This window comes from Anaerococcoides asporogena, assembly GCF_029590275.1.
In the GTDB taxonomy this organism is placed as follows: domain Bacteria; phylum Bacillota; class Clostridia; order Clostridiales; family Clostridiaceae; genus JG1575.
Genome location: NZ_CP120965.1, coordinates 690667 through 747145, shown reverse-complemented (window position 1 = coordinate 747145; position 56479 = coordinate 690667). Strand labels below are relative to the sequence as shown.

Annotated in this window: 60 protein-coding genes, 1 tRNA gene and 3 pseudogenes (1 of these 64 cut by a window edge); 7 read left to right on the top strand and 57 right to left on the bottom strand. The window is 49.1% G+C overall.

Features of this window, described 5'->3' with window-relative positions:
* The 3 genes in view from P6M73_RS03585 to P6M73_RS03575 are tightly spaced (at most 18 nt apart) and all read right to left on the bottom strand, a layout consistent with a single transcriptional unit that may run on beyond the window.
* A protein-coding gene (locus P6M73_RS03585; protein ID WP_277854762.1) for a DUF4315 family protein crosses the window boundary here: on the bottom strand, positions 1 to 108 show its 5' end (the start). It extends 129 nt beyond the left edge of the window; 108 of the gene's 237 nt are visible here — the first part of the coding sequence; the start codon lies at positions 106 to 108; the stop codon falls past the left edge of the window.
* Positions 109 to 126: 18 nt separating this feature from the next.
* Complete coding sequence (locus P6M73_RS03580; RefSeq protein ID WP_277854761.1) at positions 127 to 2196, bottom strand: C40 family peptidase; 2070 nt, start codon at positions 2194 to 2196, stop codon at positions 127 to 129.
* Positions 2196 to 3161, bottom strand: a complete 966-nt coding sequence (locus P6M73_RS03575; RefSeq protein ID WP_277855725.1) for a DNA-methyltransferase — start codon at positions 3159 to 3161, stop codon at positions 2196 to 2198. The genes P6M73_RS03580 and P6M73_RS03575 overlap by 1 nt, the downstream gene beginning before the upstream one ends.
* Positions 3162 to 3309: 148 nt before the next feature.
* Between P6M73_RS03575 and P6M73_RS03570 the strand changes: the two genes are divergently transcribed.
* Positions 3310 to 4611, top strand: coding sequence for an ATP-binding protein (locus P6M73_RS03570; RefSeq protein WP_277854760.1), 1302 nt, complete (start codon positions 3310 to 3312; stop codon positions 4609 to 4611).
* Between the two features lie 46 nt (positions 4612 to 4657).
* On the opposite strand, the gene P6M73_RS03565 is transcribed toward P6M73_RS03570, so the two are convergent.
* The 12 genes from P6M73_RS03565 to P6M73_RS03510 form a co-directional block, all read right to left on the bottom strand.
* Positions 4658 to 5263, bottom strand: coding sequence for a nitrogen fixation protein (locus P6M73_RS03565; protein WP_277854759.1), 606 nt, complete (start codon positions 5261 to 5263; stop codon positions 4658 to 4660).
* A 14-nt stretch (positions 5264 to 5277) separates the two neighbouring features.
* Positions 5278 to 7671 carry a VirB4-like conjugal transfer ATPase, CD1110 family gene (locus P6M73_RS03560; RefSeq protein ID WP_277855724.1) on the bottom strand — a complete coding sequence of 798 codons (2394 nt, stop codon included), beginning with the start codon at positions 7669 to 7671 and terminating at the stop codon, positions 5278 to 5280.
* Position 7672: 1 nt separating this feature from the next.
* The gene (locus P6M73_RS03555) at positions 7673 to 8056 is read right to left on the bottom strand and encodes a PrgI family protein (protein WP_277854758.1); all 384 of its coding nucleotides are present in this window, start codon (positions 8054 to 8056) and stop codon (positions 7673 to 7675) included.
* Positions 8025 to 8510: an XF1762 family protein gene (locus tag P6M73_RS03550; RefSeq protein WP_277854757.1), complete on the bottom strand. Its 486-nt coding sequence runs from the start codon at positions 8508 to 8510 to the stop codon at positions 8025 to 8027. Before P6M73_RS03550 ends, P6M73_RS03555 begins: the two co-directional genes overlap by 32 nt.
* The gene (locus tag P6M73_RS03545; protein WP_277854756.1) at positions 8498 to 9067 is read right to left on the bottom strand and encodes an MT-A70 family methyltransferase; all 570 of its coding nucleotides are present in this window, start codon (positions 9065 to 9067) and stop codon (positions 8498 to 8500) included. Before P6M73_RS03545 ends, P6M73_RS03550 begins: the two co-directional genes overlap by 13 nt.
* 15 nt (positions 9068 to 9082) lie before the next feature.
* On the bottom strand, positions 9083 to 9952 hold the full coding sequence (locus P6M73_RS03540) for a VirB6/TrbL-like conjugal transfer protein, CD1112 family (RefSeq protein WP_277854755.1): 870 nt from the start codon (positions 9950 to 9952) through the stop codon (positions 9083 to 9085).
* A gap of 37 nt (positions 9953 to 9989) precedes the next feature.
* Entirely contained in the window at positions 9990 to 10205 is a 216-nt protein-coding gene (locus P6M73_RS03535; RefSeq protein ID WP_277854754.1) for a Maff2 family mobile element protein, read from the bottom strand.
* 80 nt (positions 10206 to 10285) lie between these two features.
* A complete protein-coding gene (locus P6M73_RS03530) occupies positions 10286 to 10501 on the bottom strand; it encodes a Maff2 family mobile element protein (protein WP_277854753.1) in 216 nt (71 codons plus the stop codon).
* Between the two features lie 105 nt (positions 10502 to 10606).
* On the bottom strand, positions 10607 to 12394 hold the full coding sequence (locus P6M73_RS03525) for a VirD4-like conjugal transfer protein, CD1115 family (protein WP_277854752.1): 1788 nt from the start codon (positions 12392 to 12394) through the stop codon (positions 10607 to 10609).
* Positions 12391 to 12882, bottom strand: coding sequence for a PcfB family protein (locus P6M73_RS03520; protein ID WP_277854751.1), 492 nt, complete (start codon positions 12880 to 12882; stop codon positions 12391 to 12393). Before P6M73_RS03520 ends, P6M73_RS03525 begins: the two co-directional genes overlap by 4 nt.
* A 92-nt stretch (positions 12883 to 12974) precedes the next feature.
* A complete protein-coding gene (locus P6M73_RS03515) occupies positions 12975 to 13820 on the bottom strand; it encodes a DUF6017 domain-containing protein (protein ID WP_277854750.1) in 846 nt (281 codons plus the stop codon).
* A 320-nt stretch (positions 13821 to 14140) separates the two neighbouring features.
* The gene (locus P6M73_RS03510) at positions 14141 to 14743 is read right to left on the bottom strand and encodes a helix-turn-helix domain-containing protein (RefSeq protein ID WP_277854749.1); all 603 of its coding nucleotides are present in this window, start codon (positions 14741 to 14743) and stop codon (positions 14141 to 14143) included.
* A 783-nt stretch (positions 14744 to 15526) separates the two neighbouring features.
* Between P6M73_RS03510 and P6M73_RS03505 the strand changes: the two genes are divergently transcribed.
* A complete protein-coding gene (locus tag P6M73_RS03505; protein ID WP_277854748.1) occupies positions 15527 to 15715 on the top strand; it encodes a hypothetical protein in 189 nt (62 codons plus the stop codon).
* Between the two features lie 440 nt (positions 15716 to 16155).
* Here the strand turns inward: P6M73_RS03505 and P6M73_RS03500 are convergent, their stop codons facing one another.
* From P6M73_RS03500 to P6M73_RS03440, 13 genes are all read right to left on the bottom strand, one after another.
* Positions 16156 to 17280, bottom strand: coding sequence for a CD1108 family mobile element protein (locus P6M73_RS03500; protein WP_277854747.1), 1125 nt, complete (start codon positions 17278 to 17280; stop codon positions 16156 to 16158).
* Position 17281: 1 nt separating this feature from the next.
* Entirely contained in the window at positions 17282 to 19678 is a 2397-nt protein-coding gene (locus P6M73_RS03495; protein WP_277854746.1) for a VirB4-like conjugal transfer ATPase, CD1110 family, read from the bottom strand.
* Complete coding sequence (locus P6M73_RS03490) at positions 19620 to 20030, bottom strand: PrgI family protein (protein WP_277854727.1); 411 nt, start codon at positions 20028 to 20030, stop codon at positions 19620 to 19622. The genes P6M73_RS03495 and P6M73_RS03490 overlap by 59 nt, the downstream gene beginning before the upstream one ends.
* An 18-nt stretch (positions 20031 to 20048) precedes the next feature.
* Complete coding sequence (locus tag P6M73_RS03485; RefSeq protein ID WP_277854745.1) at positions 20049 to 20918, bottom strand: VirB6/TrbL-like conjugal transfer protein, CD1112 family; 870 nt, start codon at positions 20916 to 20918, stop codon at positions 20049 to 20051.
* Positions 20919 to 20932: 14 nt separating this feature from the next.
* Entirely contained in the window at positions 20933 to 21148 is a 216-nt protein-coding gene (locus tag P6M73_RS03480; protein ID WP_084234496.1) for a Maff2 family mobile element protein, read from the bottom strand.
* A gap of 44 nt (positions 21149 to 21192) precedes the next feature.
* Positions 21193 to 22968 (bottom strand): VirD4-like conjugal transfer protein, CD1115 family, encoded by a 1776-nt coding sequence (locus tag P6M73_RS03475; protein WP_277854744.1) that lies wholly within the window; start codon positions 22966 to 22968, stop codon positions 21193 to 21195.
* Positions 22965 to 23444, bottom strand: coding sequence for a PcfB family protein (locus P6M73_RS03470; protein WP_277854743.1), 480 nt, complete (start codon positions 23442 to 23444; stop codon positions 22965 to 22967). Before P6M73_RS03470 ends, P6M73_RS03475 begins: the two co-directional genes overlap by 4 nt.
* A 93-nt stretch (positions 23445 to 23537) precedes the next feature.
* A complete protein-coding gene (locus P6M73_RS03465; protein ID WP_277854742.1) occupies positions 23538 to 23942 on the bottom strand; it encodes a DUF3846 domain-containing protein in 405 nt (134 codons plus the stop codon).
* Positions 23943 to 24023: 81 nt separating this feature from the next.
* Positions 24024 to 24374: a DUF7768 domain-containing protein gene (locus tag P6M73_RS03460; RefSeq protein WP_277854741.1), complete on the bottom strand. Its 351-nt coding sequence runs from the start codon at positions 24372 to 24374 to the stop codon at positions 24024 to 24026.
* 123 nt (positions 24375 to 24497) lie between these two features.
* Positions 24498 to 25433 carry a DUF6017 domain-containing protein gene (locus P6M73_RS03455; protein ID WP_277854740.1) on the bottom strand — a complete coding sequence of 312 codons (936 nt, stop codon included), beginning with the start codon at positions 25431 to 25433 and terminating at the stop codon, positions 24498 to 24500.
* Positions 25434 to 25499: 66 nt separating this feature from the next.
* Positions 25500 to 26426 (bottom strand): ParB/RepB/Spo0J family partition protein, encoded by a 927-nt coding sequence (locus P6M73_RS03450; RefSeq protein ID WP_277854739.1) that lies wholly within the window; start codon positions 26424 to 26426, stop codon positions 25500 to 25502.
* Entirely contained in the window at positions 26383 to 27204 is an 822-nt protein-coding gene (locus tag P6M73_RS03445) for a ParA family protein (protein WP_277854738.1), read from the bottom strand. The genes P6M73_RS03450 and P6M73_RS03445 overlap by 44 nt, the downstream gene beginning before the upstream one ends.
* Entirely contained in the window at positions 27189 to 27530 is a 342-nt protein-coding gene (locus P6M73_RS03440; protein WP_277854737.1) for a hypothetical protein, read from the bottom strand. The genes P6M73_RS03445 and P6M73_RS03440 overlap by 16 nt, the downstream gene beginning before the upstream one ends.
* Positions 27531 to 27865: 335 nt before the next feature.
* Between P6M73_RS03440 and P6M73_RS03435 the strand changes: the two genes are divergently transcribed.
* Positions 27866 to 28288, top strand: a complete 423-nt coding sequence (locus P6M73_RS03435; protein ID WP_277854736.1) for a type III toxin-antitoxin system ToxN/AbiQ family toxin — start codon at positions 27866 to 27868, stop codon at positions 28286 to 28288.
* 554 nt (positions 28289 to 28842) lie between these two features.
* On the opposite strand, the gene P6M73_RS03430 is transcribed toward P6M73_RS03435, so the two are convergent.
* Complete coding sequence (locus tag P6M73_RS03430) at positions 28843 to 29388, bottom strand: helix-turn-helix domain-containing protein (RefSeq protein WP_277854735.1); 546 nt, start codon at positions 29386 to 29388, stop codon at positions 28843 to 28845.
* 443 nt (positions 29389 to 29831) lie between these two features.
* On the opposite strand from P6M73_RS03430, the gene P6M73_RS03425 reads away from it, so the two are divergent.
* A tRNA-Ser gene (locus tag P6M73_RS03425) sits at positions 29832 to 29925 on the top strand.
* Here the strand turns inward: P6M73_RS03425 and P6M73_RS03420 are convergent.
* The 8 genes from P6M73_RS03420 to P6M73_RS03385 form a co-directional block, all read right to left on the bottom strand.
* Positions 29904 to 32111 (bottom strand): DNA topoisomerase 3, encoded by a 2208-nt coding sequence (locus tag P6M73_RS03420; RefSeq protein WP_277854734.1) that lies wholly within the window; start codon positions 32109 to 32111, stop codon positions 29904 to 29906. The genes P6M73_RS03425 and P6M73_RS03420 overlap by 22 nt on opposite strands.
* The gene (locus tag P6M73_RS03415) at positions 32108 to 32302 is read right to left on the bottom strand and encodes a hypothetical protein (RefSeq protein WP_277854733.1); all 195 of its coding nucleotides are present in this window, start codon (positions 32300 to 32302) and stop codon (positions 32108 to 32110) included. Before P6M73_RS03415 ends, P6M73_RS03420 begins: the two co-directional genes overlap by 4 nt.
* Complete coding sequence (locus P6M73_RS03410) at positions 32299 to 33030, bottom strand: DUF4366 domain-containing protein (RefSeq protein ID WP_277854732.1); 732 nt, start codon at positions 33028 to 33030, stop codon at positions 32299 to 32301. The genes P6M73_RS03415 and P6M73_RS03410 overlap by 4 nt, the downstream gene beginning before the upstream one ends.
* On the bottom strand, positions 33017 to 33268 hold the full coding sequence (locus tag P6M73_RS03405) for a DUF4315 family protein (protein WP_277854731.1): 252 nt from the start codon (positions 33266 to 33268) through the stop codon (positions 33017 to 33019). Before P6M73_RS03405 ends, P6M73_RS03410 begins: the two co-directional genes overlap by 14 nt.
* 2 nt (positions 33269 to 33270) lie before the next feature.
* Positions 33271 to 34158, bottom strand: coding sequence for a peptidoglycan DD-metalloendopeptidase family protein (locus tag P6M73_RS03400; protein ID WP_489666485.1), 888 nt, complete (start codon positions 34156 to 34158; stop codon positions 33271 to 33273).
* 161 nt (positions 34159 to 34319) lie between these two features.
* Positions 34320 to 35423 carry a CD1108 family mobile element protein gene (locus tag P6M73_RS03395; RefSeq protein WP_277854729.1) on the bottom strand — a complete coding sequence of 368 codons (1104 nt, stop codon included), beginning with the start codon at positions 35421 to 35423 and terminating at the stop codon, positions 34320 to 34322.
* 1 nt (position 35424) lies between these two features.
* On the bottom strand, positions 35425 to 37821 hold the full coding sequence (locus P6M73_RS03390) for a VirB4-like conjugal transfer ATPase, CD1110 family (protein WP_277854728.1): 2397 nt from the start codon (positions 37819 to 37821) through the stop codon (positions 35425 to 35427).
* Complete coding sequence (locus tag P6M73_RS03385) at positions 37763 to 38173, bottom strand: PrgI family protein (RefSeq protein WP_277854727.1); 411 nt, start codon at positions 38171 to 38173, stop codon at positions 37763 to 37765. Before P6M73_RS03385 ends, P6M73_RS03390 begins: the two co-directional genes overlap by 59 nt.
* Before the next feature lie 191 nt (positions 38174 to 38364).
* Here P6M73_RS03385 and P6M73_RS03380 point away from each other — a divergent pair, with 191 nt between their 5' ends.
* Positions 38365 to 38673 (top strand): hypothetical protein, encoded by a 309-nt coding sequence (locus tag P6M73_RS03380; protein WP_277854726.1) that lies wholly within the window; start codon positions 38365 to 38367, stop codon positions 38671 to 38673.
* Between the two features lie 120 nt (positions 38674 to 38793).
* On the opposite strand, the gene P6M73_RS03375 is transcribed toward P6M73_RS03380, so the two are convergent.
* From P6M73_RS03375 to P6M73_RS03365, 3 genes and pseudogenes are all read right to left on the bottom strand, one after another.
* A complete protein-coding gene (locus P6M73_RS03375; protein WP_277854725.1) occupies positions 38794 to 39663 on the bottom strand; it encodes a VirB6/TrbL-like conjugal transfer protein, CD1112 family in 870 nt (289 codons plus the stop codon).
* A gap of 14 nt (positions 39664 to 39677) precedes the next feature.
* Positions 39678 to 39893: a Maff2 family mobile element protein gene (locus P6M73_RS03370; protein WP_277854724.1), complete on the bottom strand. Its 216-nt coding sequence runs from the start codon at positions 39891 to 39893 to the stop codon at positions 39678 to 39680.
* Positions 39894 to 39937: 44 nt separating this feature from the next.
* Positions 39938 to 40258 (bottom strand): annotated as a pseudogene (locus P6M73_RS03365) (VirD4-like conjugal transfer protein, CD1115 family); the annotation flags it as partial.
* 187 nt (positions 40259 to 40445) lie between these two features.
* On the opposite strand from P6M73_RS03365, the gene P6M73_RS03360 reads away from it, so the two are divergent.
* Both P6M73_RS03360 and P6M73_RS03355 read left to right on the top strand, forming a co-directional pair.
* Positions 40446 to 41555: a hypothetical protein gene (locus tag P6M73_RS03360; protein ID WP_277854723.1), complete on the top strand. Its 1110-nt coding sequence runs from the start codon at positions 40446 to 40448 to the stop codon at positions 41553 to 41555.
* Between the two features lie 155 nt (positions 41556 to 41710).
* Positions 41711 to 42268: a hypothetical protein gene (locus P6M73_RS03355; RefSeq protein ID WP_277854722.1), complete on the top strand. Its 558-nt coding sequence runs from the start codon at positions 41711 to 41713 to the stop codon at positions 42266 to 42268.
* Between the two features lie 54 nt (positions 42269 to 42322).
* On the opposite strand, the pseudogene P6M73_RS16820 reads toward P6M73_RS03355, so the two are convergent.
* From P6M73_RS16820 to P6M73_RS03270, 17 genes and pseudogenes are all read right to left on the bottom strand, one after another.
* Positions 42323 to 42418: pseudogene (locus tag P6M73_RS16820) on the bottom strand (Maff2 family mobile element protein); the annotation flags it as partial.
* Positions 42419 to 42505: 87 nt separating this feature from the next.
* Positions 42506 to 44116: a recombinase family protein gene (locus P6M73_RS03345; protein WP_002605633.1), complete on the bottom strand. Its 1611-nt coding sequence runs from the start codon at positions 44114 to 44116 to the stop codon at positions 42506 to 42508.
* A gap of 100 nt (positions 44117 to 44216) precedes the next feature.
* Positions 44217 to 44399, bottom strand: a complete 183-nt coding sequence (locus tag P6M73_RS03340; protein ID WP_002605634.1) for a transposon-encoded TnpW family protein — start codon at positions 44397 to 44399, stop codon at positions 44217 to 44219.
* A complete protein-coding gene (locus P6M73_RS03335) occupies positions 44396 to 45253 on the bottom strand; it encodes an ATP-binding protein (RefSeq protein WP_002605635.1) in 858 nt (285 codons plus the stop codon). The genes P6M73_RS03340 and P6M73_RS03335 overlap by 4 nt, the downstream gene beginning before the upstream one ends.
* Positions 45250 to 46008 (bottom strand): phage replisome organizer N-terminal domain-containing protein, encoded by a 759-nt coding sequence (locus P6M73_RS03330; protein ID WP_002605636.1) that lies wholly within the window; start codon positions 46006 to 46008, stop codon positions 45250 to 45252. Before P6M73_RS03330 ends, P6M73_RS03335 begins: the two co-directional genes overlap by 4 nt.
* On the bottom strand, positions 45998 to 46189 hold the full coding sequence (locus P6M73_RS03325; protein ID WP_006058351.1) for a hypothetical protein: 192 nt from the start codon (positions 46187 to 46189) through the stop codon (positions 45998 to 46000). Before P6M73_RS03325 ends, P6M73_RS03330 begins: the two co-directional genes overlap by 11 nt.
* Before the next feature lie 186 nt (positions 46190 to 46375).
* Positions 46376 to 47998 (bottom strand): relaxase/mobilization nuclease domain-containing protein, encoded by a 1623-nt coding sequence (locus P6M73_RS03320; RefSeq protein WP_002602093.1) that lies wholly within the window; start codon positions 47996 to 47998, stop codon positions 46376 to 46378.
* The gene (locus P6M73_RS03315) at positions 47970 to 48368 is read right to left on the bottom strand and encodes a plasmid mobilization protein (protein ID WP_002602094.1); all 399 of its coding nucleotides are present in this window, start codon (positions 48366 to 48368) and stop codon (positions 47970 to 47972) included. Before P6M73_RS03315 ends, P6M73_RS03320 begins: the two co-directional genes overlap by 29 nt.
* Before the next feature lie 533 nt (positions 48369 to 48901).
* A complete protein-coding gene (locus P6M73_RS03310) occupies positions 48902 to 49105 on the bottom strand; it encodes a helix-turn-helix domain-containing protein (RefSeq protein WP_002602095.1) in 204 nt (67 codons plus the stop codon).
* Positions 49095 to 49541, bottom strand: coding sequence for an RNA polymerase sigma factor (locus P6M73_RS03305; RefSeq protein WP_002602096.1), 447 nt, complete (start codon positions 49539 to 49541; stop codon positions 49095 to 49097). Before P6M73_RS03305 ends, P6M73_RS03310 begins: the two co-directional genes overlap by 11 nt.
* Positions 49542 to 49745: 204 nt before the next feature.
* Positions 49746 to 50513, bottom strand: coding sequence for a class I SAM-dependent methyltransferase (locus tag P6M73_RS03300; RefSeq protein ID WP_002602097.1), 768 nt, complete (start codon positions 50511 to 50513; stop codon positions 49746 to 49748).
* Positions 50514 to 50836: 323 nt separating this feature from the next.
* On the bottom strand, positions 50837 to 51181 hold the full coding sequence (locus P6M73_RS03295) for a helix-turn-helix domain-containing protein (RefSeq protein WP_002602098.1): 345 nt from the start codon (positions 51179 to 51181) through the stop codon (positions 50837 to 50839).
* An 81-nt stretch (positions 51182 to 51262) separates the two neighbouring features.
* Positions 51263 to 53182, bottom strand: coding sequence for a tetracycline resistance ribosomal protection protein Tet(32) (gene tet(32), locus P6M73_RS03290; protein WP_002602099.1), 1920 nt, complete (start codon positions 53180 to 53182; stop codon positions 51263 to 51265).
* A 362-nt stretch (positions 53183 to 53544) separates the two neighbouring features.
* Positions 53545 to 53787: a hypothetical protein gene (locus P6M73_RS03285; protein ID WP_005946711.1), complete on the bottom strand. Its 243-nt coding sequence runs from the start codon at positions 53785 to 53787 to the stop codon at positions 53545 to 53547.
* Positions 53788 to 54029: 242 nt separating this feature from the next.
* Positions 54030 to 54158, bottom strand: a pseudogene (locus P6M73_RS03280) (Maff2 family mobile element protein); the annotation flags it as partial.
* Positions 54159 to 54202: 44 nt separating this feature from the next.
* A complete protein-coding gene (locus P6M73_RS03275) occupies positions 54203 to 55978 on the bottom strand; it encodes a VirD4-like conjugal transfer protein, CD1115 family (protein ID WP_277854719.1) in 1776 nt (591 codons plus the stop codon).
* The gene (locus P6M73_RS03270) at positions 55975 to 56454 is read right to left on the bottom strand and encodes a PcfB family protein (protein ID WP_277854718.1); all 480 of its coding nucleotides are present in this window, start codon (positions 56452 to 56454) and stop codon (positions 55975 to 55977) included. The genes P6M73_RS03275 and P6M73_RS03270 overlap by 4 nt, the downstream gene beginning before the upstream one ends.
* Positions 56455 to 56479: the final 25 nt, after the last annotated feature.

Below are 56479 nucleotides of genomic sequence, written 5' to 3'. Positions count from 1 at the left end.
AAGCTCAGTTCGCTTGTCGCACAGCTCTTTGAGCTGCGCCTGAAGGTCTTCGATTTTCTTTTCGGTCTTTGCAATTTCAGCACAGACCTTCTGATATTTCGGATTCATAGAAGCATCTCCTTTCGGTTAGTAATTCGGTCTTCCGAAGGCATAGAAGTGGGACTGCCAGTAGGAAGAGCTGATGGATGTGTATTGGATGGGATCGCCGCAGTGGAGCATCACATTGTCCCCAACATAGATTCCCACATGGGAAACACCGGGGGTGTCATATGTCCCGACAAAAAAGATGAGATCACCGGGCTTTGCATTGGCGCTGGAAACGGGCGAGCAGATGTTATAAAGCCCTTGCGCACCAAGTCTGCCGGTGTTGACAAGTCCGCTGTTGGTCAGGACATAAGAAACAAATCCCGAACAGTCGAAGGATGTATCGGGATTGGAGCCGCCCCAAACATAAGGATAGTTCAGGTATTTCTCTGCCTCTTCAATGAGCGTGGAGAACTTGGCGTCAGAAAGGTACTCGGCATTGACCTCGTATTCTTCCGGGGGATTGGTAATATACTTGTCCACATAATCGGAGTTTGGAAACAGGTCTTCTCGATTGCCGACCCCAGACATATAGGTGGCATACATGGAAAGCTGATCCTGAGACATGATGTAGACCGGCACATGGCTCAAATTGAAGTTTTCCAGCGTGACGGTACAGATGAAGTAATCGTAATACACCCGGTAGCTGTCCGTATGGGAAACGCCGTCCTCGTCGGTCCAGGTATCTGTTTCAATGTAATATCGCCGTTCCTTTACCACCGTTTCCGTGAGGATGTACTGCTTTTCAAACAGCATTTGAAGAGTGTCCTGCACTTCATCAATGGTAAAGGTCCCTTCATGCAGCGCAGAGAGGATGGAGATCAGCACATAGGGATCGTGTTCAATCTCATCCAAATCGTAGTGGTACTCATCGTAACCGGGATAGAGGCTTTCGTAGTTGTCCAGCTTGTGTTGAAGATCAGCCTCCATCTGGGAATACTGGGCTTCTGCGCCGAGCATATCACTGTCCTCGCTCAGATAGGAGGAAGCAATCACCGCTGAGCCAGACGATGTGAACATGGCGGTACATGAACTGATACCGGCTGAGAGAAGGACAAGAATCAATGCGCCAGCACCTATCCAGACGAAGACCTTCTTATTCTTGGAGAAGAACTCCTTGACCTTATCTGCTGCCTTCTCACGCGATTTTTTGCCGGTGTGGGTTGTAGCTGTGCCAGCGGTTTGAGAACCGGTTTTTCGCGCCACAGCATATTCCTTCTTGATGTTCTGACGCTGATAGTGCTTGTTCATATCCTGCTTCTTGATTTCGGGATGCTCCTGTGCTGTCCTTTCGTAATTCAGCTTGGCATCTGCGATTTCAGCCTTGTGTTCCAGTCTTGAAACCTTCTCAAATGGCTTATTTGCTTTGCTCTGCCTATGATGGTGATAATGGGCGGCAGCAGCCTCCACTACGATTTCAGTCCTATGAGCCGCCTCGACTGCGGAGTTGTCCTGCTCAACCTCATGGATTTTCCCGTGAATACCGGAAGCAAGGGTATCGCCCACCTTGCGGACTGCTTTCTCAGCCTCAAACTGGATTTTACCCTGACTTTTTGGCTTCTTGATCTCATCTTCAAATCGCAGTTTCGTTGTTGCCTTGCCTTTTGCATCGTCGAAAACACGCTCTTTTTTGAGGACTTTTCTCGTCGGGAGGGCTTCACGAGCAGCGTCCAGACGGTCATGCGCTTTTTCCGCTTTGGATGCAAGCCGCTCGATTTTCTTTGTGGGTGCCGGAGCATTTAAATCCGGTTTATCGGCAGCGGTTTCAGCCGCCTTTTCCATTACCTCCGTGCCATCGAGCGCTTCCACCTGATGAGCCTTGCGTATTTTGTGCGTGATGATGGTTTTTGCAACAACACTTCCCGCCGACACAGGGGCGGCATGAAGCTCAGAAACAGAAGGCGGGGTGGCTGTGGTGTTGCCTACCGGCAGAGCATCTGCATTTTCAGGACGGATGGGAGCGTCATCGTCGCGGGGCTTTGTGAGCTGGGCGTCTTCCGGTCGCTTTGAAATGCGTTCGGAAGTCTCAGCCGTGAGATTGTCTTCAACAGCGCCATCCCGCGACATCCGAAGAACAGTTTTGTCCTTTGGCTTATACTCTTCACGGGGCATTAAATATCACCTCGAATCCTCGCCTCGGCAAGCTCTGTGAACTCAGGATTCAGCTCAATCCCGACATAATGCCGGTTGAGCTGCTTGGCAACCATTCCCGTTGTTCCGCTGCCCATAAAGGGATCAAGGACAGTCCCGTCCTCCGGGCATCCGGCAAGCAGACAGGTCTCAACGAGCTTCGGAGGGTATGCTGCGTAATGCTTTCCCTTGAACGGAATGGTGTTGATGAGCCAGACATCACGCTTATTGCGAAGAGGATTGATCATATCATCTGTGATTTCACCATGTTCACGGGGACGATTGATGGTCTGCTGCTGCGTCTGACCGGGTATTGCGCAGCCAAACTTGTTGCCGCCCTTCATCCCACGCTTGAGTCGCTGTGCCGTTGCCGGGGCAATCGGCTCAGAAATGGCTTTATGGTCAAAGAAATACTTCTTGGATTTAGAGAACAGGAAGATATGCTCGTAGCATCTGGCACAGCGGTCTTTGACACTTTCAGGCATGGGGTTTTCCTTCATCCAGATGATGTCGTTTCTCAGATACAAGCCGCTATCTCGCAGTGCAAATGCCAGCATCCACGGAATGCCGATCATGTCCTTTGGCTTGCAGCCCTCAACCTTGTAATTAAGTGCCACAGACTGACCGTTTCTGCCATGCGGATTTTTCGGGTCAACAAAATCACCTTGATTGCCTTTTCCGGCATAGGTATCTGAGATGTTCAGCCACAGTGTTCCATCAGAGCGCAAAACACGCCTGACTTCTGTAAAAACATCCGTCAGGCGTGAAATGTATTCTTTCGGGGTGGTTTCTCTGCCAATCTGTTCTTCCATGCCGTAATCTCGCAGTGCGTAATACGGAGGGGAGGTCACGCAGCAATGGACGCTCTCATCGGGAAGCGTTCGCAGAACCTCAAGGCAGTCACCGGTATAAATTGTGTCAAACTGTATAGGGATCAACTCCTTCATAAAATGGATTGTAAAGCAGTCCATTGAAAACTACGGAAAAGATATATGTAACTTTTCAATGAAGTGCTTGTTTTCGCTCTCTGACTGGTGTATAATACTCATTGAAAAGTAGCACAATAAAGCGAGTAAGTTTTCAACGGAGGTGCTTATGGAAATCAAACGGGATCGCTATTTGAATAAAATCATTTCTTTCATGTGGGACGGACAGGTGAAGGTCATCACCGGCATTCGACGCTGCGGGAAGTCCTATCTGCTGGGCAACCTATTTCGGGACTATCTGCTCGGTCAGGGCGTACAGGAGGATCACATTCTGTCCTTTGAGCTTGACTTGGCACGGGACATTCGTTTCCGCAATCCCTTGGAGCTAACATCGGCTGTCCGGGAGATGGTAGAAGGCAAAGATGAGCAATTCTATCTTTTTGTTGACGAGATTCAAATGTCCGATGAAGTGCCGAATCCCTACAACGCAGACGGGAAGAAGATCACCTTTTACGACGCATTGAACGACTTGAAATCCCTGTCCCATCTGGACATCTATGTCACCGGCAGCAACTCAAGGATGCTGTCCTCTGACATCCTCACCGAGTTTCGGGGGCGCAGCGATGAAATCCGTGTGCATCCTCTCAGCTTTGCGGAATACTATTCTGCCGTGGGTGGGGATAAGAGCGAGGCTTTTGACAACTACGCCTTCTACGGCGGGATGCCGCTGATCCTGTCCCGTCCAACCGATGCAGCCAAGATGACCTATCTCAGCTCGCTGTTCTCTGAGGTTTACCTGAAGGACATCGTGGAGCGCAAGCATATTCAGCGGGAGGATGTGTTGTCCTCAATCCTTGATCTGCTCTGTTCCTCCATCGGCTCGCTCACCAATCCGACGCGGGTTGCCGACACTATCAACTCCAAGCAAAAACGCGCCGGAGAGAATGTCGTTGCCCTGAACACCGTAAAGTCCTACATGGATCATCTGTCTGACGCTTTCCTGTTCACCGAATGCAAGCGCTGGGATGTGAAGGGCAAGAGCTACTTCGACTACCCCAACAAGTATTACTGTGAAGACCTCGGTCTGCGGAATGCGCGGATTGGCTTCCGGCAGCAGGAACCGACGCATATCATGGAAAACATCATCTACAATGAGCTGATGATCCGAGAGTGTGCGGTTGACATCGGGATCGTGTATTCCAGCGAAAAAAACAGTAAGGGCAATGTATCTCAGGTGGCACGAGAGATTGATTTCATAGCGAACGCCGGAGGCAGGAAGACCTACATCCAATCTGCTTATGCACTGGGGACGGAGGAAAAAGCCATAACGGAGAATAAGCCCCTCGACCTGACCGGGGATTCCTTCCCAAAGATCATTGTGCGGCATGACATTCGCAAGCGCTGGTACGATGATAACGGCATTCTGAATATCGGCATCATAGATTTCCTGCTGGATGACACTGTTATCTGAGCCTCAAGCCCATCACTGCCATGTGCAGTGATGGGCTTTCCGTATCTCAGTCAGAGAAATACTCGTCCGGCTCAAAGTCTCTGTCCAACTCTTCATCCCAGCGCTCAACAATTTCCTCAGCCTCTTTCGCAGCCTCGCGGTAAAGAGAAAGCCGCCCTTTCTCAAAGGCGGCAAAGGCGGGAACATACTTGCCCAGCTCCCCGATAACGCGGACATCCTTCGTGCGCATATCCGAAACCATCACAATCAGCTCTGCCATCGTCAGCAGATCCTCGACCATAAGGTCATATTTCTCTTTCGGCAGCGTGACAGTTTCGTCGTAATCATTAGCCTCGGCAAAGGGAAAATCCCCACAGCGCGTCATCTGCTCCTTGTCGATGAAGGAATCAAGTGTGTCGGAGATATGCTCGGCAACCTCAGCGACGCACTTGTCGATTGCCTCTCTGACATGAAGGTAGGCTCTGTGGTGCTTTTTCAGCTCGGACTCCTCGCGGATCAGGTTGACCAGCTCAACCGTAAGCCCCATCAAGCCGAAGAGGATGTCGATGCCCTCCTTTACCTCGCGGAAGGTCAGCTCAACGGGCGTATCGCCGTAAAGCTCGGTCATTTCCTCTACCATCGCCTCAATATTCTGATTGGTGTTCTTGTTCATATTCAAAATCCTCCTTAAAGCATTTCATCGGGTTTGGTGGTCATAATTCGATAAAGCATCGTGTCCGTCGGGAAGTTGTCCTTGAATGGGACGATGGTCGAGCCGTAGAAGATCAGTCCTTCACCGGCATTGGAGTTGGTAATGTAGTTCTGCTGGCTGGGGGAGATATTCAACGCCTTCGAGAGAATCTGCCTATCGCCGGATGCCTGATTCAGCAGATAGACAAAATCAGAGTTTTCGAAGATGTTTTCAATCTCTCTGGAAGCAAGCAGATCCTTCACATTTTGAGTAATCCCGGTAGGAATCCCGCCCCATTTTCTAAACCGCTTCCAAATCTCGACGGAGTATGCTGCGGTCTGCTCTTCCTTCAAAAGAAGGTGGAACTCATCCATGTAGTAGCGCGTAGCCTTGTGCTGCGAGCGGTTGATGGTAACACGATTCCAGACCTGATCCTGAACGACAAGCATTCCCAGCTTTTTAAGCTGCTTTCCCAACTCTTTAATGTCATAACAGACAAAGCGGTTATTGACATCCACATTCGTCCTGTGGTTGAAGACATTCAAAGAGCCATGCACATAAATCTCAAGGGCAGTGGCGATCCGCTGCGCTTCCGGCTCCTTCTGGTTGCGCAGAATGTTGTAAAGGTCTTCGAGAATCGGCATTTTCTCAGGGATGAGATTGGCAAGATAGTCCTGATAGACCATGCGGACTCTCCGGTCAATGATGGTCTTTTCCACCGGTTGCAGCCCGTCCTTGCCGCCAACGATCAGCTCACACATGGAAAGGATAAAGTCGGATTTCAGCGTCAGCGGGTTTTCCTCTTCGGAGTAGTTCACATTGATGTCCAGAGGGTTGATGTAATCCGGGCTGATGGGAGAAATGCGGATAACCTGACCTCCGAGCTTCTGAACAAGAGGATAATACTCGGCCTCCGGATCACACACGATGATGTCATCATCAGTAATCAGAAAGGCATTCGTCATCTCTCTTTTCGCGGAGAAGGACTTACCGCTGCCGGGTGTTCCGAGGATCAGCCCGTTCGGGTTTTTGAGCTGCTTCCGGTCAACCAAGATCATGTTATTGGACAGCGCATTCAGCCCATAATAAAGAGCTTCCCCGTGTTGGAAAAGCTCCTGCGTCGTAAACGGGACAAAGATTGCCGTCGAGGAAGTTGTCAGCCCACGCTCGATTTCCACCTGATTGATGCCGATGGGAAGAGAGGACATCAGCCCTTCCTCCTGCTGAAAGTCCAGACGCTTGAGCGCACAGTTGTATTTCTGAGCGATGGAGGCAGTCTGGAAAACGGCATTCTCAAGCTTCTGGCGGGAGTTCGCAGTGTTCATCAGGATGATTGTCACGAGGAACATCCGCTCATTTCGCGTCTGGAGATCCTGCAAAAGCCGCTTTGCTTCACCGCCAAAGGTTGCAAGGTCAGAAGGGATGATGTCCATGTCGTAGCCGGACCGGACAGCCTTCTTCTGCTCTTCAATCTTCATCTTGTCGAGATCCGTGATTTTCGACTTGATGCTCTTGATTGCCTTTGCCTGATCAATAGTACGGATATGAAAATTGGCCGTGATGTTGCTGTCCATGTCGAGAAAATCAGCCAACATACGGTCATTGAGTTCCGGCGCGAGAATCTGCAAAAAGCTGACCGCGCCAATGGTTTTGCCCATCTTGAAGCATTTCCCTTCACGGAAGTCAAACGAGGTGGGGGCGATGAAGTCCTTCGAGCTAAGCCCGGTGCGAGCCACCATATCGAAGGAGAAGCGGAACGGCTCATTGGTGTCCATGTTGAACACATCATGCAGCACCTTCAACCGTTCATAGCCGGAAAGAGGCTCGGTTTTTACGCCGAGTGTCTTGAAATTGTTCAGGATGTCGCTTTCAATGCGCTCAAGCTTGGGCTTTGCGGTACGCAGCGAGTCTGCCTCAACGCCAAAGGTGATGTACTTGCGCTTGAGCAAGCCGTTGTTGCCTTTGGCAAGCTGTTCCTGTAACATACCGGAATACTCCGTGCGGATGTCATTGAAGGGATCATCCCGCTCAGGGATTTGAATGGACTTCTTGAACTCATTGATGTTCGTTCTCTGATTGATAAAGGAAAGCTGGACAAAAATCGAGCTGTCAAAGTAGTTGAGGAAGTCGCACCAATTCTCAAAGATTGCAGTCTTGTCCTCGTTCTGGGCAAGCTGATAGTTGATGTCGTTGTAGCGAATGGTTTTGGTGTAGAGGCGGCTATTCACCTTGCAAATGCCGTCACGGCACATTTCCACATAAGGAATCGTCTGCTGGGCAGACTTGGGAACTTTCCGAGCCTTCTTGTCCTTTCTCTTCTGCATGACGATTTTCTTCTTTTCCTCAGCGGAAAGTGCATCGCCGTACACCTTGCCGTTTTTTATCGTCATTTTAGACTTTGCGGTCTTTTGCGGTCTTTTGTTCAATCTGCAATTCCTCCTGTTCTTTGATTTCCTGCTGAATTACAGCGTAGAGATTATTCGTGCGATAAGGACGCACCTTGTCCCTCAGAAACATGGATTTCACCACATGACCGAGGATTTTTTCAGCCGGTTGTCCATCCTTCTCATAGAGCGCGAAGAAGATGAACGGAAGCATAATGACAACCATCAGCATTGCTGCCGTTGACAAACCAAGAGAGGTCTTTGTGAGAAAGAAAACCGGAGTGCCGACTGCCGCAGCCACCGAAAAACAGATAAGCTGCCGCTTTGTCAGGTTAAACATAACTTTTGTCTTCACGCGATTAAGATCCTTCGGGACCGGTACAAATGCCATTGGAAACCTCCTTTCGCAGTTTCTTTTCATAGCGAAGCTTCATTTGAGCCGGATAGCGCTCATCCGGCGGTTTTCGCTTGCCTGTCCAACACAGCCCACCGGCAACGCCCTGACAAGTCCAGCCAGAAGCTCTCAAGCTTGCGCCGTTTTCGGATTCGAGCGTATAGGTGATAATGCGGTCATAGCCCATTGCCGCAGCAGCCCTTGCCGCAGCACCATAGAGGAAACTGCAAGCGTTTTTTTCACCGTTGGTACAGAGCCGAGTGACCTCAAGCGTCCACCCATCGTCCAGATAGCGGCTAACCGGGCGTCCGGCGATCACCACCCCGGCAAGCTCTCCATCTGACAAACATCCAATGGAAAACTTATGACCGGCAACCGGCTTATGATGGCGTTGATGCTGCTTCACATATTCATTTGCCTCTTTGAGCGAGACGGGCTTTAGACGGAGCATGGCGCTTCCTCCGATGACAGCTCGATACTGCATTCAACCTCGTTGCCCCACACATCCCAGCCTTCGGGCGATTGCCTTGCGAAAAGCTCAATGCGTGGAACATCACCCATGAGCTGAACAATGCGTTCGCGGGTCTCATCCGGTTTTTTGGAATGCTGCTCGATATGGCTGACGATAACCTGATGGACACCGGAGTTTGCCCGCTTCGGATGTCCCTTTGTGGCAAGAATGCAGAGTTCCGCATTGGCGCGTGTCCAGTAGCCCATGCCCCAAAAGAGTCCATCACTGACGCGGTTTTGCTTTATCCAAACAAAAGCCACGGTTTTATACGAAAATCCCCATGCTTCAAGGACTTGTAACGCCTCCTGCAAGCATGGGAATGTAATCCACATGAAGAGCGCACAGTCTTTTGCTGCAAGCTCCTTCACGGGAAGAGCCTTGATGTCCTCAATGCTCATTGTCGGATAATGACTTTCAGCCGACCGTCCCTGTCCTTTCTTGGAGTAGGTCCGATATTGCCACGGAGGATCGGCATAGATAACGGAATACTTTTGCAAACTGACCCTCCTTCCTTAGTGGGCATTGAAGATTGACTTGGCAAGTGCGCCTGTTTTGAACAGCGAGAAGCACAGAATGACCGTGTACGCTGCAACAGAGAACAATGCCGAATGGATATTTGCTGCAATGATCATGTTGTTGATGAGGACCGCATAAATCCCCACGCAAATCATGATGAGGAAGCCCTGAAACGCCAGTGCAAACAATCCCTTGAGATAGTTCGTCCCGATGCTGCCCCATTCGCGGTTACTCATGGTTGCGATGGGAATTGGCGCGACGCTGACCGTGCAATATATCTCAATCATTCGACCATAGAGGATGACCATGATGAGAATGGACATGATTTTGAGGCATAGGCTGATGACCAGCGTTTCTATGGATAAACCGAGCAGTTCACCGATTTCCATTGCCTCCATGCCGGTGCGCATTGAATCGAGCGTAGATTGTATGTCGATATTTGTGCTGCCGTTGATAATTCCGGCTGCACCTGAAACAACATTCTGACCGATGTCAAACACCGCCATCACGATGTCAAAGGTATTGGTAACGAGGTAGATCGCCACAGCAGCTTTGAAAAACCACTTGAAGAACATCCATGTGTCCATCTCGTGCATATTGTTTTTCTCGGTGATCATGGAAATCAGCTCGTAGCATAGGACAAAGGTGATAATGATACCAGCGATGGGGACTATCACATTTTCGGATAGTCCCCGGATCATCTGGAATATTCCGCTGTTCCATGAGGAAGGTGTTCTTCCAACCTCGCCAGCTATTGCGCCTACCTTGTCGTTGACATCGGTGAACATATTGGTCAGGTTGTTTTCAATCCACCCGATGAGCAGTTCTTTAATCGCTTCTTCGATTTTTTCTAAGATGCTGCCCAATATTTCACCACCTTTCGGTTAAGCTGGATTGACTTGATTAGCCGAACAAGCCGGACAGCAGAGGGATCAGCGTAGTGCCGATCAAAACCACGCCGCCACCCGCCATAAGCTGCTTGATCCCCTGTGATTTCGCGCCCGGATTATCGTTGCCGTAGCCTTCCATCAGGTTGACCACACCCCAAACCGCCAAACCAGCGCCGAGGGCGATAACGAGCGTCTGCAAAACGGTAACTGCCTGAGTGATAAACTGCATAAAAAATCCTCCTTGATAAGTAAAAAAATAGAGGGAGGGCGTGTTTCTCAACGCCCTCCCAGCGTATTACCGGCTTTCGATTAGCCGAACTGACCGGACAGGAGCGGAATGAGCGTAGTGCCGATGAGAACCACACCGCCACCCGCCATGAGCTGCTTGATCCCCTGACTTTTCGCGCCCGGATTATCATTGCCGTAGCCTTCCATCAGGTTGACCACGCCCCAAACCGCAAGACCAGCGCCGAGAGCGATAACGAGCGTCTGCAGAACCGTAACTGCCTGAGTGATAAACTGCATAAAGTGTCCTCCTTGTTGTTTTCCGTTTTGTGGATAATCAAAAATGGGCAAAAAAATAGAAGCCCCGTCGTTGTTCTGCTTCATTGCGCAGTACAAGACGGGGCTTCATTCAGATTCGATCTCGCCCATATCATAGAGATCGAACTTGTCAGTGGGCTTTACCACCAGCTTGCGGGAACGGTATTTTTCAATGTCAAAGGCATTACGCTTATCATAGTCCGAGAGCAGCTTGTATCTTGGATGCTTCGTAATATCGTACTTGTCACTGAGAAAAGGTCTCACGCCTCTAAGCTGCAAAATACATTTAGCTCCGTCCATAACAGCGATTTCGTCCTGAGACATCAACTCCTTTCCGAGCTTCTGATAGTTCAGCCCATAAGAATTGTTTGTGGAACGGGTTTCTGAGGTGTTGTATAGGTCGATTGTCTCACGCCCCAGCACCTCACTGAGTTCCTTCAAAGTGGATTTTTCCTTGCCGCCGAGGAAGAGAGTCGCATCGCAGTTGCCAATAATGGTATCGGCTGCATCCTTGTAGATGGTCTTGAGCTGAGACTGCGACTGCAAAATGATGGCTGCGGAAATCTCCCGGCTGCGGATGGTGGCGATGAGCTTGTCAAACTTGGGTATCTGACCGATATTGGCAAACTCATCCAGAAGGCAGCGGACATGGACAGGTAATCTGCCATTGTAAAAGTCATCTGCCTTATTGCAGAGCAAGTTGAACATCTGGGAATACATGATTGCCACCACGAAGTTGAAGGTATCGTCGGTATCGGAAATAATCACAAAGAGAGCTGTTTTGCGATCTCCGAGGGTATCAAGCTCCATTTCGTCATAGCTCATCAGCTCTCGAAGTTCAGCTATGTCAAATGGAGCAAGCCGCGCACCGCAGGAAATCAGAATCGATTTCGCAGTTTTGCCCGCCGCAAGCTTATATTTGCGGTATTGCTTCACCGCAAAGTGGTCAGGCTCGCGGGCTTCCAACTCATCGAACATCAAATCCACCTGATTCTTGAAGGTCTCATCATCCTCTCTGGCTTCTGAGGCATTGATCATTTCGAGCAAGGTTGTAAAGTTTTTCTCGTGTTCCGGTGCCTCGTACCAGATATAGCCGATGAGGGCTGTGTAATAGAGCTTTTCTGCCTTCACCCAGAAATCTTCACCGGACTTATCGCCATCTCCCTTCGTATTGGCGATAATCGTATTGACCAGTTTCAGAATGTCTTTTTCAGAACGGATGTAAGAAAAGGGGTTGTAGTGCATCGACTTCTTGAAGTTGATGGTATTCAGGCTCTTTATGGCATATCTGTTTTTCTCAAGCATTTTGCCGCATTCGACCAATAAAGTGCCTTTCGGATCAGTGACCACAAAGCTAACCGGGAAATCCTTCGAAGTACACTGCATGATATTTGGCTTGACGAAGAACCTTGTTTTACCTGATCCAGAGCCGCCAATGACCAAAACATTTTTGTTTCGGGCATATTTGGGCTGTTTGGGACGGCTGGTCATCGTCAGAGCCTCTGTTTGAGTGAGAATAACATTATTGGAAAAATCCGCATCCATGTACGGTCTGATGTCCTCCGGCTTGCCCCATCGAGCAGAACCGTATTCCTCTCCCTGCCGGAACTTCTTCCGATTTTTACCCTTGATGTAGACTGCCAGTTTGAGTAAGGCTCCTGCCGCCAGTCCAATGAGCAAATCTGTCGGGTTGAAGCTGGGTAAAGGATTGGTGAATGCGCTGCCGAAATTAGCAAAGCCCCCGGTGAGTTTATCAATGAACTCAGTACCGGGAGCCATACGAAAAACAGCAGCAATTTTGTCCATGAAGTAGAACGCAAACACATAGGGGAGATTGAGAAGGATAAGCTTTTTGATGTCAAGCTGTTTTTTCATAGCTCGACGCCTCGATCCTTCGCCTTGATCTTCGCCCTTTCTTTATGCTGCGCTTTGGTTTGCTCCATGCTGCGGGAGAGCTTTTGCTTGAGAGAAGGCTTGTCCTTCTGCTTGACCGTCCTTGCGGAAAACTCTTTGAATGCCTGAGTCATTACATCGACATCGCACCCCTTGAAAAAAACAAGGTAACGCGGAGGATGTTCAGAAATATCTTTTTTGAGTGCGTAGTCGATACCATACTTGCTGGCAGTCCGCTCAAATGCCTTGATATTTCCGTCTGTCACTTCGATATTGCTGATTGCGGCATTTTGCTCAACGAGGTGTTTGATGGTTTGCTTTCCCCGGTATGTCTTTGGCTGAGAGGCGGTTTTTTGCGCTTTCTCAATTTCCTCGATGAACTTCTTGAGTGCTTTTTCCAGAATCTCAGCAGTGATTTTACCGCCCCTGATTGCGATAGCAACGACTTTGGTATTTACTTCATCCTGCATAGGAACCTCCTTTCTGAGAATCGAAGGGATTTACAACCTCTAAGGCGGCAAGCCTCCGTGGTAGTGAAATACGCTCATGATCCAGACCTCCTTCATCGAAATTGTCTGCCGCTGTTCATGTCATGATTCACAAGGGCAGAATAGTAGTTGTCCATCGTCAGCGGTGCATTATAGAGCGTCGTGAGCATATAAGCCCTGATATTCCGAATGTCTGAGGGGCATTCATCCATCGCATGAAGGACATACTCTATGTGGCTGCTGTTCAATTTTAGAAAGCGGGATTTCACCACTTGCTGTGGCATATCCTCGCCATTGATGCGGATAGTAGGGCTTGTGGAGCATACGGCATCCAGCATGATTTCGACCATCTCATTTACACGATCTGTATCAAAACGCTGATTTTGAGTGAGAATGTCAAGCTCAAGATTATCCCGGATTAACTCTTCATATTGCGCTCGCTTTTCCATCCCATCCGTCCCATCAAGATTGATGGATTGATAATTGCTCAAAGAGTTATTTCTTTCTTGGGTAATTACTGGATTAGTATTTCTTTGTGAGGGATTATCCCTGCAAGGCTTTTCCACATCTGGCTTATCCACATCGGGATTTTCCATGTGTGGCTGTTCCGTATCTGGTGAAGTGGGCTGAGGTTCCTCATAAATCTCAAAAACCATGCAATTCATTCTGCCTTTACTGTCCCTGCTTCGATGACGGACAAGATACCCGCCTCGCTCAAGCTCACGCAGAGCGGAGAGGATCGCATCGGGACCTTCCTTGCAGATTGCCGAAAGACCGCGTGTGGAGAACTTCCAGCCGTCGTTAAAAGAGAGCATTTTGGAGAGAAGCCCTACTGCCTTGAGAGACAGATTTTTGTCTCGGAGGTGAAAGTTCGCCATAACGGTATAGCCACGGTTTTTGTTTACGCGGTAGACTGCCATCTGCTCAACACTCCTTTGCCTGATCATGCTGGCAGCGCAGTGTAGACAGCGTTACCGGGGAATAGGGGCATTGTGTGAAAACACAAGTCTGGTATTTCCAGAACGGGCGATGGAAACGGCAAGTCCGGCATTCCGGGCAGATTCCATCGCAGCCGCTATCGAAGTGGTCATAAGGCGTTTCTTTCATCAAAACATCGAATGCCACAGTGCATCCTCTGGGGTACATCGGTTTCCCTCCAATCTTCATATAAATATAAAAAAGCCCCGTCATTGTTCTGCTGTGCGCAGTGCAATAACGGGGAGATTTTTCGGTTGTTGGCTTAGATATTGTATTTTGAGTAGAAGTCTTCAATGAAAAGCTTGTGCCGGAATGACTTTGGACTGATGCAGTAAGCCTTCGGTGAGGCAAGAAACTCGGCGGCTGTAATTTTTGGAATGAGCAAGCTGCCCGATATGCTGAATGCTTTTAGCTTCTTCTGGTTGCACCAGCTAATCACCGTTGTACGGGAGTAGCCTAAAAAGGTTGAGAACTCATAGGTGTTCATCAGATCATCGTAGCCTATCAGCTCGTTTTCGAAATACTGCCGAAGCAATTCATTTTGCTCCGGGGTGAGGGACATCAGCTTGTCCTTGCCAGTATTTCTGGATTTCCCATATCCAGAACGGGTCATGTACCATCCGTCAACGGCTTGGAACTTTTCTGGGCTGACAATCCGCTCTTGCAGATAATGGATGACATCTTTTGTCTTAATCGTATATCGGCGCGTTTTCTTGCCGGAGTCCTTGCACGGAACAAGACCGCTTTGAAGCAAGAAGAGCGCCGTCGCTTTGCTGATGTGAGCAACGCGATAAAACTGATCCTTGCTCATCGTTTTTGGATATGCTTTTTTGATCTCCGCATAGTCCTGGAACTTCTCTATCATGCAGATTCCACCTTTCCTTTTTCAGTTGACGGTAGGTGTCTTCTGCGCTGTTGTTTGTGTGATTGAGCTGTGTCGTTCTCCCCTAATTCTCCCCAAAAGGCTTTTTTCTCCCCTGAATCGGCTCAAAATCGGAAAATATTCGAACTCCTTGCAGCACAAGGGTTTCTTCGATTTTGAGAGTCTAATGGCTTGAAAAGCCTTGAAACCACTGGGTTTGTCAGCTTCCGCTATTGGCGGCTCAGTTCTCTGTTTTTCCCTAAAGTATAAATAGAGGACTTTGACTCGAAATCAGTTGAACCTCATGGGTTCCGTGGGTTCGAATCCCACCGCTTCCGCCATCAAGCAGAGGCACTCCTTACTGCAAGGAATGCCTCTGCTTTTACTTGATTTCTCTCTCAGCACTTAGGCAATGAGCGTTTATCCACCACATCCTGAGCTTCGATGGCGATGCCAATGTCATCCTGGCAGCTTGATTCTGCTCGGAATAGAGGTCCTGTCCTTAGTTTTGGACAGACAATTTGCTTTAATAGTCTTTAATGAATTTTTCCTGAATGAGAATATGAAATGAGTTCATCAGTTCTTATGAAAGTGATTACATGTCGATAAAAATAATTTGCTGGAATGATCCTGCATAATGCGTTAATATGATGAGCCTGATCCCTGGAGACCGGCTCATTCCATAGGGCGCATCATTAATGTGCTGCCCTAGGCAAGACACAAATCTCCTGCAAGGGTTTCTTCCTGTATCAATCAAAAAAAGCATATAACCATAAAGCAGCCAAGATGAAGCCTTCCCAAGGTTTTTCGCTTAATGAAACTTCGTCCCAGATGAAGTACGAAGCCAATCTTTTTACTACAGAGTATCTTCTGGATGATGATATGTTTGCGCATCGCCTCAGTGAGGATACCTTCTTCTTCTCCGTTGTCAAAGAACTGGAAGTACCACCCGAACTCCTGGATTTCAAGTTTTGAACCATATAGCGAAAAATAGGGCTGATTGAATAACCATTCATTCCAACAGCGATATTGTGAAGTATATATCGAATAGTGATCTCGACACGTGAATTCTGAGTCAAAGGTCTATATAGCCATCATTGCTTCCTTTACGGAAGAAGAAAATCTGTCCCAAGTAAGCTCGCTTTAAAAAGATGGCTGGGAGTATTTGATTGATAAGGTGCTGGATGTCCGGCCCGCTTCCGCCCTGAAGGCTGGCGGGCAAGACGATCGCTTTAAAGTCCAGCTCAACGGTCACCCAAGGTATTTATTCTTCGAGCGAAGCCTCAATATCAGTGAAACTAAGCTGGGGAGATGGTTCGTGGAAATAATAAGATTAAAAACCCCGCATTTCCGCAACCGAAAACGTGGGGAACAGCCTCTATTCCTTAATTTAAATAGGTTCATTATGGAATTAATTAGTGTTGAGTAGGAGAAATCATGGGAAGTTCACAGTAACGGGTTTCGGTGCGGTATCGCACCTCGACAGTCTCTGTGATGCTTAAGTTGTACATGGAGGAAAAGAGAGATCGCAGCTCAGCTTCGACCTCCGCGTAGGTGAAATCTTCGAATCTTGCCGTCAGGTAGGCGATCAGCTCATGAGGATCATGGCCAATGGGATCTACCGTGTATCGGTATTCATCAAAGCCGGGATAATCCCGTTCGATGTTGAGCAGGTCATACTCAAGGTCTGCCTCCAGACGTGTGTACTCCAGATCAGCAGCGGTGATGTCCTCGTCGGATGCAGTGTAGGAGGTGGTGAGAAAGGCATTGAGCCCGCCCACGGCCATCTGAGAGCAGCTGGCAAAGGTATTCAGGATCAGCATGACAACAAAGAAGATGCCGATAATGCCCAGAAAAACTTTGCTGTGCCGGGCAACGAAAGCAGCAGCCTTTTCCAGCGCCTCCTTCGCTTTTTTCGCTGTTTTCACGGTGGTTTGGGCCGCCTTCTGAACGTTTTCCGCACCTTTTCCTGCTTTGGCAGCAGCGTATTCCTTCTTAATGGCCTGCTTTTGCTGCCAGCGGGATAAGGGATTGGTCGATAAGAGCGGCTGTTCACTGGCTGCCCGTTTTTGAAGCAGGCTGACGTTGGCCTGGTCCAGTTTCTTCTCCGCCTTCAGGGATTTTCGCTCCGCTTTCAGTGCATGGGACCGGTGTGCATTTTGTGCGGTCCGGACGGTGCCTTCAGCGGTTCCTTCCAGGCGGTGGGCAGCCTCCACGCCGACATTGTCATCTTCTGATCTGGCAATCTGCCGCTGGACCTCTGCGGCAAGCAGGGTCGCCGCTGCGGACTTTAAAGCCGAGGGTGTTTTCTTCACCTGAAGCTCTTCAAACTGCAGTTTTACTGGCTTTTTCATGGGACCAAAGGAAATGCTCGTTTCGCGAGTTCCCAGCGATTCTGCCTTGGATTTTTTTGCTGCTTTCTCCAGCTTATTCGCTGCCTTGTCCACCTTCTGTGTTGCTTTTTGATGCTCCGGGGTGCTGCGTTCCTCCTCGGTGAACCGAAGTCGGGTGACGGTTCGTTTGGCTTTCTTGGCGCTCATCTCACACCCCCTTGACCTCAGCTGGCTTCGTCGTCATGATGCGGTAGAGCTCGGTATCCTTCGGGAAACGGTCTGCAAAGGGCAGGATCACATTCCCGTAAAATAGCAGGCCTTCACCTTCACCAGAATGGGTGACATAGGACAGCTGATGAGGTGAGATGTTGAGCTGCTTGGCCAGGATCTGGCGGTCCCCGCCTGCCTGATTCAGCATGTAGACGAAGTCGCTGTTTTCAAAGATGTTTTCGATTTCCCGTGAGGACAGCAGGTCCTTGACGTTCTGGGTGATGCCCGTCGGGATACCGCCCCACTTTCTGAATCGCTTCCAGATCTCCACGGAGTAAGCGGCGGTCTGTTCCTCCTTGAGCAGCAGATGGAATTCATCGATGTAGTAGCGGGTACTTCGGCCTTCGGCACGGTTGGCAGTCACGCTGCCCCAAATCTGGTCCTGGACGATGAGCATGCCCAGCTTTTTCAGCTGCTTGCCCAGTTCCTTGATGTCAAAGCAGACCAGGCGGTTCTGGATATTCACGTTGGTCCGGTGGTTGAAAACGTTGAGGGAGCCGCTGACGTAGATTTCCAGTGCCGTTGCAATGAGCCGGGCTTCCTTTTCCGGCTGTTCCAGAAGGGTTCGGTGCAGGTCTCCCAAAATGGGGACGTTCTCCGGCCTTGGCTCATTGAGATAGGCCTGATACACCATCCGCACACAGCGATCTATGACGGTCTTTTCAATGGGCTGGAGGCCCTCTCTGCCGCCGACGATAAGCTCACAAAGGGAGAGAATAAAGTCGGATTTCAGGGACAACGGGCTTTCGTCCTCTGAGTAGTTGAGGTTAATGTCCATAGGGTTGATGTAATGTCCGCTGGTGGGTGAGATCTTGATGACCTGTCCCTGCAAACGCTCCACCAGAGGGTAATACTCACCCTCGGGATCGCAAATGGTGATGTCATCCTGGGTGATGAGAAAGGCATTGGCGATCTCACGCTTAGCAGAGAAAGACTTGCCGCTGCCCGGAGTGCCCAGGATCAGACCGTTTGGATTCTTCAGGGCTTTCCGATCCACCATGATCAGGTTGTTGGACAATGAATTAAGCCCGTAATAGAGAGGCTCTCCTTCGCGCTGGAACAGTTCTTGGGTGGTGAAAGGCACAAAGATGGCGGTGCTGGAAGTAGTCAGGCCCCGCTGGATCTCGATCTGATTGTGACCAAGGGGCAGGGATGAGTTAAGACCGGATTCCTGCTGGAAATCCAGCAGGACCAGCTGACAGTTGTATTTCTGGGCAATGCCCTGGGCCTGAAAGATGTTGTTGTCCAACGTCTGTTTGCCGTCGGCGGTATTCATGATCAGAAAGGTCATGAGGAACATACGCTCATTGTGGCTCTGCAGATCCTGCAGCAGCTTCTTGGCTTCACCGCCGTAGGTAGCCAGGTCTGACGGGATGATGTCCATGTCGTAGCCGGAACGGACGGCCTTCTTCTGCTCTTCGATCTTCATCCGGTCCAGATCGGTGATTTTTCGCTTGATGGTCTTGATGGCCGAGGTCTGATCGATGGACTGGATATGGAGCGTCACCACCAGACTGTTGTCCATGGACAGAAAATCCGCCAGCATGCGGTCGTTGAGCTCGGGGGCGAGGATCTGGAGGAAGGAAACGGAACAATGCTTTCTGCCCATCCGGAAGTTCCTGCTCTCGGAAAAATCAAAGGATGAAGGCGCAATATAGTCCTTGGTAGAAAGGCCCGATAATGGCAGCCAGTCCCAGTCAAAGAGAAAGCGCTCCTGACCGTCCAGATGGTAGATGCTGTGTAGGAGCTTCAGGCGGTCTTTGCCGCTCAAAGGATCTGCTGCGACGCCAAGGCGCTTGAAGCTGTTCAGGAGATCATTCTCGATGCGCTCCAGCCTGGGCTTCGCCGTGCGAAGATTCTCTGCTTCAATGCCAAAGGTGATGAACTTGGTCTTGGACAGGCCGTTGTTGCCTTTGGCCAGCTGACCTCTGAGCATATTGGCATATTCTTCTCGGATGTCATCGAAGTCATCGTTCTGGTTCGGGATCAGGATGGACTGCTCGAATTCCTCGATGCTGGCGCTCAGATTCAGGAAAGAGAACTGAAAGCGGATGGAGCTGTCAAAGTAGTTGAGAAAATCGCACCAACCGTCAAAAATAGCCGTCTTGTCCTCGTTCTGAGCCAGCTGATAGTTGATGTCCTGAAACTGAATGGTCTTGGTATATAAGGCATCCGTTGCCTGACAGATGCCGTCGGGATGCATGCGCAGGTAAGGGATCGTCTGCTGGGCCGTTGCCGGAACCTTGCTGTCTCGCTTGGCTCTGGCGATGGCGCTTTCAATGCGATTTCTTTCCTCGCGGCTGAGTTTTCGTTGGATGGTTTTCTTGGTGGACAATCGCTTTTACCTCCTTGTCCAGATTGGTTTGCCGCTCTACGGCGGCATATAAGTTGTCGGTCCGGTAAGGGCGCTTCTTCGGTCGGATGAATCGGCTCTGAATGAGCTGATAAAGGATCTTTTCCAGGGGCTGACCGTTTCGTTCATACATGGCCAGCAGGAAAAAAGGCAGCATGGACAGCACCATCAAAAGAGCTGCCGTGCTGACACTCATGTGGGGCTTGGCAAGAAAAAACAGCGGAACGCCCAGAAGAGCACCGCTGCCAAATGAAATCAGTTGACGCTTGGTGAGATTGAGCATCACCTTGGTCTTGATCTTGGTCAGATCCTTGGGTACAGGGACATAGGCCACAGGCTTTTCTCCTTTCGCTTAATGGGCATTAAAGATGGATTTGGCAAGACTTCCGGTCTTGAACAGGGTGAAACAGAGCAGAACGGTATAACCGAGTGTGGTCCATACGGCTTTGATGATGTCGGGTTCCGTGGCAATGTTCTGCACCAGGACGGCATAGATGCCGACACAGACCATGATGAGAAAGGCCTGAAAGGCCAGGGCCAAAAGGGAGCGAAGATAATTCTGTCCCATACCGCCCCATTCCCGGTTGACCATGGTGGCCATGGGGATGGGTCCCACCGACGTGACCAGATAGATCTCGATCATGCGGCCATAGATAACCAGGAAGATACAGATACTCAGGGCTTGCATGGTAAAGCCAATGAACAGGCTCTGAAACCAGAGTCCAAAAAGCGGACCCAGTTCCATGGCGGTCAGTCGTGTCTGAAGGTCAGCCACTGTGGTGGCAAGATCCACCGAGGCGTCCGCTGAAATGACGCCGGAAGCGCTGTTGACCACCGACTGTGCCATATCGAAGATGCCCATGATGATATCAAAGGTATGGGTGACCAGAAGGACGGCCACAAAGGTTTTAAAGATCCATTTGAAAAAGATCCAGGTGTCGATGTCATGAAGATTATTCCGGTCGATGACCATTTGGATGAGCTCGTAGGTCATCACAAAGGCAAGGATCACACCCGCGATGGGGATGATGACGCTTTCGGAGAGGCTGCGGATCATGGAAAAGACGCCGGCATTCCATGCCGCCGGCGTCAATCCCACTTGACCTGCGATTTCGCCAACCTGCTGGTTGACGTTATCAAACATCCCCGACAAATTTGTGATGATGCCTTCTACAAGCATCGTCTTCAGCCATTCGGTGATTTTGTCGAGTATGCTTTCCATCGCTTTCTACCCGATTAACCGAACAGACCGGAAAGCAGCGGCACCAGTACGATGCCGATGAGCGCGACACCGCCGCCCGCCATGAGCTGCTTCATGCCCTGGGATTTGGCACCGGGGTTGTCGTTACCGTAGCCTTCGAGAAGGTTGATGACGCCCCAGATGGCAAGGCCTGCACCGAGTGCGACGACGAGGGTTTGAAGTACATCTACTGCACTGTTAAAGAATTCCATTGATTGACCTCCATTATTTTAAATTTTGAGTTGAAAAAAGCCGCTCATTCGGCGGCTTCGGGTTGGTTGGACAGATCCATGTGGTAGACCTCATAGATTTCATCCGGCTTGGGCTTGAGACGGGTGGACAGGTACTTCTCAATGTTGAAGGCGTTTCGCGGGTCCGCATCGGAGAGGTACTTGTAGTTGGGGTGTTTGGTGATGTCATACTTGTTGGAGAGAAAAGGCCGTACCCCACGCAGCTGGAGGATGCATTTGCCGCCATCCAGCACGGCCAGTTCGTCGATGCTCATCAGCTCCTTTCCGAGTTTCTGGTAGTTCAGACTGTGGGAAACCTCACGGCCTCGGCTTTCCCCGGTGTTGAAAGTGTCGATGGTCTCCTTCCCAAGAGTTTCTGAAAGCTCCTTTAATGTGGTGCGCTCCTTGCCGCCCAGAAAGATCGTGCTGTCCATATTGCCGATGATGGTGTCGCAGTGATCTTTATAGAGAGCCTTCAGCTGGGATTGGGCTTGCAGCACCAGACAGGCTGAGATCTCCCGGCTTCGGATGGTGGCCACCAGCTTTTCCAGCTTGGGAATTTGACCGATATTCGCCGCCTCATCAATGAGACAGCGCACATGCACAGGCAGACGTCCGCCATAGACGTCATCTGCCTTGTCGCACAGCAGATTGAAGAGCTGCGTGTAGGCCATGGAAACCAGGAAGTTGAAGGTGTCGTCGGTATCGCTGATGATAATGAACAGCGCAGTCTTCCGATCACCCAGAGCATCCAGTTCCATTTCGTCGTAGGCCGTCAGGTCTCTGAGCTCCTTGATGTCAAAGGGCGCGAGACGTGCCCCGCAGCTGATGAGAATGGATTTGGCGGTCTTACCGGCAGCCAGCTTGTATTTCTTGTACTGCCGGACTGCAAAATGCTCCGAGTCACGTTCTTCCAGAGCCGCGAACATCAGATCCACCGGGTTCTGGAAGTCCTCGTCGTCCTCCCGGACCTCTGAGGCATTAATGAGCTCGATGAGGGTCGTAAAATTCCGTTCGCTTTCCGGTGCTTCATAGTGGATGTAGCCCATGAGGGCGGTATAGAGAAGGGTCTCCGCCTTGACCCAGAAATCATCTCCGGCTTTGCCTTCGCCCTTGGTGTTGGCAATGAGGGCTGTCACCAGCTTGAGGATGTCTTTTTCACTCTTGATGTAGGCAAAGGGATTGTAGTGCATGGATTTGCTGAAGTTGATGGTATTGAGGATCTTGATCTTGTAGCCTTCCCTCAGGAGAAGCTGTCCGCATTCCACTACGACGCCGCCCTTGGGATCGGTGACCACATAGCTGGAATGGCACTGCATGAGATTTGGCTTGAGCCAAAACCGTGTTTTACCAGATCCGGAACCACCCACCACCATGACGTTTTTGTTGCGTGCCAGCCTTGGGTCCTTGGGCCGGTTGTTCATGGTCAGGCGCTCCGTCTCCGTGAGGATGACGTTGTTGCGAAAGGTGGGATCGATAAAGGGTTTAATGTCCTCAGGTCTGCCCCAGCGGGCTGAACCGTATTCTATGTTTTTTCGGTATTTTTTGGCGTTCCTGCCTTTCACATAAACTGCCACCTTGATGGCGACAGCGATCACAATGCCCAGAATCAGGTCCTGCGGGAGCAGGCTCGGCCAGGGAGACATGAAAGCTAAAGCAAAGCCGTCCTTGAGATGCAGCACTTTTGGGGAGATATCCAGTCCTGGAGAATATCGCCAGGCCTCACCTAGCTTTGTGGCAAGTAGAGCAATCAGAACATAGGGGAGATTTAAAAGGAGCATCCGCTTGATTTTTACATTCATCGCGTCAGCTCCTTGTCTTTGTTTTTCACCCGGTCCATGATCTTGGACTGAACCAGAGCCTTAAATTTGGCAAGCTGCTCCAAAATGGAAGGCTGCTTGTCCTTCTTGAGGACCTTCGCCGTATATTCTGTGAAGGCTGCTGTGAGGGCATCGGCATCCCGGGCCTTGAAGAAGACCAGATATTTGGGTTTCTCTCCGGTGGTGTCCTTTTTGAGGGCGTAATCTACGCCGTACTTTCTGGCGACCTGTTCAAAGGACTTGATGTTTTTATCTGTGATCTCAATGTTGGAGACACCGGCATTCTGACCGATAAGCTCCTTCACGGTCTGCTTGCCGTGGGGGATCTGTGGCGGACTGTCCCGGCTCTTCTTCATTTCAGCCAAAACCTTGATGAGTGCGGCCTTCAGAACACGTCCGGTCATTCGGGTGGTACTGACAGCCAGGGCAACGGTCCTGTTTTCCACTTCTTCCTGCATGAAAAAGTCCTCCTCTCGTGATTAGGTGAAATCAATTTACAAAAATACGTAACTTGCATTTGAAATAAGTAAACTCGTAAAGATCCGTAAATTTTAGAGCTCCGGTTCCGTGGACTTTTGTTTCGGTTTGGCTACATGCAGATCGTCCTTGGGTTTGATAGGTATGGCGACGATGCGGTTGCCCATCTTCATGAAGATCTCCGGATCAGCAAATTTCTCGCGGTACTTTTCTGTCAGCTCTGGTGTGAGGGAATCAAAATCCTCTTCGCCAAGCCCGCAGACGATGAAGGTCCCGGCGATGATGTCGTAGTCCTCAAGTTTTCGGTTAAGCGGGAGGCCGATGAGCTTGCCTTCTTCATGGCAAACGATGGCAACCGGGTCATCGTAGGGATAGACGGCTTCGATGTAGCCGCCTACAACCTGCTGCAGAGAGTTCAGATCACCGGTGATACTGGCCATACGCGGCGATTTTTCAGGTTCAACAATCAATACATCCATAGATTTCTTCTCCTTTTCTGTTTTTGAAATTGCACGAAACATTCCTTTTAAGCCATGTTTTGTGCATAATCCGGAATTATGCTATTTGAGGGTCTTCTGACCGTGGCTTTTAACGGTCAGGATGCCACTTAATGTGGTTGCCGGGATGCGATATCGCTCAGCAATGGCAATGTCGTTTTTCACGGCTTCGTCGATCCGAGAGCCACAGACTACGAGGACATTGGAGCGTCTGAGGTAATCAAGCTCAATGTCCTGTCTGTCCTTATGCTCCTGGGGAATGCCGTCATCAATGAAGGTTGAAAGCATAAGGATAGGACATATCGGACTGTAGCCAGCATCAAATACTTTCCTGCTGTATTTGGCGGCAATCTCCGTATTTTCAGTAGGATCAACACCCCATGAAGCTGTGATATAGGCGAGAGGTCTTTTCATTTTGAGTAACTCCTTTCAGAAAAGATGAACTTTTGAATCAGGTTCTTAAGGCCGGATGAAACTTTGAAATTTGATAATCGTGCTAATTTGATTTGCGAAACTTGCATGAAAATAAACCCCATCTTATTTGCCGGGCTTAATAAGGCTCCCTAGATCCTCGTAAAAGTGGGAACCTGCTCCGTAAAGATCATGTTTCACCAGCGCTGTGTAATAGCTATCGATGGTGGTTGGAGCATTGAATAGCGTCGTCAGCAGATATTTCTTGATATTCCGGATGAAGGTGGTGTTTTTATCCAGGCATTCAAAGACATATTCGATGTGGGTGCTGTCGATGCGCTGCAGCCGTTCCTTGACCAATGATGCAGGATAATCATCCCCGGCAACGGTGATGTAGTCTCGCTTGGAACAGAGGGTCTCCACCATCAGGTCCACGATTTCATCAAGACGATCTTTGTCATAACGCTGAACAATGAACTTGTATTCGATTTTCTCCTGGATGGACTCCTTGATGGAATGAGCATCCAATCCAATCTCATCCTTCTCGATCGTGGTTTCTCTTGATTGATCAGGGATTGATGGATGTTTACTTAATCCCTTAGTCTTTAATGAATCTTTATTTGTTTTCTTAGTATTTAATTGCGTTGGATTTTCCAACGTAGGTTTCTCCAACACTGGATTATCCAAGATTGGATTTTCCAACATTGGTCTTTCCAATACTGGCTTCTCCGATATTGGCTCCATGTTTTCTGTAGAATTTGTCGCCAGGTGAGGCTTTTCATAAATCGTGTAGTCTGTACCCTTAAGGTGACCAAACTCATTTCTCTCTCTGGTTCGGACGATGTATCCTGCCCGTTCCAGTTCACGGACTGCTTCCCGGATGGCATCGATACTCTCCCGGTTGATCATGGAAAGTCCCTTGAGGGTGTAGTCCCAGTCTTCCGGGAGTGAGAGCATCTGAGATAGAAGCCCTTTGGACTTCAGCGACAGATCCTTGTTTTTCAGATGATGATTCGCCATAACGGTGTAGTCCCTCGTTTTCTCAACTCGAAATACAGCCATCTGCATCCCTCCCTTCGACCGGTTGAATAAAAAAAGCGCTTCTCATCGAAGCACCTCGGAGGGGAATTACCGTTCCTGTGATTGCTGGCGCTTCCGCGACCAGCCTTCCAGCAGCTTGATAATGGTTTCCTCCATCTGCTGGGGCGTGTAGGATTTAGGAAAATACTTTTTGAGCTTCTCTCCGGTGAGGGTGACCTTGTCCGGCTCGCCTTTTTTCTCTTCAGACATGATGGCGGTCATAACATCAAAGGTCAGCTTGCCGTCCTGACTGTATTTCTTTAAGCGCTGAGCCTGAGACAAGGAAGGTGTGGCCTGCTCCATGTCCATGGCTTCCATCAGCTGGACCTGTTCATGAGGCATGAGGTAAGATAGCTCAACTGCAGGATTGAATGCGATCTTCTTGACATCGACCATATCGAGCAGCTCAGGGACAAGTTCTGTCAAGCGGATATAGCGTTGGACTTGGCGGCCACTTTCTCCAGCATCTTTCCCTACAATATCCGCACTTTCTAAATTCCCGACAACTTGTCGGGATTTATTCGAGGGCCGTCCTGCCTGTCTTCTAATTGCATCCAGTTTCAATTTATAGGCGAAGGCGCGCTCACTGGGCAGGATGTTCTCACGCTGAATATTGCTGTCAACCATGATAATGGTGGCAGCGTCATCGTCGAGATTGCGTACAATACACGGGAGAGTCTCCTTACCAGCCAGCTCACTGGCTCTTTTGCGGCGATGCCCGGAGATCAACTCATACCCGCCTTCCTCACGGGGACGCGCGATGACCGGCACCAGGACGCCGTGCTTGGTGATGCTATCGGCGGTCTCCAGCATGGATTCATCATTTGTAACTTTAAAGGGATGATTCTTAAATGGATGCAGCTCCGTCAGAGGAATATCGATGACTTTTTCCTGAAAAGCTTCGATCCTGGTTTCTTCAGTCTGAAATATCTCATCGTAGGAGGTCAGATTTAGATTTCTGCCGCTGGGTTTCAAGCTTCATCACCTCCTTCGTCAGATTTTTGTAGGCTTCTGCCACTTTACTCTTGGGATCATGGGCAAAGATACTTTTCCCATAGGAAGCAGTTTCTGCCGCCCGGACGGAGTGGGGGATGGCCGAGTCAAACACCTTCACCTTTGTTCCGTAGGTTTCTCGCAGAAGAGCACTGATTTCCTTGGAGTCATTGGTCCGGTTGTCCACCATAGTCAGAAGGATGCCATCGATCTTCAGCTTGGGATTGATTTGCTTGCGGACTTTGTTGATGGTTTGAAGCAGCTGCTCCAGGCCTTTAGCGGACAAATACTGGGCTTGGACAGGAATTAGGACGCTGTCTGCGGCGGCCAGGGTGTTGACCGTCAGCATGCCAAGAGAGGGCATACAGTCCATCAGGATGTAGTCGTAGCCTGATTTGATTCCATCCAGATACTGTTTAAGGATTTTTTCCCGGCTCATCACATTGACCAACGAGACCTCAAGCCCGGACAATTCAATATTGGCTGGCATCAGATCCACACCTTCAGAATGATGTAGGATGCCTTCCTGGGGAGAAAGTGCTGTGTCATTCATAGTCTTTCCTAAGACAGAGGAGAGTGTCACTGGCAGCTGATCCGGCTGAGAATGACCCAAACTGATCGTCAAGCTGCCCTGAGGATCGCAATCCACAAGCAAGACCTTCTTGCCTTCGGTGGCCAATCCTATGCCCAGATTGGTGCAGGTGGTGGTCTTGCCGACTCCACCTTTCTGATTGACAATGGCGATCACATTGCAGGACAAGGAAGATCACCTCCGACCCGATTCAGAATTCCTGTGAGGAATGAGCTCAAGAAGCAGCTGTAGATAATACTGGGCCTCTGCACCATGACAATATGGCAGTTGATTTCTTCAGGCATCTGGCTACCCATGATCTCGTACATCATTCCAAGCAAAACAGCGAATTGCTCATCATCTGTGATGGAATACATGTAAAACAGGGTATCGACGAATTCACCCAGGTTTTCCAGATCATCAAAGGATTCAGATACGACTTCGGCAAAGGCTTCGCCTTGCTGCTCCGCCAATTGGATGACTTGCCTGTAGGGCGGGATCGGTTGTTTGTTCATTCTTGACCTCCTAAAATAATTTTTGCTTGTTTTTTTGAGATAATTTTGTATAATTGTGCTTATATGAACCATATGTGCATATATTGATTATGGTGATACTGATTTTCATAGTCGTGAGCAATTAGTGAGCTAAGATTTTTCACTTTACTTTTTCACCTTACGGAGATATAATAAGAGTACAGATAGGAGAGTCCCTGCCAGAAGTGGGAGCTATAACATTTGGTGAGTCTCTACCATAAGTGAGAGCGATAACAATTGGTGAATCCCTACCATGAGTGGGAGCAATAACAAAGAGGCAACTATTCATTAGTTGCCTTTTTTCATGGAGGATTCAAATGCTACAAAGTCAACCATCTGAAGAGTTAAAACTATATTATGTTACAGATCAATATACAGACTACTTGAGAAATTTTGAATCACATGTCTGGAGTAACAGTGATAAAGGCAAGCAAAGACCGTACGTTGGGATTGTAATGGATATAAACAACCATAAATTTTATGCTCCCCTTACTTCAGTGAAACCAAAGTATCAGAATTGGAAAGACTCATTGACCTCAATAAGAATTGAGGATGGCGGTGATCTTCTCGCAATATTATGTTTAAATAATATGATTCCGGTACCTGATTCACAAATAGTTCTTATCGATGTAGATAACTGCATAGATCAGAATTATAAGAATCTACTCAATAAAGAAATCATTGCTATTAGGCATAAAAAAGGGGTCAATCACAAAAACTGTGGGATTTTCCCAAGTTGACATGGAGCCTCTGTCGGCGTGGTTCCGCCAGCCTTGCCGCTAGGCTGCATAAATGCTGGGCTAGTCGGCCAGTCAGGCTACCACGTCGACCTCTCCGTGTAAACAGGGAAAATCATAATCCCACATAAAAAGTGATTGAGCCTAAAAAAGAAAAGATAATTAGGACAGCAAATAATCTTTATAATGAAATATTGAAGGCCGACAATCCTAAACCTCTGATTCAAAAAATCAGACCCGTTTGTTTTGATTTCAACTTACTTGAGCAGAAATGCAATGAATTTTCGGTATAATCATTACGAAGCATCCTATCTATGACAATTTGTCATGTGAGCAGGGTGCTTTCTATTTAGATAAAAAATTTATTGATTAACAAATGAATACTGCGATTTATTTTGATTATTTTTGAGATTGATCAGTCTTGGAAAATCGATGATGAACTGGCAGCTAAATGTGATACGGCTGATACACTTTAAGAATACTACAGACTCCAATACAAAAACCGTCACCTTTGAGGGTGGCGGTTTTAAACGGTTGATTATTCAATTCCTTATTTCCTAGTCGATTTTAGATTTCAAGCCCTGAAAGTAGGGACTCAACATAAATTCCAGGAGAGATGGCTTTGGGATCAGATACCTGTTTCCCATATTGAAACATTGCATCAGATCCTTGGTACACCATTTAGCAACCGAATTTCGATGATAGCCAGTAATCTCGGATGCTTCGATGACGGAAAGAACGTCGGGGTAATAGGCCATCCTATGAGAAAAGACCGTTGCCAACTTAGCTCTTTCTTCTTCCGTCAACACTTTTGGTTCCCGATTGTGTCCCTTGTACGTAGGTCCTCGTTTATACCATCCAATTGGAGCCATATAGCTCTCAGGAGATATATCCCGGCCTTCAAGATACTCGATTACGTCGGTCATCTTGAGTTTGTACTTTCTGGTTTTCTTTCCGTTGTTGACACAGGGGACCAAGCCATTATCCAGAAGATGCTTTGCAGTCTTTTTACTGATGTTGCAGATCCGGTAGAATTGGTCCTTGGTGATAACAGCCGGATATTCCTTGAGCAGATAATCGTATTTACTGTTTATTTTCTTCATTGAATCACCTTTTCCTTAATTGGATTGTCAACGGCAGGTGATCCTGAAGCTCTATATATAACAGTTAGAAAAGCCCTTTGTTCTCTCCTAAATCTCTCTTGTTCTCTCCAAATTCTCTCCTTTTTCCAAAAAAAGCGCCAAAATCGGGGTTGATTCGAACTATTGATTTTTCAAGGCCTTTCAGTATTCGGGTCCAGAAAACGCTGAAATAAGTGGGTTTGTAGGTACTTCTCTATGCTGCCATCTTCCTTTAATTTCCACTATAGTGTGCACAAGACAAACGACTCGAAACCGAATGCGATATCTGGAAGCCTAAAACTTCAAACCATTGATATGACTCGCTTTGCTGAGTCGCCTTGACAACTTAATACCCCAAGTTCTCTCCATCAGTTCTCTCCTTTTTCCGAGGGATATCTGAGACCTGATGTTTGGAGATATAACACGGAGAAGTACCCAAGTGGCTGAAGGGTCTGCACTCGAAATGCAGTAGGACGGTTTAGAGCCGTCGCGAGGGTTCAAATCCCTCCTTCTCCGCCAGAAAACCCGCGGTTTTCCTCAGTTTGAGGGGAACCGCTTTTTTCTGCTTGTGTGCAGAAAAGACTTGTTTTTTTTGTCGATGTTTTGTCCTTATCCTTGTTTTCACCCGGCGTGAAATCCAGCCTGAAATTGACGTACTTGCCGCCGGTATCCTCCATGATGATTCGGGCATCGTAGGTCTTTTGCGTCTTGGGCGAATACAGGTTTTTCATCAGGATGCTGCCTTCCTGAAGAAGAGCAGCAGCTACCTCGCGAGTCAGGACCTTTTTCTTGTCCTTGAAGAAACGGTTGTCCTTCCATAGGGCGAATGCACAGGTCTTGTTCTGGCAGAAAAAGCGACGTTCCCCTTCCAGCACCTGATCCTGGCAGCGCGGGCAGGGTCCGATGCTTTCCGGATTCAAGGCCAGCTCACCGGGGGTTTCAGAGACCGCCCGATAGGTTCTGACCAGATCCTTCAGGTGCTGAGAGATCTCCGCCATGAAGATCTCAGGTGAGAGCTGACCCTTTTCAATGCGCTTCAGCTTTTCCTCCCATTCCGCCGTCATCTGAGGGGATTTGATCTGCTCCGGCAGGATCGTGGCCAGAGCAACTCCCATATGAGTAGGCTGCAGAGTCTTGAGCTTTTTATCACCTCGGCGCTCCACGAGCTGAGTCTTGATCAGCTTTTCCAGGATACCTGCCCGTGTGGCCGGAGTCCCCAGACCTTTTCGTTCCGCATCCTCAGGCAGATCCTCCAGGCCAGCATTTTCCATGGCAGAGAGCAGCGTATCCTCGGTAAACAGCTTGGGCGGAGTGGTTTTCCCCTCGTCCAGACGGACAGAGACCGCATCAAAACACTGGTCCTTTTCCAATCTGGGCAGTGGGGCATCCGTTTTCTTCTCCGATTTTCGAGTGGCTAGCGTGTTGCGATAATACTCCTCCACAGACTTCCAGCCGGACTGAAGGATCGTTTTTCCCTTGGCGGTGAATCGTTGGCCGAAGCAGTCCAGAATGACCGTCGTTTCCGAATACCGATGGGCTTCCCCGGCGGCTGTAATGAGGCGTATGGCCAGTAGCTTTAAGAGCTCCTGCTCGCCCTTGGGCAGACTCTCCAGGATATTTTCCTTCAGAGCATGGGTCGGGATGATGGCGTGATGGTCGCTGACCTTGGAATCATCCAGCAATTGCTTTAGATCCGTCGAATATCCCTTCGTCACATTCTCCGGCAAAAGGAAAAGTGCTGACTGAAGGACGCCTGCAGTGGACTGCGCCATGTCAGCCGTCAGGTAGCGGCTGTCGGTTCGGGGATAGGTGATGAGTTTTTTTTCATAGAGACTTTGGGCATAATCCAGCGTCTGCTGGGCGGTATAGCCGAGAAGCCGGTTGGCTTCCCGCTGCAGGGTGGTCAGGTCATAAAGCTTGGGCGGTTTTTCCGTCTTCTCCTGGGTCCTTACTTCAGTGACTGTGGCGGATTTCCTCTGGCATTGAGCCAGGAGTTTTTCAGCCTCGGCCTTGATCTTCAGCTTTTCACCGGATGCTTCAAAGCAGGGTAGCTTCAGCACAACGGTGTAGAATGGCTCGGATCTGAAATCCTGAATGGCAGACCAGCGGTCCACGATCATGGACAGCGTGGGAGACATGACGCGTCCAACATTAAGGGTCTGACGATACAAAACGGAAAAGAGTCTCGTTGCGTTGATTCCAACCAGCCAATCCGCCTGCGCCCGGCAGAGGGCAGATTGATAGAGCAGATCATATTCCTGGCTGGGCTTTAGTTTCCTGAAGCCTTCGCTGATGGCCTTATCCTCCATGGAGCTGATCCAAAGGCGCTTCACCGGTTTCTGACATCCCGCCTGGCGATAGACCAAACGGAAGATCAGTTCCCCTTCACGTCCGGCATCTGTGGCGCAGATGATCTCCGTCACTCGGGCTTCACCCATCAGGCTTTTCAGGATCTTGAATTGCTTTTGCTTGTCCTTGGGCACCTGGTACTTCCAGGACTCCGGAAGGATCGGCAGATCCTCAAAGCGCCATTTGCCAAAGCGCTCGTCGTAGACATCCGCTGGGGAGAGCTCCACAAGATGTCCGACACACCAGGAAACCAGGACATCCGTTCCTTCCAGATATCCGTCCTTTCTGCTGTTTGCTCCCAGCACTGCGGCAATGGACTGGGCGACACTTGGTTTTTCTGCGATTACCAGTCTCATTTGTCCACCTTCCTATTCTTGTTGGGGAGGATCAGCTCTCGGTAGCAGACACCGGTGCAACAGTTTTCCTGAAGATAGCTGCAGCCATGGCAGGGATGGGTCTTGGGCAGGACAGGAGAGAGCTTCTCCTGCCGCTGCCTGGGCTTTTGCTTCATCAGCCGTTCAAAGGGACTGTCCGTAAAATGCGTCATTCGTCATCACGCTCCGATTCGAAAGCTTCCTGGTCCTCTTCAACCAGCAGTTTTTCTTCATAGTCGTCATCATCATCAAAGCTGTACTCATCCAGATTGGTGCTTCCCTTGACGCTGGGTTTAGGCTTTCTCAGCTTGAAGTACCACAGTCCGGTACCGCCCAGAATGACCAGGAGGACCATGAGGATTGGTACAGGGTTCATGTTTTTTGCAGGTACGGGTTCCTCCACTTCCGTTTCTGGATCCGTTGTAGGCTCGGGTTCTGGCTCAGGAACGGTTGGGACGGCACCTTCACCCGGCAGTGGCTCCAGGGTACCGTCCTCCTCCATCAGGGCTCTGAGGTCTGCTTCATCCACCAGGTTCAGGAAGTAGACGTTATTTTCCTTACCGGCCCGGTCGATGATCAGATAGAAGGTGTTGCCCGCTTTGGTTTTGACCGTAATGAACTGCTTGTCTTCGGCCTGTTCACCTTCCAGGTCATCCACAATGGTCAGATTTCCTTCCGGGCTCAGGGGCACAGCAGCTTCCGGTTCTGTTTCTTTGACGGGCTCCGAGGGTGCGGCCTCGGTAGTCGGTACCACCACAGCTTCCTCTATCGGATCAGAGCTTGCCGTGATCGCCTTGGATTCATCAGTCTTGGCATAGGCCGGGACTGAGAGAATGGAAAGGCAAAGCAGCATGACCAGCAGTAGGCCTGAAGCACGAGGCCATTTCTTACTCATTTTCATTGACGTTATCCTCCTGTTTTTTAAAATAATCGGGCGCTCCGTCTGTTTCGCGAAACGCCCTGATGAATGCGGCCAGCTCTTCCGGAGTCGCGGAGACGCTGCGGACCATTTCCACGATTTCAGTCTTCTCCAGCTCGTCCTTTTGTGCCTTAAGCTCTATGAGTCTGGCTTCGAGGCTTTTGATTCGATGGGTGATCTTATCGATCTCCTCCGTCAGTTTTTGTATCTTTGGATTCATGGTTACCTCCTTGGCAAACGCCCGAAGGCGTAAAAATGGGATTGGAAATATGAGGTGTTCATGGAGGCGTACTGGATGGGGTTTCCGGCGTGGATCATCATGCCGTCGCCCACGTAGATGGCCACATGGGAAACCGGACCGATACTGTCGTAAGTGCCGGTGAAAAACACAATGTCGCCTGGCTTGGCCTCCGAGGGTGGGATGATGGCGCACTGGTCAAAGATCCCTTGGGCAGTGGTCCTTGATAGAGGATAGACGCCCGAATTTTTAAACACCCAGCAGACAAAGCCGGAGCAGTCAAAAGACGTCGATGGCGTGGAGCCTCCCCAAACATAGGGATAACCCAGATACTTTTCAGCTTCCTTGATCAGGGCCGCGAAGGTGGGATCTGACAGCGCTTCCGGCGGGATATCGTAGTCGGTATAGGCGCCATTGGTGCCACCGACGTCTGGCGGGGTGTAGGGGTCAGTCCCCTCGATGAAGAAATAGGGATTGAGATACTGGCCATTTAACGTCAGTTCCAGGTGCAGATGGCTGCCCGTACTGGCACCGGTGCTTCCGGCCTTGGCGATAGCCTGTCCCCGCAGGACACTCTGTCCTTCTGTTACCAGAATGCTGGAGCAGTGGGCATAGGTGCTGCGGTAGCCGTCCTTGTCCGCAATGACCACATAGTTGCCATAGCCGCTGGCATCGTAGCCGACTCGGACCACTTCGCCGTCATGGATGGACTGGATCGGTGTGCCTAAAGCTACACCTAGATCGAGTCCGCGATGAATCTGCAGCCGATCCGTGATGGGATGGACCCGCCAGCCGTAAAGGCTGGTGACATGGCTTGGCCAATTGAAGGTAAAGGGATTGCCGAAATACTGTTTGTTGCCCTTGGTATCCATATACACGAGATACATTTCCCGCTGGTCAGCGCTCATGCGCGGATAAACGACGGAGTACAAGGACTGGCTGCTCAGGTTGATGTTCAGGATGTAGAAATTATAAGGGACCTCCACCTCATAGCTTTCGCGAATGGTCTGGATCTCACCGGTTTCCGGATCGGTCACGGTATAGGCCGGTATCGGGTTTCTGTCCGGTACCGCACTTCAACGGTCTCCGTGATGCTTAAGCTGTACATGGAAGAAAAGAGAGATCGCAGCTCAGCCTCGACCTCCGCATAGGTAAAATCTTCGAACCTCGCAGTCAGATAGGCGATCAGCTCATGAGGATCATGGCCGATGGGATCAACCGTGTAGCGGTATTCATCAAAACCGGGATAATCCCGCTCGATGTTAAGCAGGTCATACTGAAGTTCTGCCTCCAGTCTGGTGTACTCCAGGTCAGCGGCAGTGATGTCCTCGTCGGATGCAGTGTAGGAGGTGGTGAGAAAGGCATTGAGCCCGCCCACGGCCATCTGAGAGCAGCTGGCAAAGGTGTTTAAAATCAGCATGACAACAAAGAAGATGCCGATAATGCCCAGAAAAACTTTGCTGTGCCGGGCAATGAAAGCGGTCGCCTTCTCCAGCGCCTCCTTCGCTTTTTTCGCTGTTTTCACGGTGGTTTGGGCCGCCTTCTGAACGTTTTCCGCACCTTTTCCTGCTTTGGCAGCAGCGTATTCCTTCTTAATGGCCTGCTTTTGCTGCCAGCGGGATAAGGGATTGGTCGATAAGAGCGGCTGTTCACTGGCTGCCCGTTTTTGAAGCAGGCTGACGTTGGCCTGGTCCAGTTTCTTCTCCGCCTTCAGGGATTTTCGCTCCGCTTTCAGTGCATGGGAGCGGTGCGCATTCTGCGCAGTCCGGACGGTGCCTTCAGCGGTTCCTTCCAGGCGGTGGGCAGCCTCCACGCCGACATTGTCATCTTCAGATTTGGCAATCTGCCGGTGGACCTCAGCAGCAGGCAAGGCTGTCGCAGCGGACTTGAAAGCTGAGGGTGTTTTCTTCACCTGAAGCTCTTCAAACTGCAGCTTCACTGGCTTTTTCATGGGACCAAAGGAAATGCTCTTCTCGTGGGTTCCCAGCGATTCTGCCTTGGACTTTTTTGCAGCCTTCTCCAGCTTATTCGCAGCCTTGTCCGCCTTCTGCGTGGCTTTTTGAAGCTCCGGGCTGCTGCGCTCCTCCTCTGTGAACTGAAGCCGGGTGACGGTTCGTTTGGCTTTCTTAGCGCTCATCTCACACCCCCTTGACCTCAGCTGGCTTCGTCGTCATGATGCGGTAAAGCTCGGTATCCTTGGGGAAACGGTCTGCAAAGGGCAGGATCACATTCCCATAGAACAACAGGCCTTCACCTTCACCGGAATGGGTGACATAGGACAGCTGGTGGGGAGAGATGTTGAGCTGCTTGGCCAGGATCTGTCGGTCCCCGCCTGCCTGGTTCAGCATGTAGACGAAGTCGCTGTTTTCAAAGATGTTTTCGATCTCCCGGGAGGACAGCAGGTCCTTGACGTTCTGGGTAATGCCCGTCGGGATGCCGCCCCACTTCCGGAATCGCTTCCAGATCTCCACGGAGTAGGCGGCGGTCTGCTCTTCCTTGAGTAGCAGATGGAATTCATCAATGTAGTAGCGGGTGCTTCGGCCTTCCGCCCGGTTGGCGGTCACGCGACCCCAGACCTGGTCCTGGACGATGAGCATGCCCAGCTTCTTCAGCTGCTTGCCCAGTTCCTTGATATCAAAGCAGACCAGGCGGTTCTGGATATTCACATTGGTCCGGTGGTTAAAGACGTTGAGGGAGCCGGTGACGTAGATCTCCAATGCCGTTGCAATGAGCCGGGCTTCCTTTTCCGGCTGTTCCAGGAGGATTCGGTGAAGGTCACCCAAGATGGGGACGTTCTCTGGCCTTGGCTCATTTAGATAGGCTTGATACACCATGCGGACACAGCGGTCGATGACCGTCTTTTCAATGGGCTGGAGGCCCTCTCTGCCGCCGACGATAAGCTCACAAAGGGAGAGAATAAAGTCGGATTTCAGGGACAACGGGCTTTCGTCCTCTGAGTAGTTCAGATTGATGTCCATGGGATTGATGAAATGTCCGCTGGTGGGTGAGATCTTGATGACCTGGCCCTGCAGGCGCTCCACCAGGGGGTAATACTCACCCTCAGGGTCGCAGATGGTGATGTCGTCCTGAGTAATGAGAAAGGCATTGGCGATCTCACGCTTGGCGGAGAAGGACTTGCCGCTGCCAGGGGTGCCCAGGATCAGGCCGTTGGGATTCTTCAGGGCTTTCCGATCCACCATGATCAGGTTGTTGGACAATGAATTAAGCCCGTAATAGAGAGGCTCTCCTTCGCGCTGGAACAGTTCTTGGGTGGTGAAAGGCACAAAGATGGCGGTGCTGGAGGTGGTCAGGCCTCGCTGGATCTCAATCTGATTGTGACCAAGTGGCAGGGATGAGTTGAGGCCGGATTCCTGCTGGAAGTCCAACCGGACCAGCTGACAGTTGTATTTCTGGGCAATGCCCTGGGCCTGAAAGATGTTGTTGTCCAACGTCTGTTTACCATCGGCGGTATTCATGATCAGAAAGGTCATGAGGAACATACGCTCATTGTGGCTCTGCAGATCCTGCAGCAGCTTCTTGGCTTCACCGCCGTAGGTAGCCAGGTCTGACGGGATGATGTCCATGTCGTAGCCGGAACGGACGGCCTTCTTCTGCTCTTCGATCTTCATCCGGTCCAGATCGGTGATTTTTCGCTTGATGGTCTTGATGGCCGAGGTCTGATCGATGGACTGGATATGGAGCGTCACCACCAGACTGTTGTCCATGGACAGAAAATCCGCCAGCATGCGGTCGTTGAGCTCGGGGGCGAGGATCTGGAGGAAGGAAACGGAGCAATTCTTTCTGCCCATCCGAAAGTTCCTGCTCTCGGAAAAATCAAAGGATGAAGGCGCAATATAGTCCTTGGTAGAAAGGCCCGATAATGGCAGCCAGTCCCAGTCAAAGAGAAAGCGCTCCTGACCGTCCAGATGGTAGATGCTGTGTAGGAGCTTCAGGCGGTCTTTGCCGCTCAAAGGATCTGCTGCGACGCCAAGGCGCTTGAAGCTGTTCAGGAGATCATTCTCGATGCGCTCCAGCCTGGGCTTCGCCGTGCGAAGATTCTCTGCTTCAATGCCAAAGGTGATGAACTTGGTCTTGGACAGGCCGTTGTTGCCTTTGGCCAGCTGACCTCTGAGCATATTGGCATATTCTTCTCGGATGTCATCGAAGTCATCGTTCTGGTTCGGGATCAGGATGGACTGCTCGAATTCCTCGATGCTGGCGCTCAGATTCAGGAAAGAGAACTGAAAGCGGATGGAGCTGTCAAAGTAGTTGAGAAAATCACACCAGCCGTCAAAGATGGCCGTCTTGTCCTCGTTCTGAGCCAGCTGATAGTTGATGTCCTGAAACTGAATGGTCTTGGTATATAAGGCATCCGTTGCCTGACAGATGCCGTCGGGATGCATGCGCAGGTAAGGGATCGTCTGCTGGGCCGTTGCCGGAACCTTGCTGTCTCGCTTGGCTCTGGCGATGGCGCTTTCAATGCGATTTCTTTCCTCGCGGCTGAGTTTTCGTTGGATGGTTTTCTTGGTGGACAATCGCTTTTACCTCCTTGTCCAGATTGGTTTGCCGCTCTACGGCGGCATATAAGTTGTCGGTCCGGTAAGGGCGCTTCTTCGGTCGGATGAATCGGCTCTGAATGAGCTGATAAAGGATCTTTTCCAGGGGCTGACCGTTTCGTTCATACATGGCCAGCAGGAAAAATGGCAGCATGGACAGCACCATGAGTAGCGCTGCCGTGCTGACACTCATGTGGGGCTTGGCAAGAAAAAACAGCGGAACGCCCAGTAGAGCACCACTGCCAAATGAAATCAGTTGTCGCTTGGTGAGATTGAGCATCACTTTGGTTTTGATCTTGGTCAGATCCTTCGGTACAGGGACATAGGCCACAGGCTTTCCTCCTTTCGCTTAGTGGGCATTGAAGATGGATTTGGTGAGAATACACTTCTGTCGAGTGATTTGGATTTGATAAAAACTGCTCACGATGGGCAATGCGCAAATGATATAATTGATTTGATATCAATGAATTTTTCCAGGATTTTTATCCTGATATTTAATAAATTTGGTTGGGAGGTGTACCATTGAGAAAAAAGACTGTGCTTATAGTTGTTTTGGGTATCCTAGTTCTAGTTACAGCTTTGTACGTTCGGGAGAGTCGAGTCATCGGTGAAATTACTGGCGCAGAGTGGGATGTCCTCACAATCGGAGAGACTGAATATCGGCAGATCAATGGCCTTGACTTTACAATTGCTGATAAGGGTAAGTATTTAGGCAAGGCAAAGTTCAATGAATCAACCGTTCGTCTCTATTCAGTAAAGGGCGATATAGAGGACAAGTACATCTATGCTTTTTGGGACTGGGAAGGTTTTTTCTACGTTCTCAATGAGTAAATCCCACAAGATTTTGTCCAAGCGTCCAAACGAAACTACACAAGCATTGCGGCCAAAGTACATTGGCCGTTTTTTCGTGTGCCTATTTTCAGATGGAATTATCAGCATTCGTCTTTTCGCTTAATGGGCATTGAAGATGGATTTGGCAAGACTTCCGGTCTTGAACAGGGTGAAGCAGAGCAGAACGGTGTAGCCGAGTGTAGTCCAAACGGCCTTGATGATGTCAGTTTCCGTGGCGATGTTCTGCACCATGACGGCATAAATGCCGACACAGACCATGATGAGAAAGGCCTGGAAGGCTAGTGCCAAGAGGGACCGAAGATAATTCTGTCCCATACCGCCCCATTCCCGGTTGACCATGGTGGCCATGGGGATTGGTCCCACCGACGTGACCAGATAGATCTCAATCATGCGGCCATAGATGACCAGGAAGATACAGATACTCAGGGCTTGCATGGTAAAGCCGATAAACAGACTCTGAAACCAGAGTCCGAAGAGGGGTCCCAGTTCCATGGCGCTCAGCCTTGTCTGAAGGTCTGCCACTGTAGTGGCAAGATCCACCGAGGCGTCCGCTGAAATGACGCCGGAAGCGCTGTTGACTACTGACTGCGCCATATCGAAGATGCCCATGACGATATCAAAGGTATGGGTGACCAGAAGAACGGCCACAAAGGTTTTAAAGATCCACTTGAAAAAGATCCAGGTATCGATGTCATGAAGATTATTCCGGTCGATGACCATTTGGATGAGCTCGTAGGTCATCACAAAGGCAAGGATCACACCCGCGATGGGGATGACGACACTTTCGGAGAGGCTGCGGATCATGGAAAAGACGCCGGCATTCCATGCCTCCGGCGTCAGTCCCACTTGACCTGCGATTTCGCCAACCTGCTGGTTGACGTTATCAAACATCCCCGACAAATTTGTGATGATGCCTTCTACAAGCATCGTCTTCAGCCATTCGTTGATTTTGTCGAGTATGCTTTCCATCGCTTTCTACCCGATTAACCGAACAGACCGGAAAGCAGCGGCACCAGTACGATGCCGATCAGGGCGATACCGCCGCCCGCCATGAGCTGCTTCATGCCCTGGGACTTGGCACCGGGGTTATCGTTACCGTAGCCTTCAAGAAGGTTGATGACGCCCCAGATGGCAAGGCCTGCACCGAGAGCGACGACGAGGGTTTGAAGTACATCTACTGCACTGTTAAAGAATTCCATTGATTGACCTCCATTATTTTAAATTTTGAGATGAAAAAAGCCGCTCATTCGGCGGCTTCGGGTTCGGCGGACAGATCCATGTGGTAGACCTCATAGATTTCATCCGGTTTGGGCTTGAGACGGGTGGACAGGTACTTCTCGATGTTGAAGGCGTTTCGCGGGTCCGCATCGGAGAGGTACTTGTAGTTGGGGTGTTTGGTGATGTCGTACTTGCTCGAGAGAAAAGGCCGCACCCCGCGCAGCTGTAATATACACTTGCCGCCGTCAAGTACGGCCAGTTCGTCGATGCTCATCAGCTCCTTTCCGAGTTTCTGGGAGTTCAGACTGTGGGAAACCCCACGGCCTCGGCTTTCCCCGGTGTTGAAGGGTACAACAATTTTACTCACTTATCTCAAAGACCAACTTTACTTAGATAAATATTTAACCAGAAATGTTAATATTGCGTGAAGTTTATCTCAAACTTCACAAATAATTAAGCAATATTAGTACCCTATGATCAAAGGAGGTAGTTAGTAATTGGTGATTATATGAGTAGCGACTTAGGAGGATAATATGAATTTTGTAAAACAAACCATTTGTACCATGTTGATAGTTTTATTAGCATTTTCATCGATTCAGGTATATGCGAACAATGCCAATGAATCCCCTCTTGCTGCACCCAATGTTGATTCTTTTTATCATACAGTTCTTGAGAGCAAAGGTTTCAATGGAACATATCAAACACTGGATCTTTATAACGAAAATGAAGTAATCCAATGGCGCATGTATTTTGATAGTTCATCATACCTCATCTTGGATATAAGTAATGGGGAGGTTATGGAATATGGTTTTGATTGTATTGTTCCATTTTCAAACTTTAAAGACGAAAAACCTTATTATGGAGGGCCTCTCTGCTACTATATAAAAACAGAAGATAAATACTTTAGCATTAATGAAGATAAATATTACACTAAATCTCCAAAGATAAAAGGAGTAATTCTTACTGAAACGAGTGGTGAGAGCGTCTTACAAAATAATTTAAATTATCAAACTGATCAAGTTTACGCAAGTGCTGCAAGTCTAATAAGAACGGTCTCTGTATCATCGCCACTAAGCATCCAACGGCAGGCATTCGGTAACAATGTTAATGGGACTTGCTCTGCCGTCGCTACGAGTATTGTTTTAACTTACCTTAATAGGACTCGCTCAGCTTGGTATGTACCAGATAGCACATATATGTCAGAAAACCTCATTGGGACAACTTATTCTTCTACCTCCTATGCAAAAGCACAAAAACTGCACCTACTCCTTATATCTTGCGGCATGGGGACTATGAGCTATGCAGATGGCATAAGAAACCCTGTAAATAGATATAAATCTCAGCATTTACCGAACACAACTGTTTCGGTTGACTGGCGATTATTCAGAAGTAATCCAACTTATATCACGAATCAGATCGATAATAATATTCCTGGTATGATAACCACAACTCTATTTACTGGCGTGTATGACTGGCATACGATGGCTGTATATGGTTATAAGTACTTCAGCGATGGGTCTTATGATTTTCTTATACATACCGGTTGGTATTCTAGTGTTGTTAACAGCACATCAGGATATATTATGCCAAAAATTTATGTCCCCTCTAATTATGAAACCTATATGTATAAATTCAATATTTAGATGTAATTAAAGCTTATACACAAAAACTGATAATTATGGTAACATAAAGTAACTATTATTGATTTTGTGTGTAGCGATTTAATTAACCAATCATTTGAAATTACCATATTGGATTTCTTGCTTAACTTAATGTTAAATAAAGGGGGCAACATATCTTGAAAAATAAAATTATTTTGCTGCTTATTGGTATAGCTATATTAGCAAGTTTAATCTTCTTAGCTCGACCATTTATTTTTAATGAATATCTCGTAAATACAAAAGATTTGTCGACGATTGAGGAGATTGATGTATTTCTAAAAGACTCCAGCATCCTTATACCTAGTTATTCAACGAATAAAGGCAATCCACATCTACACACTTCAAAAGAGAGTGTATCAATAGAAAGAAGTAAACAATATGGCGCTTGGGATGGTTACAATATTGTAATTACACCAACGAAACTATCGGATTCTTCATTTTTTCAAATATTTATTTCATCATCAAAAGTGATTAATGAAAAGAATGAAGATGTTAAGTGGACGGTAAGTAATGCTAATTCTGATTTTCAACCAGGTGAAAACTATCCGGAAGGTGAGTACACTCGAGTAATTGGAACATTTCAACGTGGTAATAATCTGTATGAAATAACTGGATATTCACTAGGACCCATGAATAATACTAAGGAAAAACAACTAATAAGTGAACTACAATATTTTGTTGATAGTATGAACTAATTTTGAAGACGCCAGCTTAAATAAAGCAGGCGTCTTTTAAATTCAATTCATAATTTATCCAAACAAACCGGAAAGCAGCGGCACCAGTACGATGCCGATCAGTGCGACACCGCCGCCCGCCATGAGCTGCTTCATGCCCTGGGACTTTGCTGATGTGTGATAAAGAAGTAGTAGAAGTGTAAAAAATTTTGCCGTTCCTATCCGGCGTTTGCGCATTGCGCCGGATAGGTCGGGCGGTCATTCGGGCAGGTCTACCTTGCCAACGAAAGAGTAATAAATATCAATGTCCTGTCTGCGTGTGCCGTTCTCGTCATAGCTGCACTCATGCACAACGATTTTCTCCACAAACTCACGCAAAAGGGTAGGGGTAAGTTCTTCAAAGCTGGTGTACTTGCGGACAACATTCATAAACTTTTCTGCGTTTACCGTGGCTTCCTGCGCTTTGGAAAGCTCTGCCCGGATAGCGGCGGCTCTCTCTTTCAGTTCTTTCTGCTCGGCTTCATAGTCTGCCGACAGCTCCGTGAAACGCTCGTCTGAAATGCGCCCGGTCACGCTGTCCTCATACAGCCGCTTGAAGATAGCGGATAACTCGCTGATACGCTTCTCGGCGGCTTCCAGCTCCTTTTTCCTTGCGGCGTTCCTGCGCTTGCCCCCGTCCTCGTTCTGCTCGATCAGCAGCTTCATAAACCGGGCTTCGTGCTTCGCTGCATAGCTGGTGACTTTCCGCAGATTGTCGGTCACTCCGGCGGTCAACAGGTCGGTGCGGATAAAGTGCGCCGTACAGTCACGGGTACGCTTCTTGTAGCTCCCGCAGATATAACAATCCTGCTTGCGGGTGGCGTTCTGGTAACGCTGCTGGTAAAGGACGCTGCCGCAGTCGGCACAAAAGAGTATGCCGGAGAATAAGCCCACTTCATCATAGCGGTTCGGGCGTTTGCGCTGCTTGCGTAACTCCTGCACACGCTCCCACATCTGGGTGTCAATGATAGGCTCATGGTGGTTCTCGAAAATCGCCTGTTTCTCAATGGGGTTCTCTACGCTGTGCTTGGTCTTGTAGGACGGCTTCTCCGTCTTGAAGTTTACCAGACAGCCCGTGTACTCCCTGTTTTCAAGGATATGTACCACGGTATTGGTCGCCCACTTGCACTCATAGCCGGGGTGGTAGCGGCGGGTGCTTCCCGTCCGACGGTATTCCAGCGTTCCCGGCGTGGGGATCTCCTGCTCTGTGAGCATACGGGCTATCTTGGTCGGCCCGTTCCCGGCAAGGCACAAGCTGTAAATCTGCCGCACAACAGGGGCGGCTTCCCCGTCAATGATAAAATTTTCGTCCTCGTCCATAAAGTAGCCGTATACGGGTTTGCTCGTGACGGGCTTCCCGCTCATACCCTTAGACCGTTTTACTGCTTTGATTTTCTTGCTCGTATCTCTCACCAGCCATTCGTTAAAAATGTTCCGCAGAGGGGCAAAATCATTGTCGCCCTGTGCGCTGTCCACTCCGTCATTGATAGCGATAAAGCGGACGCCTTTCTGTGGGAAAATCATTTCCGTATACATTCCCACTTGCAGATAGTTTCGCCCTAACCGTGACATATCCTTGACGATAACGGTGCCGACTTTTCCGGCTTCAATGTCCGCAAGCATGGCTTGAAAACCGGGTCTTTGGAAGTTCGCCCCAGAATAACCGTCATCTGTGTACCATTGCAGATTGGAAAAGCCGTTCTGCTTCGCATAGGTTTCAAGAATACGCTTCTGGTTTGAAATAGAATTGCTCTCACCTTGCAGCTCGTCCTCGTGGGATAATCTCGGATAAAGGGCGGTAATAAGGTTTCGGGTGGTCTGTCTTAACATAGTGTCCTCCATTTCCGACAGCCAGCCCCACTATTCCGTATGACTATCATACCACACGCCGGGGCTGGCTGTACAGTCCTTTCTGCTTCTTTACGTCCCGTCAAATTGCCGATTTTTGTGTAGCAGCTTCCGCTTCCAGCACTTTCAGCATTTTATCGGCGGCGGTGGCGGTGGTGTCCTGCTTGAAATAGCCGGAAACGACAAGGACAGAATTACCTATGCGGATTTCCGTCACGCAATCCGGGCGGCGGGTGCTGCGGTCATTCTTTGGGGTGTTGGTCATAGGCGGCTCTCCTTTCTGTTCATCAGCTTTTTCAGTTGTCCCATTTTCTCCTGCGCCGTGGCTTTTCGGAAGTTGCTCCCGGTAAAGCGGACAGGAGAACACATTTCAATCAGACGGTCATAAATGCGGGCGTGGGCGGTGTCCTCCGGGTGCTGCAAGTCCTCCAGCGTGAGATTAGTCGTGACGATCAGCGGCCTGCCGCTGCGGTAACGGCTGTCAATCACGTTGTAGACCTGCTCTAAGCCGTATTCCGTTCCCCGTTCCATTCCAAAATCGTCAAGGATAAGCAGCGGGAAGCTGCAAAGTCGGGAGATATATTCATTCCTGCCCTCAAAGCTGGCGGCAAGGTCACCCAATATCAATGCAAAGTTTGTCATGCACACGGGGATTTCACGCTCCATAAGGGCATTTGCGATACAGCCCGCAAAATAGCTCTTGCCTGTGCCAACGCCGCCCCATAGCAGATAGCCAATGTTGCGCTCTTTCATGGTTTCCCAGTTCTCCACATAGAAATGGGCGTGTTCCATTTGCGGGCACTTGCCGTTGTCGTTCTCAAACGTCCAGCCCTGCATAGCCGGGTCTGTAAAGCCCCGCCGCTTCAACCGCTCGACAGTTTCAAGGTGACTGCGCTGTTTCTCTGCGGCTTCCCGTTCCTCACGCTCTGCCCGCTGGCAGTCACATTCTGCCGGGTGGCGGTCACGCCCCAGCCATGCGGCGGTTTCTTTGGGGAAATAGCCCTCTTTGGGCTTGTGGCACTTCCCGCAGTATAAAAGCCCGTCCTCGCCGGTGTAGTCCTCCGGCTCCGGCGTGGTGTCGGTCATATTCAAAATCATTTCATCAAATCCATTCGTCATAAGCTCTCGCCCTCCTTACAGGTATAATCGGGTATGCCCTTTTTCGGGGCTTTCTTGGCTGCGTCCTCCTGCGCCCACTTGAAAATCGTGGCTGCATGGCTCTTGTATTTCCTCCCGCTGGAAGCGATATGGCAGGATAGGCGGTCAATGTAATACTCCCACTTGCCGGGAAGCTCTGTTTTCAGCCCGTCAAGCTCCGTATCGGAAAGAATGACATTGTGGTATCTGCCATAGGCGGCGGGGGCGGGGTGTCCCGTTTCTAACTCTCTCTCTTTTTCTATTTCTATATCTATCTCTTTCTCTATCTCTATCTCTGGTGGACAAATGTCCGCTCGATATGGTGGACATTTGTCCGCCCCTGTCTGCGGCAGGGCTTTTTGTTCCTGCAAAGCCAGCCGCGCCCTGCGCTTGCGCTCCCCCTCGGTAGAGGACTGGCCGATTAAAAGCTCAATGTTGCTCATGTAGAGTGCGCCGCTTGGCAAAGGCTCCACAAGCCCCAGCTTCATAAAGATTTTCAAAGCTCTCTCTACGGTACCTACCTGCTGGCGGGTAATGGTCGCAATCATCTGGGCGGTGTAGGGGATATTCTCGTCAAGCTGCAATTTCCCGCCGTTTTTCAGCGATTTCAAGTACAGCTTCAAGAGAATGTTGGAATAGATAACGCCGTCCTGCATACTTTCCAGCAGAACGATTGCATCATCGTCAAAATAGCTCTCTTTCAGCTTGAGGTAGTAATATTTGCGGTTATCTGCCATAGGCTGCGTCCTCCTTTTTCCAGCGTTTGGAATAATAGCGAGGGCATAGTATGATAACCGCCCGGAAGCTCTGTTTGCAGTCACGGGTGCAGCCCCGGCATAGGTCGTTGTAAGTGATACGGTTGCGGTGGTTGAGGAAGAAAGACCATTCCAGCCGCCGCTTCTTGCTCATTCTCGGCAATGGTAAGCTCCTTTCTGCCGTTCCTATCGGTGTAGCGGGATAGGGGGCATTTTCTGTATGTTCTCGGTATCATTTTCGGGCTTTTTCTGCCCTGTAAGCCCCGTTTGGAAGTCGGGGAGTATTGCGGTAAGGGTTCATATCATACCTGTATTTTTGTAGGGTTTCGGTATCATTTCGGGGCGGTCTTTAACGCTCCTGTTCACGCTTTTTCTGCTGGCTCGGTGCGCCCCTTAAAATCTGGTCGATATTGCGTCTGACTGTCTGAAGCTCCTGCGCCCGCTGGCGTTTCTCCCGGTAGTCGTTATATCCGGCGTTCTTCTGGACGGTAAGCTGCTCAATCTCCCTTTGCAGGGCTTTGCTGGCTGGCAGCTTGGTTATTCCATGCTCCCGGAAATAACGGGCGGCTGTGTCCGCTATGATAAAATCGCTTTCGTGCTGTTCCCGGTAGGCTCTCCGGGCTTTCTCCGATTTCTGCGCTTTCAGACCGTCACGGGCGGGCTTCGTGCCGATATAGCCCAAAAGGTTGCGCTGCAATTCCTTTTTCTCCCGGATAGCGGCTTCCAGCCCTTTCAGTCCGGCAAGGCTCTCCTGCGTGGCGGTGTTGGCTGCGGAAATGGCAGCGTCCAGCTCGTCCGGGGAAGAAAAGCCATACTGCTGGTAGAGCATGAGGGTAGCCGACATCTGTTTGAGGTTGTGCATGGTCGCCCACTTCTCATAGCCCCGTCCTTTCCCCTCGGCTCGCTTGGCGGCTATGTCTACCATGCGCTGTACAGCGTCATTGTTCGGGGCGTTTTTCGCTTCTTTTTTCGTCCGTAAGCGGTCTTTGATACTGCCGGGGTATTCCGCTATGGCTGCGGGTTTTTCGGCGGCTCTGGCGGCGTTCTGCTCCAAAACGGAGAGGACAGCAGCCCGGTCAAAATCGTCCCCCAGCTTCCGGGCGGTAATTGGCTTCGTCCTGTCCGGCGTGAGGTAACTTAGCCGCCCCCGGCTCTCCTTGACGGTCACACCATGCCGGAGAAGCAGGGCGGCAAACTCATCAAAGCCGGAAGCAGCGGCAAGGGCTTCCCGGATAGTCCGGCGCAGCTTCGCCTTATCCGTTTCAAACTTGGTCTGCCGGGGCGCGATACCGTCCGCAGCAATAGGGGCGTTGGCTCTGTCAAGGGCAGCCTGTCCTTTCTTCTGCGCCCAATACTCACGCTCGGTAATGCGTTCTTTGCTGCCGTTCAAAAGGTCTATCTGGTAAAGCCCCTCGCTGTGGCACATCTCCATGACTTCGGCTTTCAGATAGTTCATAGCTGCGTCCGTACAGCGGTGCTTGCAGCCTGCTTTCCTGTCCGCTGGCCTGTCCATGTGGGGCAGCATGGGAACCTCCGCAATCCGCAGACTGTTAATGACGATATGCACATGGATATTTTCGGTGTGGCTGTGTCCGTCCGGGTGGGTGCAGACAAGGGCCTGGTGTCCGGGGAAATGCTCGGCGCAGAACTTCTCGCCCAGCTCCTGCGCCCGATCAACGGTCAAGCCGTTGTCCGGGCCGTCCCGTGGGTCAAAGCTGATGATGTAGTGGTGGCTCTTTACGTCCTCCCGTTTCTGGTTCTTGCCGTAGCGGAGATTGGAGCGCATACAGGCAACGGCAAAATCCTCCCCGCCACAATTCAGAGAGGATATGCGGTAGTCTACCCTCGGTATGAGCCGCCCGTCTGCGTCAAGGGTGGGCTTCATGGTAAACTCGTCATGCTCGAATGTGAGGTATTTTTCAGCGTCCCCGTAGTTGGCATTTTTAGAGCTGATATGTTTGAGTATCGCCAACGGCTTCACCTACTTTCTGCAAGACTTCAAACTTCAAGGCGGCAAGGTCGGCGGCGGCTCCCCGCACTTCCTTTTCCAGCCCCCGGTAGGGGCTTCCGTATTCGTTCAGGCTCCGGGCAATCTGGTTTAAGTTGCCGCCGATTTTCCCGTACTCTGCCGTGAGCTTGGAGAGGGCGGCAAGCAGCCCGTCATTGACCGGGGAAACGGTGACAATGGGGCGTATGGTCGCTTTCCGTATGGCTTGCCGGATAAACTCGGACTGGCTGATTTCATAAGCCGCCAGCCGCCCGGTGAAGTCGGCGTATTCTTCATCGGTCATGCGGGTCTTTACCACATGACGGCGGTGGGGCGTATTGTATTTCTTTCGCATGGTCTGTGACCTCCTTTCTCGCCCGACAGGGCGCATAGCAGGGTTTGGGGAAGGCACTCCCCAACAAGATTCCCGCAGGGGCAAAAATAAGCGGAGAGCGAATTTTGGCACCTCGGTAGAATCTTGCTCTGAAAAACTCCGGCGTTCCCCGGCTCCCGTCCTTTCCGCTAACAAAACGTTTCAAAAGGGCTTTGCTACCCGCTATTCCGGCTTATCTTGAAAATTTTCCTTTCACTACCTACAACACCACGCAAAGCAAAATGGACGGAGATTTTTAGAATTTCCCCTCTATTCCCTACAACACCACGCAAGCCGGAATAGGCGGACAATGGCAGTATTTTTTTCTTTGATACCCTCTACGGATAAGTAAGGGATTTTGCCAACTGCGGCGGCTATTTTCCCTTTTGTTTTTTCATACTGGGGATTTTCAAAAATGCCAAACAGGAACGAAAAAAAGCAGCAAATCTGTTGAATAGATTTACTGCTTTCTGGTTGCCGGCGAAGCGGCGGTTATTCAGTTGTAGGCGGTAGGGCTATCTCCCAAAGCGGAACTTGAAAATAGCTGTGAGAAGCGTCTGGGTGATGTAGTCCTCTGTATCTTGGTCTACCCGTCCATTCACACGGGCGGCACATTGTATGCGGCGGCGGTAATACTGCAATACAGTTCCCACCGCTTCCGGCTCCCCGCTGGCGGCTTGGACGATTGTTTCATAGGGGAGAAGCCTATTATTTCTCATATGCCATTCCCTCCATTTCCGCTTGGAGCTGCCGTAGGGCTTTTCGGATATGGTAGCCCGCTGTGCTGCGGCTGCGCCCGTACTGTCTGCCAATTTCGTGCTGTGGAATACGCTTGAAAAAGGACAGGTAAATCATTTCCCGCTCCCGTTCGTCCAGCCGTGACAGGGCTTCCGCAAGTAAACCGCTGCTGAAAATGACCGTATCGCCGCAAAGGGTAAGTATGTATTCCTCGTCCGGCTCCGGGGCTTGGAAATATTCATCTGTCGTGCCTAAAGGGTAGTGCTTTTCGTCTGTGAGGTATTCAAGGGATATTTCTCTTTTGTGCTTCCTGCTCCGTGTCCTCGCTGCGTTGATCGTTGCATTTCGGATAACGACTTTGCAAAAGGCATGGAAAGTGTACTCGATATGTTCCCGATATTCTTCTGTACAGGTCATGGAAAATCCCCCTTTCCTCCCAAAAGGGCTGTGGCTGGTTAGTAGTTGCTTTTTATGATAGTAAGGGGCGGCAGCACTTTAGGCTGTCGCTCCTTGACTGCCTAACTGCAAAACCGGGCGGGGCTGTCAACGGCGGGCGAAGCCCGTTCATCTTGACCGTTGACTGGCTCGGCCGGGTTTGCTATTTATCCGGCAAACTTGAATTTATTTTAAGCTATCACGTTTTACCTTTTTAAGCCTTACTATCATTACCATAGGAATTTCTTTATTGTTTTTGAAACATTCTTCATAAAATCCATCAATGACAAATCCAGCTCTGAAACAAAGGTTAAAAATATCTTGTATGGAACGATGATAATAAATCTGCTCCTCCGGCTGCCCTTCGATCGCTATATCATAGTAACTGTGCGGTGTCATATATTTTTCAGTCAATGTGATAAAACAAGGGTGCTGCGTTGCAAAGACAAAAATCCCGTTTTCCTCCAATAGTTCATAAACAGCCATAAAAAGCGGTTCAATATCCGTAATATCCATAATTGCCATATTAGAAACTGCTTTCGTAAAGGCTCGATTTCTTTTTAATCCTAATAAGCTTTCTCTATTGGTCGCATCCGCTACGCAAAACTCAATTTGTTTTGCATATTGTGATCGCCGTCTTTTAGCCAATTCTATCATTTTTTTGCTGTAATCAAAAGCGACGACCGAAGCGCCTCTCTGTGCAAGATACGAAGAATAATTTCCATTGCCGCACGCAATATCCAAAATGTAATCCGAAGGATCAGGAGAGAGAAGTTCCGTTACTTTGGGACGTACTACCTCTCTGTGAAATTCATTGGATTCGTCACCCATTGCATCATCCCAAAATTGTGCGTTTTTCTCCCAGATCTTTTTGCTTTCCTCTGTTCCCATGTTCTCTCCCACTCCCAAAATTTGCCTTTTTGCTTCCATTAAATCTTCCTTACTATATTCCATTGTTACCCTCCATAACTTCTGATTGTTGCCGTCTTGACTATTATGTATCTTTTCTTTCCAAAATGGTATAGGCTTTTATTTTTATAATGCTGCAAAACTTTTCTTCTGTAAGGTATTCAAAGGATATTTCCCTTTGCCGCCGCTATTGGAAAGCCAAAAGCAGCGGCTTTTTTACGCGATATGACCGAAAAGACTAGAAAGCAGGATATGTCATCATTTGTCATTTCTTCTCAATGTAATAACTGCATGGCATATCAAGCCAAATACAAGAGAAAAACAGCCACCGCCAAATAGTGATGCTCCCCACCCTGCACCCGACATTGTCATAAAACCGCCAACAAAGAAAATACCAATGCCAAGAAATATCCCGACACCATAAAAAAGTCCAATTGCCATATCATACTTATTAAATTGTCGTTTCTCTTTTTTTCACATGTTTCCATTTTTGTTATTACCTCCTTCGCAAAATCGTCCATGTGGACTCCAAAAAGAAAACAAATTTTTTTCAACGTATTTAAATCGGGTTCATTAACATCTCTCTCCCAATTCGATAGCGCCTGCCGGGTAACATTCAATTTCCCAGCCAGTTCTTCCTGTGTCATTCCCGATTGTGTTCGCAGATGACGTATTTGCTTTCCTGTTGTAATATCCGTCTGTTTCTGGTTCAAAATGGTTCCTCCTCTCTGATGCTGATTTTATCAATGATATTTCGCAATAGCCAGCAATGAACGTTTGCATTGCGCAAGATGTTACATTATCTTCTGAAACATATGCCGGATCTTGTCTAAACGGCTGTTCGGGCGGCGTGGCTGAAACACAGGCTCGCCGGAAGTTTCCTGATACCCTTTTAATTCTGTAATGCAGACACTTCTTCCATTTGTATAAAAATTCAAATCATTTCTATATTCACCAATACAACGGGCAGGGATTTCCCCCTTAAAAATAACTTCATCTTTTTCAAGTCTGGTTGATTCAATGATTGCGCAATACTTTGGTGCGTCATTATAAGCCCGTGAAAGATATTCCTGCGGTGCAAAAAGGGTAAAGGAAAGGTATGGTTCCAACAGTTGTGTTCCTGCTTTTTTCAATGCCTGCTCCAACACGACAGGCGCAAGAAAACGAAAATCAGCGGGGGTGCTGACCGGGCTGTAATAAACTCCATAATCAAAACAAATTTGGCAGTCTGTCACTCCCCAGCCATATAAGCCCTGCTCCATTCCATAACGCACACCCTCCATGACGGCATTTTGAAAACTTTGGTTTAAATAGCCGAGAGATACCTCGCTTTTATATTGTGTTCCGCTTCCAACAGGAAGCGGTGTTACAGTCAAACCAATAGATGCCCAAAACGGATTCGGCGGCACTTCAATATGAATCGTGTAGCTCGCTTTTTTTTGCGGTCTTTCCAGATAAATAACCGAAGGCTCTTTCATAGCCACGCCCACATGATATTTTTCTTCTAATAGCGAACAAATAACTTCTAACTGTACTTTTCCCAAAAAAGATAATATAATCTCATGTGTAACAGTATCAATGTCAAAATGCAAAAGAGGGTCTGTATCAGCAATCTCTGTGAGGGCATTTAACAGGGCTTCCCTTTGCTCCGGCTTTTGCGGCTCTACCGTTGTCCGAAGTAATGGCATGGGATTATCAATCCGTGTTTTGTGAGGCAGGAGTTTTTCATTTCCCAGAATGTCGTTCAGTTTCAAAGTATCATCAGCTAAAATAACAATTTCTCCCGGACAGGCATGGTCAACCGGGACGATTTCACCATTTGACGGAATACACATTTCTGTAATCTTTATTTTTTCCTTTTTTGACAGCAGCAGGGTATCCCGTAAATGGAGCGTCCCATGATACAGGCGTAAATAAGAAAGCCGTTTTTTCCGCTCTGTATACTCAACCTTAAAAACATATCCACATAATTCAGACTGAATATCGTCTGTTTCTGTAATGAAAGTTTCTGTAATCGCTTCAATCAGTTTTTCTGTTCCTAAATTGTCTTTTGCACTCCCATGATAAACAGGAAACAAAGAGCAGCATCTGGTTCTTTTGCACTTTTCATATTGTAATTCCTGTATATCCAAAGAATCCTCTGCAACATATCGTTCTAATAGTTCATCGCTTCCGGAAATAATCATATCCCATTTGTCCAAATCAGAAATATCGGTCATGGTTATCTTTGGCGACAGGGAAACCTCCTGCATGACAATCATATCACTGGTAAGTTTATCTTTAATGCTTTGGTAAACACGCCGCAGGTCGATCCCATTTTGGTCTATCTTATTTATAAAGATAATTGTCGGAATGTCCATTTTCTGAAGCGCATGGAATAATATACGGGTTTGTGCCTGTACGCCGTCTTTTGCCGAAATGACTAAAACAGCTCCGTCAAGGACAGATAAAGAGCGGTATGCTTCGGTTAAAAAATCCATATGACCGGGAGTGTCCACGATATTGATTTTATAATCATTCCAGCAAAAAGAAGTAACCGCTGTCTGAATGGTAATTCCGCGCTGCCGTTCCAAAATCATAGTGTCTGTTCTTGTAGTTCCTTTATCCACGTTTCCTTGTTCCGCAATCGCTCCACTGGTGTACAGCAGGCTTTCCGTCAATGTTGTTTTTCCTGCGTCTACATGGGCGAGAATTCCAATATTGATTATTTTCATGTGATTGTCCTCCTTTTACAGCCCCAAAAGGGCATAAAAATCCCCAGCAGTAAAATACTTTTACCACTGGGGATTATAATTTGCGGACATACACATATACAGCATACACCTGTTTGTGATTGCTGTTTTTCGGATATGTCAAAATTGATAAGGCAAAAGTATTCTTAAATTGGGTACAAAAAACCAAGCCCCCACAAAAGGGACTATCATAATCCTTTGTTCCCACTATTTGATTATAGTTTTATTTAAGAATACCTTGCCGCATATTTTTTACTCCTTTTTTGGAATGATGCTATTATATCACATTAGTTTTAGGAAAGAAAGTACCTAAAAGAAATTTTTCTTCCCCTTATATGTAACAATCATACCGACTTTCTGGCGTTCAGAATGGTTTCTGCTGTCTGCTGTGGTGTTTGGTTGGAATTGTCCAGCCAAAAGCCGATCCGTGGTGTTGTCTGCATAAATGTATCGTATAAGGTTTCAACCGTAAAGCCGGAATAGCCTGTTTTCTCCCTGTATCGTTCCCTTCCTTTTATTGTTTCCACATCTGGACAAAGAACGACAACCTCAACAGGGTATTTATGCGGCACAAAAAATATGTACATGTAACTAATTCAACACATTTATAATTTGAATAGGGACATTATAGCATTTACTAAATACAAATTCAATGTATACGGAAATAAAGATATAAGGAGTGGGAAGGATTCCGCCGTAGTCGGCATTGTAGGAAAATCCAAAAGTTTAGATTTTCCCACAATGCTTATCTTTTGGTCTTTGGTTCGGAATAGTGTAGTGCTGGCGGTCTATCTCTTGTTTTCGGTTGCTTGCTTCCTTACCGTACATGAGCATTGGCACCGGGGTTGTCGTTGCCGTAGCCTTCGAGAAGGTTGATGACGCCCCAGATGGCAAGGCCTGCACCGAGAGCGACGACGAGGGTTTGAAGTACATCTACTGCACTGTTGAAGAATTCCATTGATTGACCTCCATTATTTTAAATTTTGAGATAAAAAAAGCCGCTCATTCGGCGGCTTCGGGTTCGACGGACAGATCCATGTGGTAGACCTCATAGAGTTCATCCGGCTTTGGCTTGAGACGGGTGGACAGGTACTTCTCGATGCTGAAGGCATTACGCGGGTCCGCATCCGAGAGGTACTTGTAGTTCGGGTGCTTCGTTATGTCATACTTGCTCGAGAGAAAAGGCCGTACCCCGCGCAGCTGTAATATACACTTGCCGCCGTCAAGTACGGCCAGTTCGTCGATGCTCATCAGCTCCTTTCCGAGTTTCTGGGAGTTCAGACTGTGGGAAACCTCACGACCTCGGCTTTCCCCGGTGTTGAAGGTGTCGATGGTCTCCTTCCCAAGGGTTTCTGAAAGCTCCTTTAATGTGGTGCGCTCCTTGCCGCCCAGAAAGATCGTGCTGTCCATATTGCCGATGATGGTGTCGCAGTGATCTTTATAGAGAGCCTTCAGCTGGGATTGAGCCTGCAGCACCAGACAGGCCGAGATTTCCCGGCTTCGGATGGTGGCCACCAGCTTTTCCAGCTTGGGAATTTGACCGATATTCGCCGCCTCATCAATAAGGCAGCGCACATGCACAGGCAGACGTCCGCCATAGACGTCATCTGCCTTGTCGCACAGCAGATTGAAAAGCTGCGTGTAAGCCATGGAAACCAGGAAGTTGAAGGTGTCGTCGGTATCGCTGATGATAATGAACAGCGCCGTTTTCCGGTCACCCAGGGCATCCAGTTCCATTTCGTCGTAGGCCGTCAGGTCTCTGAGCTCTTTGATATCAAAGGGTGCCAGACGGGCCCCGCAGCTGATGAGGATGGATTTGGCGGTCTTACCGGCAGCCAGCTTATATTTCTTGTACTGCCGGACTGCAAAATGCTCCGAGTCACGTTCTTCCAGAGCGGCGAACATCAGATCCACCGGGTTCTGGAAGTCCTCGTCGTCCTCCCGGACCTCTGAGGCATTGATGAGCTCGATGAGGGTCGTGAAGTTTCGCTCGCTTTCCGGCGCTTCATAGTGGATGTAGCCCATGAGCGCGGTATAAAGAAGGGTCTCCGCCTTGACCCAGAAATCATCTCCGGCTTTCCCTTCACCCTTGGTGTTGGCGATGAGGGCCGTCACCAGCTTGAGGATGTCCTTTTCGCTCTTGATGTAGGCAAAGGGATTGTAGTGCATGGATTTGTTAAAGTTGATGGTGTTGAGGATCTTGATCCTGTAGCCTTCCCTCAGGAGAAGCTGTCCGCATTCCACTACGACGCTGCCCTTGGGATCGGTGACCACATAGCTGGAATGGCACTGCATGAGATTTGGCTTGAGCCAAAACCGCGTCTTACCAGATCCGGAACCACCTACCACCATGACGTTTTTGATTCGAGCAAGCCTTGGGTCCTTAGGGCGGTTGTTCATGGTCAGGCGCTCTGTCTCCGTGAGGATGACGTTGTTACGAAAGGTGGGATCAATAAAGGGCTTAATGTCCTCGGGTCTGCCCCAGCGGGCTGAGCCGTATTCGATGTTTTTACGGTACTTTTTGGCGTTTCTGCCTTTGACATAAACTGCCAGCTTGATGGCGACTGAGATCCCAATGCCCAGGATCAGATCCTGTGGAAGCAGGCTTGGCCATTGTGATTGGAAAGCTAAAGTGAATCCGTCGATGAGATGTAGGATTTTTTGGGAGATATCCAGTCCGGGAGAGTATCGCCAGGCCTCACCCAGCTTCGTGGCAGCCAGAGCAATGAGAACATAGGGAAGGTTTAAAAGGAGCATCCCCTTGATTTTTCCTGTCATCGCGTCAGCTCCTTGTCTTTGTTTTTCACCCGGTCCATGACCTTGGCATGAACCAGGAGCTTGAATTTAGCAAGCTGCTCCAGGATGGAATGCTGTTTGTCCTTTTTGAGGACCTTCGCCGTATATTCTGTGAAGGCTGCGGTGAGGGCGTCAGCATCCCGGGCTTTGAAGAAGACCAGATATTTGGGCTTCTCTCCGGTGGTGTCCTTCTTTAGGGCGTAGTCCACGCCGTACCTTCTGGCGACCTGTTCAAAGGACTTGATGTTTTTATCTGTGATTTCAATGTTGGAGACACCGGCATTTTGACCAATAAGCTCCTTCACCGTCTGCTTGCCATGGGGGATCTGCGACGGACTGTCCCGGCTCTTCTTCGTTTCAGCCAAAAGCTTGATGAGTGCGGCCTTCAGAACACGTCCGGTCATTCGGGTGGTACTGACGGCCAGGGCAACGGTCCTGTTTTCTACTTCTTCCTGCATGAAAAATTCCTCCTTTCGTGGTTAG

Bases quoted from the DNA above. Each gene is read 5' to 3' on its own strand.
- P6M73_RS03375 (WP_277854725.1), bottom strand. From the start codon at position 39,663: ATGGAAAGCATACTCGACAAAATCAACGAATGGCTGAAGACGATGCTT.
- P6M73_RS03430 (WP_277854735.1), bottom strand. From the start codon at position 29,388: ATGAAGAAAATAAACAGTAAATACGATTATCTGCTCAAGGAATATCCG.
- P6M73_RS03410 (WP_277854732.1), bottom strand. From the start codon at position 33,030: ATGAAAATGAGTAAGAAATGGCCTCGTGCTTCAGGCCTACTGCTGGTC.
- P6M73_RS03570 (WP_277854760.1), top strand. From the start codon at position 3,310: ATGGAAATCAAACGGGATCGCTATTTGAATAAAATCATTTCTTTCATG.
- P6M73_RS03275 (WP_277854719.1), bottom strand. From the start codon at position 55,978: ATGACAGGAAAAATCAAGGGGATGCTCCTTTTAAACCTTCCCTATGTT.
- P6M73_RS03515 (WP_277854750.1), bottom strand. From the start codon at position 13,820: ATGGCAGTCTACCGCGTAAACAAAAACCGTGGCTATACCGTTATGGCG.
- P6M73_RS03475 (WP_277854744.1), bottom strand. From the start codon at position 22,968: ATGAATGTAAAAATCAAGCGGATGCTCCTTTTAAATCTCCCCTATGTT.
- P6M73_RS03485 (WP_277854745.1), bottom strand. From the start codon at position 20,918: ATGGAAAGCATACTCGACAAAATCACCGAATGGCTGAAGACGATGCTT.
- P6M73_RS03480 (WP_084234496.1), bottom strand. From the start codon at position 21,148: ATGGAATTCTTTAACAGTGCAGTAGATGTACTTCAAACCCTCGTCGTC.
- P6M73_RS03360 (WP_277854723.1), top strand. From the start codon at position 40,446: ATGAATTTTGTAAAACAAACCATTTGTACCATGTTGATAGTTTTATTA.
- P6M73_RS03300 (WP_002602097.1), bottom strand. From the start codon at position 50,513: ATGGAATATAGTAAGGAAGATTTAATGGAAGCAAAAAGGCAAATTTTG.
- P6M73_RS03330 (WP_002605636.1), bottom strand. From the start codon at position 46,008: ATGGCAGATAACCGCAAATATTACTACCTCAAGCTGAAAGAGAGCTAT.
- P6M73_RS03530 (WP_277854753.1), bottom strand. From the start codon at position 10,501: ATGCAGTTTATCACTCAGGCAGTTACGGTTCTGCAGACGCTCGTTATC.
- P6M73_RS03550 (WP_277854757.1), bottom strand. From the start codon at position 8,510: ATGCTCCGTCTAAAGCCCGTCTCGCTCAAAGAGGCAAATGAATATGTG.
- P6M73_RS03575 (WP_277855725.1), bottom strand. From the start codon at position 3,161: ATGAAGGAGTTGATCCCTATACAGTTTGACACAATTTATACCGGTGAC.
- P6M73_RS03405 (WP_277854731.1), bottom strand. From the start codon at position 33,268: ATGAATCCAAAGATACAAAAACTGACGGAGGAGATCGATAAGATCACC.
- P6M73_RS03555 (WP_277854758.1), bottom strand. From the start codon at position 8,056: ATGGCATTTGTACCGGTCCCGAAGGATCTTAATCGCGTGAAGACAAAA.
- P6M73_RS03455 (WP_277854740.1), bottom strand. From the start codon at position 25,433: ATGGCTGTATTTCGAGTTGAGAAAACGAGGGACTACACCGTTATGGCG.
- P6M73_RS03535 (WP_277854754.1), bottom strand. From the start codon at position 10,205: ATGCAGTTTATCACTCAGGCAGTTACCGTTTTGCAGACGCTCGTTATC.
- P6M73_RS03565 (WP_277854759.1), bottom strand. From the start codon at position 5,263: ATGAACAAGAACACCAATCAGAATATTGAGGCGATGGTAGAGGAAATG.
- P6M73_RS03470 (WP_277854743.1), bottom strand. From the start codon at position 23,444: ATGCAGGAAGAAGTGGAAAACAGGACCGTTGCCCTGGCTGTCAGTACC.
- P6M73_RS03335 (WP_002605635.1), bottom strand. From the start codon at position 45,253: ATGACGAATGGATTTGATGAAATGATTTTGAATATGACCGACACCACG.
- P6M73_RS03580 (WP_277854761.1), bottom strand. From the start codon at position 2,196: ATGCCCCGTGAAGAGTATAAGCCAAAGGACAAAACTGTTCTTCGGATG.
- P6M73_RS03525 (WP_277854752.1), bottom strand. From the start codon at position 12,394: ATGAAAAAACAGCTTGACATCAAAAAGCTTATCCTTCTCAATCTCCCC.
- P6M73_RS03505 (WP_277854748.1), top strand. From the start codon at position 15,527: ATGAAGCCTTCCCAAGGTTTTTCGCTTAATGAAACTTCGTCCCAGATG.
- P6M73_RS03285 (WP_005946711.1), bottom strand. From the start codon at position 53,787: ATGTACATATTTTTTGTGCCGCATAAATACCCTGTTGAGGTTGTCGTT.
- P6M73_RS03315 (WP_002602094.1), bottom strand. From the start codon at position 48,368: ATGCGAAAGAAATACAATACGCCCCACCGCCGTCATGTGGTAAAGACC.
- P6M73_RS03340 (WP_002605634.1), bottom strand. From the start codon at position 44,399: ATGACCAACACCCCAAAGAATGACCGCAGCACCCGCCGCCCGGATTGC.
- P6M73_RS03270 (WP_277854718.1), bottom strand. From the start codon at position 56,454: ATGCAGGAAGAAGTAGAAAACAGGACCGTTGCCCTGGCCGTCAGTACC.
- P6M73_RS03420 (WP_277854734.1), bottom strand. From the start codon at position 32,111: ATGAGACTGGTAATCGCAGAAAAACCAAGTGTCGCCCAGTCCATTGCC.
- P6M73_RS03305 (WP_002602096.1), bottom strand. From the start codon at position 49,541: ATGACCTGTACAGAAGAATATCGGGAACATATCGAGTACACTTTCCAT.
- P6M73_RS03560 (WP_277855724.1), bottom strand. From the start codon at position 7,671: ATGACGATAAAAAACGGCAAGGTGTACGGCGATGCACTTTCCGCTGAG.
- P6M73_RS03395 (WP_277854729.1), bottom strand. From the start codon at position 35,423: ATGAGCGCTAAGAAAGCCAAACGAACCGTCACCCGGCTTCAGTTCACA.
- P6M73_RS03520 (WP_277854751.1), bottom strand. From the start codon at position 12,882: ATGCAGGATGAAGTAAATACCAAAGTCGTTGCTATCGCAATCAGGGGC.
- P6M73_RS03465 (WP_277854742.1), bottom strand. From the start codon at position 23,942: ATGGATGTATTGATTGTTGAACCTGAAAAATCGCCGCGTATGGCCAGT.
- P6M73_RS03510 (WP_277854749.1), bottom strand. From the start codon at position 14,743: ATGATAGAGAAGTTCCAGGACTATGCGGAGATCAAAAAAGCATATCCA.
- P6M73_RS03370 (WP_277854724.1), bottom strand. From the start codon at position 39,893: ATGGAATTCTTTAACAGTGCAGTAGATGTACTTCAAACCCTCGTCGTC.
- P6M73_RS03345 (WP_002605633.1), bottom strand. From the start codon at position 44,116: ATGTTAAGACAGACCACCCGAAACCTTATTACCGCCCTTTATCCGAGA.
- P6M73_RS03415 (WP_277854733.1), bottom strand. From the start codon at position 32,302: ATGACGCATTTTACGGACAGTCCCTTTGAACGGCTGATGAAGCAAAAG.
- P6M73_RS03500 (WP_277854747.1), bottom strand. From the start codon at position 17,280: ATGAGCGCCAAGAAAGCCAAACGAACCGTCACCCGACTTCGGTTCACC.
- P6M73_RS03440 (WP_277854737.1), bottom strand. From the start codon at position 27,530: ATGAACAAACAACCGATCCCGCCCTACAGGCAAGTCATCCAATTGGCG.
- P6M73_RS03435 (WP_277854736.1), top strand. From the start codon at position 27,866: ATGCTACAAAGTCAACCATCTGAAGAGTTAAAACTATATTATGTTACA.
- P6M73_RS03460 (WP_277854741.1), bottom strand. From the start codon at position 24,374: ATGAAAAGACCTCTCGCCTATATCACAGCTTCATGGGGTGTTGATCCT.
- P6M73_RS03400 (WP_489666485.1), bottom strand. From the start codon at position 34,158: ATGGATACCAAGGGCAACAAACAGTATTTCGGCAATCCCTTTACCTTC.
- P6M73_RS03310 (WP_002602095.1), bottom strand. From the start codon at position 49,105: ATGAGAAATAATAGGCTTCTCCCCTATGAAACAATCGTCCAAGCCGCC.